The organism is bacterium, from assembly GCA_021372535.1.
In the GTDB taxonomy this organism is placed as follows: Bacteria; Latescibacterota; Latescibacteria; order Latescibacterales; family Latescibacteraceae; genus JAFGMP01.
Window position 1 is genome coordinate 1 of sequence record JAJFUH010000049.1, and the last position, 54,419, is coordinate 54,419.

A 54,419-nucleotide genomic window follows, 5' to 3' on the forward strand; every position below is an offset into this window, starting at 1 on the left:
CTCTCTTGAGGCAAGAGAGGGGATTGAGGGGTGAGTTCGGGTTGAGAAAAGGGGCAATAACCAAATCAAAAACAATACACATGCCGGTAAAAGCCCTATTTACAAGATTTTTCAAATATTTATAGCAATTTTAACCGGACATTACTGGTATGAACTATTAAAAATAGCTCAATACTGTATAAAAAAATGTTATATCTTTTTGTCCCTTTGTTCCTCTGTCCCTTTGTTACAGGAAGTCGATATCCATGCCCGACGAAATGAACCTGTTCGGTGAGAGCATTCCCGATCCGGGAAAGCCGATTAAAAGTCAGCCGCTTGCCGACCGTTTTCGACCTGTCAGCCTCGATGAATTTGTCGGGCAGGAACATCTTGTCGGCGAGGGAGGATACCTCCGGGAAGCCATCGCAAACGATCAGATATCGTCCATTATTTTCTGGGGGCCTCCGGGCTCTGGTAAAACAACGCTTGCGCGTATCATCAGCAACTCGACCGATGCCGAGTTCGTTTCGTTTTCCGCCGTGTCGAGCGGCGTCAAGGAAATCCGTGAGGTTGTCGCACAGGCACGGATGCGCCCGAACAAGACTATATTATTCATAGACGAGATTCACCGGTTCAACAAGGCACAACAGGACGCTTTTTTGCCCTTTGTCGAGGATGGAACGATCGTTCTCATAGGGGCAACGACCGAGAATCCTTCGTTCGAGGTGAACTCGCCGCTCCTTTCGCGGTCGCGGGTTCTTGTGCTCAATTCCCTTACGGACGACAATATCCGCACGATCGTCCGGCGGGTCATCGAAGACACAGGTCGCGGTCTTGGCGGGACTGTCGGCGATATCGAAGAGAAAGCGCTCGATGCCCTCGTATCGTTCAGCGGCGGAGACGCGCGCCGTGCGCTCAATGTGCTCGAGCTTGCTGCCGGAATGGTGAAAAAGGCCGGAAAAGGCGGCGCGGTAATAACCCTCGGGGATGTGGAAAAAGCCTCCCAGCGGAGGATGCTCCGCTATGATCGTGCTGGCGAGGAGCACTATAACATCATCTCCGCCATTCATAAGAGCATGCGTGGTTCCGATCCCGATGCCGCGCTCTACTGGTTCTGCCGTATGCTCGAGGGAGGCGAGGACCCGCTCTATATCGCGCGCCGTGTCGTCCGGTTCGCCACGGAGGATGTGGGAAACGCCGACCCGCAGGCGCTCCAGGTGGCAATCGCCGCCACCGAAACGTACCGCTTTCTCGGAACGCCGGAAGGAGAGCTGGCAATCGCCCAGGCTATCATATACTGCGCGACTGCGCCGAAATCCAACGCGATCTATACGGCGTATTCCGAAGCGCGGGGGGATGCCCGTAAATACGGGGAGCTGCCGGTTCCCATGCATATCAGGAACGCTCCGACCCGTCTTATGAAGAATCTCGGGTACGGCAAGGGATATGAGTACGATCATAACTCCGAGGACAGTTACTCAGGCCAGGATCACCTGCCGGATAAGCTCCTGGGAACACATTATTATATACCTTCGAAGTACGGCTTTGAAAAGGTTATCTCCGAACGCCTCAAGTGGTGGGAAGACCGTAAACGCGAAAGAAAGAACGAAACATGATAAATACAGGAACAGAAAAACCCGCCGGGCTTCTGGGAATCGATGTGGACGGTACCCTGATCACCGATGACGGACATATTACTGAAGCGGTTTACAAGGCGCTCGAAAAGGCTGTGTCTGCCCGCTGGGAATTTGTTATCGCGAGCGGCCGCACGTTTTATGCCGCCAAGACGGTGATCGACCGGCTGCCGTTTCTCCGCTATGCGGTGCTCAGCAACGGATCGTGTATAGTCGATGTCAGGACAGGTACGGTGCTGCATCTCGAAAAACTGCCTTCCGCCGTGGTAAGGGAGGTTGTGAGAATAACCCGTGAGCTCGGTGCGATACCAACCCTGTACAGCACCGACATTCATCACCAGACGGTCTATTACGATACGCTCGAGGGAGCCTGCGATTATTTCACCTGGTATGTTACCAACGATAAGCGGTGTACGATGATCGATGATGTCATGACCGTTACCGATGATGTCCTCCAGATCGGGATGATTGCCGCGCGGGAGATCATTTTTTCCATTCGCGATGCATTGAAAGAGGTTACGGCCAAGGTAATCGCTCTTCCGTTCGAGAGCGTGCATTTCGGCGGGAAAAGCGATGAATTCTGGTTTTTGCAGGTTGTGACGGAACAGGCGACAAAACACAATGCGCTCCGCCGTATCGCCGGCTGGCTCGATGTTCCTCCGGGGCGGCTTGTCACGGTCGGCGATAACTACAACGACGCCGATATGATAAGCCTTGCGGATGTGGGCGTGGCCATGGGAAACGCGCCAGATGAGATAAAAAAAATCGCCCGCGAGGTTGTCGGCTCGAATAACGGCTCCGGGCTCGCGGAGGTTGTCGACCGCATCATACTGAACGAAGATTATTTTCGCTGAACAATCAGGGTGCGTCCGGGGTAAGTGATGCCGAAAGGTGCGTTACTGACCGGCAGTGAGACGTTTCCTGATCCGTACGGCGATAAAAGCCGCAGGTATGGTGGTAATGAGGTCGCCGATGAGAGGGATAAACAGGCCGACCTTCAGGAGGGTATATACGGAAGCGGGGACATCGGCGATCCAGTGCATTGCAACAATGAGCCACAGGACTCCGGGAACGTAGATTCCGGCAAGACCGGCGATCATGATAAATAAGGCGAATATAACCGATCCCCGTCTGTTGAACCGGGCAAGGAATCCTGTCAATGAAGCGCATACGGTGAATCCGAGGATATATCCGAAGGTCGGGGAGAGAATGTAGGCCGGACCGCCTCCCGAGGCGAAAACGGGAAGACCTGCCAGCCCGACGATCATATAGAGTGTGCAGGCTGCAGCGCCCTGCACCGGCCCGAGACAGTAGCCTGTAATAAGAGCCGCGGAGGATTGCAGGGTCAGCGGAACGATCCCGGTGGGAATCCGTATGAACGCAGAGACCGCCATGAAGGCGGCAAACAGGGCTGTCCGTGTTATGGTTACTGTTTTCGTTGTCATAGCCGATCGTAAGATTTAATGGAACACGGATTTACGCGGATCGGACGGATTTACGCGGATTTTTATTAATAAGCATATATTTTAAGTGTTTACGGTAAGGATTCGCTAACAATAGCATAAACAATATATTATATCTTTAAACGACTTAAAACGATATTTTTATTAAACCAATCGGGAATTGTGAAACAAGTATACTGTCTGACCATATGATGTGCAAATACTTTCGGGTTGTCGCCGGAATCCGTGGTATTAAAAACAAGAGAACAAAAAATCGAAGCAGGATATTGATATGAAAGCAGGAATAACAGGACTTCCGTACAGCGGAAAAACAACGCTCTTCTGTGCGCTTACGGGGCAGAATTATGAGCACCTTGCCCATGACAGGGATATTCACATCGGTACGGTCAGGGTTCCGGATGCCCGTCTTGACGCCCTGTTCGAAATGTTCAAGCCGAAAAAGATAACGTACGCCGCCATGGAGTATTTCGATGTGGCAGGGCAGGCCGTGGCACAGGAAAAAGGGATGGAGCCGAAAGCGCTCCTGACACTCAAGAGCGCCGATTCGCTCATTGTCGTTCTCGATGCATTCGGCGTTAATGCCGATCCCGGCGCGGATTTTAAAACCCTTATGGATGATCTGGCTCTCAACGACCTGATCGTGGCGACCAACAGGCTCGAACGTCTCGGAAAGGAGTCGCGAAGCGGTAAAAGCGACGATCAGACTCATGAAAAAGCCCTGCTCGAACGGTGCCGTGATACGCTCGAAAGCGGGGACATGCTCCGCGACATGGAGCTATGTGAAGAGGAAGAAAAGGCTCTCCGCGGATTCCAGTTCCTGACCCGCAAACCGCTCCTCATAGTGATCAATATCCCGGAGGCGCTTCTTGCCGGGAACAATGCCCATGAGATGGAACAGCGCTTCAGCACCGTCAAAAACGCCCGGTGTGCGGCGATCTGCGCCCAGATCGAGATGGAAATTGCCGCGCTCGATGACCCCACGGAGCGCGTGGAATTCCTCAAATCCATGGGAATCGAGGAGCCTGCCCTCGGCCGTCTCATACGGATGAGTTATGAAAGTCTGGGGCTTATGTCGTTCTTTACCGCCGGCGGAACCGATGAGGTGCGGGCATGGACTGTCCGAAAGGATTCCCATGCCCCCGAGTGTGCGGGAGTGATCCATTCCGATCTGGAACGCGGCTTCATCAGGGCCGAAACCATTTCGTACGAGGATCTCATGAGCGCCGGTTCGCTGAAGGTTGCCCGCGAGAAAGGATTGCTGCGCATCGAGGGCAAGGATTATATCGTTCAGGACGGCGATATTCTGACCATCAGGTTCAGTGTGTAATACCAGGGCATATCACTTTTCGACGAATTGGAATCTATGAAGTATAATTAGGATTAATAATGACCTGTCAAGCTGAAAAATCGATCCCCGATCGATTCGGGGATTGAAATCGTATAGTGTAAATGCAGCTGGTTTTTGAATGCAATTTGATAAAGGAGTGTCTATATAATGATGATTTATAGTGTGGTGGTATGTATTTCAAGGCGTAAAAGATCGGGAGTTCATCAATGGACCATATAAACGTGACGAGGGAAGGTGAAAAAAAACTCCATGAAGAATTAAAATATCTCAAGGAGGTTCGAAGACCCCAGGTTATCAATGCTCTCAAGGAAGCCCGAAGAAAGGGCGATCTTTCTGAAAACGCCGAGTATGATGCCGCCCGCGAGGAACAGCGATTCCTTGAATCGCGTATCCATACTCTTGAGGTTATGGTCCGTAGCGTTCGGATCATCAATGAGTCAAGGATACCCGATGACAAGGTATATATCGGCGCCCGTGTCGGTCTCGAGGATATCGAATCCGGAGAGGAGCTTTTTTACATTCTGGTCAATGAAATCGAGGCGGATTTCAAAGCGCGGAAGATATCCACTACTTCTCCCATCGGCAAGAGTCTCCTCGGCAAAAGTGTCGGAGATGCCGTCGAGATAACTATTCCGAAAGGGACGCTGCGATACAGGATTACATCGATATCCAGATAAATTGGTATTGCCTGCCGGTATTTCCGGTATTTTAAGAGAGCTCGGTGAATTATACAGACGCATATATTCAGAAATGTATTGAATCAGTGTTACGGATGAGTTATATTAAAGCATGGAAACCTGCATTTTATATCGGTATATGAGGCACATTCCAAACATCCCGCCGTTTGTTCCGATTTTATGATGATACATATATGTTGTATAGAATCATAAAATACTTGTGTTTTTCCACAAAATATTGTATATATCAAATTACTGAATCATAACCGGGGGACAGGTATATCCGGTCACTACCGAAGAGTATTACCAAAATGTGTAAAAATAAGGAGCCGGCAGGCATGGATGAAATCGAAGAGCTTTTTAAAAAGTATACTGTTCTCCTCGATCTCTATGCCGAACTCGAATCAGTTTCGGAGAATATATGCCGTGCTCTGGAAACCGGGTCATCTCTTGCGGGTATTGCCGGGAATCTCCGTGAAAAAAAGGAGATAGTCGAACGGATCGGTCATGAATCGGAAACGATCGCGTGCCTTAAGAAAACCATAGCCGACCGCAAGCTCATATCCGATGCAGAACGTGTCATGGTCAGGAACGCCGAGGAAGACCTCACCGAGGCGGTCAGCCGTGTTGTCGACCAAGGGCAGAGAACCTGTGAACTCATGATGAAACAGGGTGTAAAAGTATCGAGGAGATGATACGGCGGGATTGATAAGTGCGACAGGCAACAGAAAAAAACACTGTAAGAAAACGATGACAAAAACCGGTAAAAATACTCCCGGGGGAAAGACGGCTGAAGGAGCTGTTCAGCATGTCCCGACGCCGGACATGAAAAGTGAATTGCCGTTAAACGGCGCTGTTCCGGGCGATGTGAAACCGGAAACCGTCGACTTCATGCGGGGGCTCATCGAGTCGTTCAATGCTTCCGCTGCGAAACTCAAGGAAGCGTATTCCGCGCTTCAGGAAAAGTTCGACAGGCTCAATCTCAGGCTCGAGGAAACGAACCGTGAGCTGACCATAAGCCTCGCGGAACAGGAACGTCTGTCAAACTACCTGACCAATATTCTCGAAAGCCTCTCTTCAGGTGTGCTGGTCATCGATACCGGCGGACGGATAACACTTTTCAACCGCGGAGCTGAAACCATAACGGGTATACAGACGTCTGATGCTCAAGGAAAACAATACAGCGAGGTAATGGGAGGGACAACCCCTGTCGAATTGACGCCGCTCCGGACGCTCTCGAACGGCGAACGCCGCTCAAACATGGAAAAACGGCTGACAGCCCGGAACGGGCAGCAGATTCCCGTGGGATTTTCCACATCTCCGCTTCTCAATAAAGCGGGAGAGATGATCGGCGCTGTGGAAATTTTCATGGACCTGAGCAGGATAAAGGCTCTCGAAGAAGAGATTTCCCGGATGGACAAGCTGGCGGCTCTCGGCCAGATGGCTGCGACCATGGCTCACAAGATACGGAATCCCCTCGGAGGAATTGCCGGTTTTACGGGCCTTCTCCAGCTCGAACTCGATGAAAATGACAACGGGAAGCGTCTTCTCGGAAAAATAACCGAGGGAGTTGACAAGCTTGACAGAATTATCACGAGCCTTCTCTCGTACACCGCGCGGCTCAGGCTCAATACCCGTCTGGTCGATCTCGGAGAACGCATGACCCGTGTGATCGAGGTGCTCAGGGATGAACGTCCCGGAGATACCGAAGGCGTTGAGTTCGGGCTCGATTTACCCGCGGGCCCCGTATCGGCGGAAGTGGACAGCGAGCATTTCACCGGAGCGATGCTCAATATTGTCCGTAACGCCGTTGAGGCCATCGATGGTGACGGGAAAATCACGGTGCGGATATGTCACGGCGGATTCGATATGAAACCCGCGTGCCCGCTTACCGTAAAGCTGCTCGGGAGGATACGGGAGTCGTCCGGACTTGCAAAGACCGGGCTTCCGGGCGCAATAATAACGGTGACCGATACCGGAGCCGGCATGGATGACGATGTTATCGATAAACTGTTCGTGCCGTTCTTCACAACGAAAGAAAACGGCATTGGATTGGGGCTTGCAGCCGCACGGAAGGTTATCGAGGCGCATCACGGGGAAATATGGATTGAAAGCGAATCCGGCGCAGGAACCGCGGTGGGGGTAGTACTGCCCGGAACGAATATGGCATGATAGGAATGAATCCCCGTACTGGTGAATCATTACAGGCGGGCGATGCATGGTACAGATGATTATGAAGACAGTGTACGGAACGGGGAATTCGATGAAAAACATGGTTGGCATCCTTGTTGTAATGGCATGTGTATCCGGTTTCGTTCCGGCAGCGGTCGCTGAAAACGCCCCCGTATGGAATCCCGCATGGAAATTCAGCATGGAGGTCATTGTTCAGGAAACCGCGGGGATCGACCGTATACAGGAGCCTGTCGAATGTGAAATCGCGCTGGTTCATCCGATGAAAAGCGGCGATGTTAAGACTGTTCCCGCCGATATACGCCGCGAGGTGAGGGTTGTCCGCTGCACCGCCGAAAAGCGTTTTATCGAGATTTCATCGCAGGTATATGATATCCGCGCGGGCGCGAAAAACGTGAAGAGCGATCCACCGACAGTCGCCGTGCGGGCTCGGGTTGTGTTCATGGCCGATGTCAAGGCTCTTTCATCCGAGCGGTATCTTGTCTGTTGCGGCAATCCCGAAGCGAAACCGCCGCAGTATGATACGCCGATGACCGTGACCGGGAAGGATGTATTTTATACGATCGACAACCCGATGTACCGGATCATCACCGAGGAAAAGAGCGGGCAGATCGACGAGATCGATCTCAAATTCGCCACGAAGCCCTCGCTGCGGTTCAAATACGGCACTCTCCACTGGAATCCCGACTTCATTGTTGTTCCCGGTGATTTCCCGATGACGGGGTATACGTGGTGGTATGCCCACCATTTCGACAAGCCGGAGTATGAGGTCGAATCCGGCCCCGTATTTTTTTCGATAAAGCGACGGCAGCTCATTCCCGGGCAGGACACCGCATATATGGAGGTGTATTACCGTTTTTATGCGGGGCTTCCGTACTTTATCAGCGAGACGCTCATCGAGGCAAAGAAGGATACGCGAACTTTCGCCATCAGGAACGACGAGCTTGCATTCGGGAGAAACGATTTCAACCTTGTCGGCTGGCGGAACAAGACCCCCGACATGTTCGAGAGTCACCTGGGAGAGATCGGCTCGACCGGCCTTTATTACGAGGGCTACCACAGCGGCCATGTCCTGGGAAGCGCGCTCCCGCCCAACATGGCATGGATCAGCATGTTTAACCGCAACAACGGCTACGGGGTCGGTAGCATTCGCCTCGAATGGGAGAATATAAACCGTCTGACCGGCGAACCCTCGCCGCTCTATAACTCGCACACCGTCATCAGCGAGCATGACGAGGGCCTGTACTGGTTCAGGAGCCTCATTTATTCGCCGAGAGCCATTGAAGGTGTCAGCACGGACGAGCTGGAGAAATACCTCGTCAGGGTTCCAAAAGGCTCGTCCTACCGTGAAAAGAACGCCTATGTCATGTATGCATCGGATAAGGACAATCCCTTCGGGCCTATAGACGATCTCTGGATGAAACTTCGGAAACCGTTGCAGGTGAAAGTAATACAGCCGAAATAGAATTAATGTGTAGAATATCGTAACTGCGCCGGATACACGCGATATCGTGGTTTTAATGACCGAAAGGAACTGACGATCGTGAGCAGAATACTCGTAGTCGATGACGAATCTCTCATGAGGGAATTTATTACCGAGTCGCTCATATCCCATGGCTATGAGGTCGATGACGCCGGGGACGGCTCGCGTGCCCTCGAGTTCATGGGAAACGAGACCTACGATATAATCCTGACCGACTTCAAGATGCCCAAGGTCACCGGTATGGATGTGCTCCGGCGCGCCCGTGAAAAAATGCCCGATGCCAAGGTGATAATCATGACCGCTTACGGCACGGTGGAGAATGCGGTGGAAGCAATGAAACTCGGCGCATTCGACTATATAACAAAGCCTTTCAGCGTCGATGAAATTCTCATTCTGGTCAAACGGGCGCTCGAATTCACCAGACTTCAGAAAGATAACGTCCGGCTCCAGGGCGAGCTCGAAGAAGTATACGGCTCACGGAATATTATCGGGAAATCGACCTCGATGAAAAAGATTTTCGAGGTTATCGATACGGTGAGCACATCACGCTCGACGGTGCTCATTACCGGTGAGTCGGGCACCGGCAAGGAGCTTGTGGCGAGGGCGGTTCACTATTCGAGTCCTCGGCAGAGAGGACCGTTCGTGAAACTGAACTGTGCGGCGCTCCCTTCGGAACTCATGGAAAGCGAGCTTTTCGGGCACGAGAAAGGCGCTTTTACCGGTGCGGTGAAAAAATATCACGGGCGGTTCGAACGTGCGAACGGTGGCACGCTCCTCCTCGATGAGATCAGCGAAATGAGCCCGCATCTTCAGGCAAAACTTCTGCGGGTGCTCCAGGAACGCGAGTTCGAGCCGGTCGGCTCCGCGGAAACCATAAAGGTCGATGTCCGAATCGTGGCCACAACAAACCGCAGCCTGTCCGAGCTGATCGATAAAGGTGAATTCCGTGAAGACCTCTTTTACCGGCTCAATGTCATCAATATTTCACTTCCCCCTCTCCGTGAGCGGCGCTCGGATATACCGATGCTCGCCGAACATTTTCTCAAGAAATACAACGCTGAAAACGGAAAGGCAATCGAGGGTATATCCGACGATGTACTCGATGTATGGCTCGAATATAACTGGCCCGGAAATGTCCGGGAGCTCGAGAATGCTGTCGAACGCGGGGTAGTTCTGTGCAAGGGGAAAATACTCGAGGTTGGCGATATACCGTCCGTAACGGCAGGAAACGGCAGATTGTCCGAGTCCTTTGACGCTCAGCCCGCGGGTGGTATTTCATCTTCGTTCGGGCCGGGAACGACCCTGTCGGATATGGAGCGCGAGCTTATCATGAAAACCCTCCAGTCACAGGGTGGCAACCGTACCAATACCGCCGATGTACTTGGTATCAGTGTGCGGACGCTTCGTAATAAACTCGCGCTGTACGGGGAGATGGATGCCTTTAAAAATTGAGTAAGGTATATAATTACACTGTTTATTCGGGAAATTCATCGCATAAATGATATGGAATATCATAATTGAGACCGTGAGTGGGCAAATATTTCCTGCCCGGTGATTTTTTTACATTACAGGGTGTTTTTTGAATTGTTTTACAGTCGATTCTGAAGGGATAACGAACAAGGATAAATCAGTATAAGTTGCTGTAAGTATAGAAGTAATTGTGTATTCGCTGTGCGCTGCGGATCCCTTTTGGCACATACTTTGCACCAATAAACCGGCGGATACCTGTATACAATGAGATTTACAGACACATACATGGTCAGCAGCACGGGAAGAGACAAATGATAAAAGAACTGCTTTTCAATCAGAAACCGGATATTCTCCTGACAAAGATGCTCGACAAGTCAGCCCTGAACCAGCGGGTGATAGCATCGAATGTGGCGAATATCGGTACACCGGGTTATGAACGGCTCGGAGTCAGTTTCGATGAGAAGCTTTCCCGGGCTATGAGGCTGAGCAAAAAAATAAAAATATCGGATCCCCGTCACATACCGTCGCCGGACTGGGTCAAGGAAATAAAACCCGAGGTTGTCAAGATTGAAGACGGATACTGGAACGGCATCAACAATGTCAATATAGACGAGGAAATGGTCGATTTGGCGAAAACACAGCTCGATTTCAACAGCGCCGCACGTCTCATGAACCTGCGGTTCACCCAGCTCAGAACAGCGATCAGGGGGAGGCGGTAATCCATGAAGATAATACCCCTCAAAGACCATATGTTCCGGGGTAACATCTACCGTTCAATCGATATAGCCGCTTCGGGAATGACGACCCAGCGGCAGCGGATGGACGCCATCGCCTCGAACATCGCTAACGCCCAGGTGACCAATGTGGACGGCAACGGCAGCCCCTATCTCAGGAAACATGTTGTCATGAGTAAAGTGCCCGATCGGACATTTGAAGCGACCCTCAGGGAATATATGATAAAGCCGCGAACGACCGAATCCGGTCATATTCCGGAAATGAGTGGCAGCAGCCGGGTCAAGGATGTGACTCCTCTGGTCGAGGGGAGTGAAATCGAGATACCCAACATGAGAAAGAATGTCGTCTATGATCCTTCGCATCCTGATGCGGATGCCGATGGTTTTGTTGTATACCCTGACATCAATGTCATCGAGGAGATGACCGATCTCATGGTTGCAAGCAGGGCATTCGATGCAAATGTGACCGTGGTGAATGCCGCGAAGCAGATGATCATGAGGTCGCTCGATATTTAATGAGTCGTTACATGATATACTGTCTGATGATTATTTTTGAGGGAATTTTATAGAGTGGAGTTTTCACGGTTTATGAATGACGAACAGGATTCCGGGACAGCTTGATTGGAGCCGGACATGCTTGATGTAGCGAAAGTTGCCGAATACGGTTCATATTCATACAAACGTGATACACGAACGGGTAAAGACAATCCGGGCGTGAATTTTAATGATATCATGACAGGTTCGGGCGCCATGCCCGATAAACCCGAAGCACCATTTGTCCGTATGGGAAAGGAAACGGAATTAGCCGCTGATTCTCCGGTGGAAGTTGAGATGTATAACCGGAGCGGTACGATTTTCAAGTATAGTTCATATGTCGGCGTAAACCTTGATTTAATCGCATAGTGAGGTAATTTTGGTACGGAAGATCAATCGCAGCACAGTGTACAAAATGCTTATTGCTTTCGGTAACATCTTATTTGTTTTAACAGGGCTCTATATAATAAACTATGATATGGCAACTCCAGTCAATGCCACGGAAGACCGTGAGATACCCCGTGAGGCGGTCATTCCGTTCAGGCAGCTGACGCGAGAGGAGAAGACGCGACAGTTTTTTGAGGATATGGATATCGATACATCGCGGCTGACATCGCATGATATTCATCAGAGTCTTGGGCCATGGGAATCATACATCAGGCAGTATTCCTCCCAGTATAACGTGGATCCCGATCTCGTGAGTGCGATTGTATATGCGGAGAGCAAGGGCGATCCGTTCCGTATTTCAAAAGATGGCGCGCTCGGGCTTATGCAGATTATGCCTGAAACCGCCGGTTTCCTTGGGTTTGACAATGTTCTCGACCCCGAGGAAAACATCCGTGCGGGTGTCATGTACATAGCATGGCTGCTGAGCCGTTACGGCGAGACGCATGCTTTATGGGCATGGAACGCAGGTCCCGCCCGGGTGGATATTAAAGTGATGCCGGGCGAGACACGTAAATTTATCGTCGAGGTCCTGACGGTCAAGAGATTCCTGAAAGAAGCCCATGCGCGGGACGGTTTAAGCTGATTGCTGTAAAAGGATTCCGGATGCCCGACAGCACCCGTGATTGTCCGGATAATCCACAACGGCAATAATAACGGTTTTTTATGCATATTATACTGTTTTTATAATTGTTCTGAATTTTAAAGAAAAATATATGTTTGCAGATGATTTAAGTTGACAAGTTGAATAATTTACCCTAATTTTATAAAGGATAATAAGAACCATTGAGGAGGAATGGGCAGTGAATACTCCTATTACCCGTGTCGGGGGACAGGGTATAGCGCCTCTCAAGCCGCTCGCTGATGGTAAAGTGAAAGACGGCGATGCCTCGTTTGCCGGAACTCTGGAGAAATTTGTCAACGATGTGAATTCTCTCCAGAACCGTGCGGATGAATCGATCGAAAAACTGGCGACCGGAGAAATATCCGATGTTCACCAGGTTATGATCGCGGTTGAGGAAGCGAATACCGCTATGGAGTTCATGCTCGAAATTCGGAACAAAATAATTGAAGCTTACCAGGAAGTCATGCGAATGCCTGTGTAGGTATTCATAAAATGCAGAACCGGTGACACTCTGAACTGTGACCGTTGGATGCTGGTTTAAAAGTGTACCGGATACAGTTCGTCGGATCGGTGGCATGTTCGAATTATTAGAGAGAGTTCTATCGAGATTCAAGGATGTCTGGGTGAAGATGACGCTCAACCAGCGGGTTATAAGCGGAGCGGTCATTGTAGCCATCATAGGAGTTGCCATTTTTTTAGTTTCTCTCTCCGGCAACATGATACAATATTCTCTTCTTTTTGCCGAGCTCAATCCCCAAAGCGCCTCTGAAATTGTATCAATTCTTGAACAGCAGAATGTTCCCTACAAATTGACCCGTAACGGGACAGCGATTGAAGTTCCCGCCGACAGGGTCGACCGTCTCAAGATAGACCTCGTAACCCAGGGACTTCCATCGGAAGGCATTGTTGGTTATGAGATTCTTGACACTACCAATTTTGGCATGTCCGATTTCCTCCAGAAAGTCAATTACCAGCGCGCTCTCATGGGTGAGCTCAGGAAAACCCTCAGAACGCTCGATGAAATCGAGGACGCCAATGTGCATCTCAATATACCCGAACCGACGCTTTTTACCGAAAATGTACAGAAACCGACCGCTTCGGTGACTCTCAAGCTGCGCCGTGGCCGCACCCTTGCACCGAGCACCGTACAGGCGCTCACGAACCTTGTCGGTTCAGCAACCGGTATCGCTCCGGGGGATGTAACGATCGTTGACACGAGAGGGACGCTTCTGACCAAGCCTTCCATGGATGAAATGGCTATGCTTTCCAGCACACAGATGGAAATGAAGGTCAAAGCCGATCAGTATCTTGCCGAAAAGGTCAAAACCATACTCGACGGTGCTTTTGGTGCAGGGATCGCTCTCGTAACCGTCAATTCCGAGCTCAATTTCGACCGTGTGGAGCGGACAACAACCACATACAGCCAGGATACGAGCGCCATTCTCAGCGAGGAACGCGAAGAGGAGACCAATCCCACAACCGAGGGCGGAGGTCGGGAACATACGGTAACGAATTACAATACGGGCAATACGGTGGAGAATTTTGTTGTCAGCCCCGGAAACATCAGCCGGCTCACCGTAAGTGTCATGATAGACGCGAAGGATTCCACATGGGTGGATGAGAACGGGGAACGCCAGGTTGCCAAGGTATCGTGGACCGATGCAGAGCGGTCGCAGATACGCACGATCTGTGAGAATGCGGTTGGGTATGACGCGGGACGCGGTGACCGTCTTGAGGTTGTTGCGCTTCCCTTCGGGACTCGTGAATACGAGGAAGCGGCCGGAGAGCGCCTGACATTTCGGGCCGCTATCATTGACAGCGTCCAGGCAATCGGAATGATTGTTGTCATCCTTGTGGGACTCCTTATATTCTACGTTTTGCTTCGTCAGATAGCCCGTTCCCTGGATCCTTCAAAAGTTTCTCTTCAGATCGATAAAATTCTCGAAAAAGAAAAGAAGGCTATTGTGGAAGAAGAGGAAGTCGAGGTCGAATCTGAAAAGGCCACGCTTATCCGGAAAATTATCTCGAAAGCGTCCATGGATCCGGAAATCACCGCAAAAACGATCAGAACCATTTACCGTGAGGGCAAGGAATAATCCGGGATTGGTTAATGGAGATTGGTTCATAGTTCATAGTTCCTGGTTTGTGGTTTATTGTTTTTGATTTATGGTAGTGAATTCGTATTTGTCTGTTGATATTGAATTAACCGGAAATCTGTTCCTGGTGAATATTGATTGAGAAACAGGGATAAAAAATGTTAGAGCCAACCAGAGCCGCTGCAAAAACTTTTGATGAGCTGACGTCCTATGAAAAAGCGGCTATTGTCCTTGTAGCACTTGGTAAGGACGTTTCCTCACAGGTTATGCGTAACATGCCTGACCGTGAGATAGAGCGTCTGACTGTTGAGATTGCCCGCCTGAAGCAGGTAGACCCGAAGACCGAAATGCAGATTCTGAAGGAGTATTTCTCCATGCTTCAGGCTTCGGAGTATATTTCCGAAGGCGGCATCGATTTTGCCAAGGAACTTCTCGAATCATCGCTCGGAAAAGCCCGGGCCGATGGCATACTCAAGAAGATATCCGAATCCCTGAATCCCGGCGGCTTCGAGCTTCTCAAGGATGTTGACCCTATTCATCTTCTCGAATTTATCAGGAACGAACACCCGCAGACAATCGCGCTCATTCTGTCCCAGCTCAATCCCGGCCAGGCCGCTCAGGTTCTCGGCCAGCTGCCCGAGGATATCCAGACCGATGTTTCCATGCGGATAGCGACAATGGAAAAAATCTCCCCGGAAGTTATCCGCGAGATAGAGAGCGTTCTCGATGTACACCTCAAGGAGGTTATTTCCGGTAACCTGTCGGCTTCGGGTGGTATCAAGGCTATTGCCTCCATTCTCAACCTCGTTGACCGTTCGACCGAGAAATCGATTCTCGGTAACCTCGAAATGGAAAATCCCGAGCTCACCGCAAACATCAAGAACCTCATGTTCGTTTTCGAGGACCTGCTGATTCTCGATGACCGCGGCATCCAGCTTATCCTCAAGGAAGTCGACACGAAAGAGCTCGCGATTGCGTTGAAGGCGGCTTCGGAAGAGCTCAAGAACAAGATTTTCAAGAATGTTTCCGAACGTGTGGTTACCATGATCCAGGAGGAAATGGATTATGCCGGCCCCATGCGTCTGAGCGTTGTCGAGGAAGCCCAGCAGCGAATCGTAGAAATTGTCCGTCGTCTCGAGGAAGAGCAGCAGATCGTTATTGTCCGCGGCGGCGAAGGCGGCGAGATTTTTGTCTGACAATTCCGGTGTCACTCGATATTTTTCGCGGGAGTGTCCTTTGTCGAATGTCATTAAAAATCCAAAGAATGCCAAAGACCCTTTCATTCTCGATTCTCCGACCGATTCTTCCGGCGCCCGTAAAAAAGTACGCAAACGGAATCCCGATTCTCTCGATTTTTTGAAGACCATATCCGACGAGATTGCCAGTCTCAACGAATCGTTTTCCCGGGCTGCAAGAAGGCAGTCGGATGACCGGAAAAAAGAGCTGGACAGGATATATAACGAAGCGAAAAGCAAGGGTTTTCAGAAGGGTTTTGACGAGGCCCTCGAAAAAGAGCGGTCTGAGAAGATGATCGCCGTAGACATGCTCCTCAAGGATGCTAAGAAAAAGAATAAAAATGCCATCCGCGGGCTCGAACTCAAGGTGATTGACCTTGCTGTCGCGCTCGCCGAGCAGATTACCCGCAAGACCATCGATACGTATCCTGAAATAGTCGAGGATATAATCGAGGAAACCATGGCGTATCTTATCGGGAATGAAACCCTCATGCTCAGGGTTTCCGAGCACGACTTCAAAATTATCAACAATAAATACGACAAGTGGCTTGATCTTGCGGGAAGCGCCAAGGAATTCCGTCTCGAAGTCGATCGCCGTCTCAAACCCGGCGACTGCATCATCGAGACCGAGGGCGGCATTATCGACGCTGTTGTTACGAACCGCCTTGAAACACTCGCCGAGGAACTTATCAAGGTTTCGTCGTGAGTTTGAAAGATTAATTCCACTTTATTTCATATTATTTAATCATCACCATCCGTCCGACCATGCTATAATTGCGCATTTTGAGGTGTGAAATATAAATGCCTGAAGATACAGGATTGCCGTCGTCATCATCCCCGTACCATACAACCGAATGAGTTCCTGGTGTTAATGTTTTTGTGATAAGTTCTTTAATTTTCTGGCCTTGTATGTTATAAACAGTGAGCGTGGTAAAACCAATATCCGAGAGTGAAAACATAATTGTTGTTGATATGTTGAACGGGTTGGGCGAATTTTGTAATGTTATTGGAAATACATGGTTGTGATGTTTGTCGACATCCGATATTGTATCCTCATGGATGCCGTCGTATGAAGCAAACCCTGAGTCGGTAACTATCCATTTCACATTGTTATGGTCAATAACGACACTTCTTTCCGCAGCATATAATAACCACGAGTCGTCACGGTGAAATTTCCATGTGGAACCATCAAAACTTGCCAATCCGGCCCCCGTTATACCTGAATTGTCATAAGCATTGTATATAAACCACAACACGCCATACCTATCAATAACCATTTTCCCCTTGAGATATATATCGGTCGGAGGTCTCATATAATTTTTCCATTGTGATCCATCAAAACTGAATACACCCGAATTATGGGTGTTGAACCACATGACAACATTATTATCAACTGCAATTTCTGTAATTTGGTCGTTTATTTTTAGGTCTGGTATAGGATAATACAACCAGCTTGTTCCGTTAAAACGTACAACGCCGTCTTTCGTGCCGAACCATTTGTTGTTTTTAAGATCGACTGATACAGGCTCATGAATTTGATGACCTGCACTATCATCTCTGTAATTTTTCCACGAGACACCATCATAGCTTGAAACAGCACCGCTCGCGAACCATTTTACATTTTCTTGATCCACTGACATTGACGATATAAAATTATCATGAATTCCGCAATTTTCCGTGGAATATGTTTTCCATGATATTCCATCAAAGCTTAATATTCCTTTTCCTGCTAAAGTAGAAAACCATTTGATATTATTATTGTCAACAACAACTCTATATATATTATTATCAACTAGTTCATTATCTTTTGTATAAGTTTTCCAGTTTGTGCCATCAAAACTTGACACTCCTTTTGTGGCTGTACAGAACCACATAACGTTATTTCTATCAACTGCAATATCATGTACCAAATAACTTTTCGGTCCATTAATAAACCATGTTTCCCACCCGGAGCCGTCAAATCTGCTCAAACCGTTACCCGTGCTTTGTTCCCGTGCAGTGGTTGCAAGCCATGCTACATTATCATCGTCGATAACGACAGTCTTTACCCATTCATCGGGAAGGCCACTATTTTCAGGTATATATTTACTCCATGATTTTCCGTTATTTACAAATAAGCCGGAACTTGTACAGCACCATACATTATTATTTCTATCGACTGCAAGTGAAGAGGCAGGAATTTCAAGACTTCCGTATTTTTTGAAGGCAATATCATCATACCGGTAGATACTTTTATCTGCCAGTGCGAACCATTTTATATTATCAGAACTCACGGCTATTGCATTGATTTGAACATTCGGTAGTCCGTCCTCCTCGGCATAGGCATTCCATGTTGTATCATTATAACTGGTAAGTCCTTTTGATGTTTTGAACCATTTAACATTGTTATTGTCAACCGCTAATAATCGTATGAGAGATGCTCCGGAACTATCCTTGAGATATGTTTTCCACGAAATACCATCAAAGGAAATAATGCCGGTCTGTGTAGACACCCAAAGAATATTGCTTTGGTCAACTTCAAGTGCTTCTATAGTCCCTTGAATGTGAGTAAGTTCCGGAGAATAAACGATCCATGAGCCATTACAGAATAAAACCAATTCACTGGAATTTCCAGTGGTATTACAGCACCAGACAAAATTGTTATTGCCCATGGCTATTTTAGTGAACCTGGAGCGCTGATACTGGCAACAACCTTTTTGTTCCCAAAAGAGTTTTTGTTCATATATGCCGTTGGAACGATTCCATATAATAAGCCCGCCAGTAGTTGCGCAATAAATAAAGTCTTCTTTGATGCATAAATCATTTATATCATTTCCATCAAAGTAATATGTCCATGTTCCTGCATTAATAGAATCTGTTTTGAAAAGTAGTATCAGAGCAATAATCAATAAAAGTATATGTGATTTCATGACAACCTCCTGATAGTTATATATATACGTACACATAATTATTTCAAAAAAAGTTCATCAGTAAAATTACATTTACATTGCTTGATATGGCAACAAAATTCTCTATTCTGATTAGTATAATATATATGCTATAAAATACAAGTAATATATTATGCAAATAATTATCATGTAATAGTTTAATATATTTAATAATATTAAATTATTTATAACATAAACAGAGATTACAATGTCATAAATTCTATAATAATAATTAATTATAATATAATAGTATATAATATAAAAATAATATCATAAATATGATATAAAAATGATAATAATATAACAATTATTAAATTATACGTGACAAAAAATCTATCATATATTATAATAATAACACCAGTGCTATTATAAATTACTTAAATTTTTAAAGGCTCATCCGAAAAATAAGTACCTTAAGGTATAAATATAAATAACAAATAGTTACACAGTTAATACCAGCAATATCCGAAAAAAATGTTTTCTCCCAGAAACCACTTGAAAAAGTCTGTCTGTAAAGGCTTCGCCGTTGGCGAACTTGTCTTGGCTTTGATAGCCACGGTTTAAATGGGGATTTAGAATCTTTACCTCTCAAACCCCAATATAAGGGCATTTAAAGCAATTCATTATTGGCAAGGTACGCATTAATCGGATGAACCATTTTTAAAAGGAGAAAACAATGAAAAAGTACATGCTCATGGTAAATATTTTTGTATATCTTTATATTTTTCTTAATTTTACTTTTTGTAATGCTGATACATTGATTCCAAATATTATCAATGGCAAAGTTAGTATTAACTCAGTTGAAATTATTTCATTAAGAGGTGAATGCTTAAAGATATTTGATAATAGAAATGGATATAGGTTTACTATAGAAAATACAACAAATTATATGAAACTAAATACTAATGAACTTGCCTTTACATATACTGCTGGTAGAAAAAAAGTCGTGGTATCGAAACAAGAACCTATTCACATTGATATCTCAGCATATCCAAACCCTTTTAATCCATTTACAACAATCAAATTTACTATTAACAATACTATTACTGCTCGTGTTACACTTGATGTATACGGACTCAATGGCCAAAAATAACAACTCTGGTGGATGATTTTTTGGGTTCTGGTACATATTACAGGCAGTTTGATGCATCAAATCTTGCTTCAGGGATATATTTTTACAATTTAAATTGTAAAGGTATAATTAAAACAGGTAAAATATATTTAATAAAATAAAAAAATATTTAACATTTTGTAACAATATGAAAAAGGCTTCTTATTTTTAGAGAAGCCTTTTTTACTTATTTTTGACAATTTGTTAAAATCCATTATATTATTACCATGTCACTGCCATTTGAAACATACATCGAGACCATCAGGAACATGCCGGGAATCAGACGGTGCGGTATAGTAACCGAGACACGGGGGCTTCTGATCGAGTCGCGGGGGCCGCAGGCGTCCCTCGGCGAGATATGCCGTATCGATTACGGCGACAGGAAGAAGGTTCTTGCCGAGGTTGTTGGATTCCGTGATAACCGTCTCCTCCTCATGCCCCTCGGAGACCTCGGGGGAATCGCGCCCGGAATGACCGTTTCGGCCACCGGCAAGCCCTACATGGTCGAGGTCGGGCACGAAATGCTCGGACGGGTGCTCGATGGATTCGGCAATCCTATCGACGGCAAGGGCCCGTTTGAGATAGAGGAGACACTCCCGCTCACCGGCGAAAAAATCAATCCTCTCCACCGGAGACGGATCACCGAGCCCCTCTGGACGCAGATCAGGGCTATAGACGGCATGGCAACCATCGGCAAAGGCCAGCGTATCGGAATATTTTCCGGCAGCGGAGTCGGGAAAAGCATTACCCTCGGCATGATAGCCCGCAAGGTCATCGCCGATGTCAATGTCATCGCGCTCATCGGAGAGCGCGGCCGCGAAGTCCGTGAGTTCATCGAAAACGATCTCGGCGAGGAAGGTCTCAAGCGCTCTGTCGTTGTGGTGGTGACTTCCGAGCTTCCCGCAATTTTGCGTATCCAGGGCGCTAAAGTCGCGGTTACCATCGCGGAGTACTTCAGAAATCATTCCATGGATGTCGTTTTCATGCTCGACTCCATCACCCGTCTGGCAATGGCTCAGCGCGAGGTGGGGCTTTCGGCGGGCGAACCCCCGACGACAAAGGGATATACACCGTCCGTATTCGCGCTCATGCCGGCCATTCTCGAACGGGCCGGTACGACGGATAAAGGTACGATTACCGGTATTTACACGGTTCTCGTTGAGGGTGACGATACCAACGAGCCGGTGAGCGATACAGTCCGTTCCATTCTGGACGGCCATGTCATCCTTACACGGAAACTCGCAAACCGGGGTCATTACCCTGCCATCGATGTTCTCCAGAGCCTGTCGAGGGTTCAGCGCGAGGTCGTTGACAAAAAACATCTCCGGATCATGAGGAAGCTGACCGAATTGTACGCGACATACACGGACGCCGAGGACCTTATCAACATAGGCGCTTATCCCGCAGGTTCGAGCAAACGGATCGATATGGCAATCGACAGGATCGATGACATCAACGCATTTCTCAGGCAGGATATCGACGAGGTTTCTTCTCCCGAAGAAATGCTCGGAATGTTTGAAAAAGCGGTCGGAGGGCTCACATGAACAGATTCAGGTTCAGGCTCGAAAACGTGCTTCGTCTTCGTACGGTCGAAGAGGAGAAAAAGAAACGCGAATTCGGTATTGCGCTGGGCAGGTTCAACCTCGAAGTGCTCGAACTCAACCGGATAAACGGCGAAATCGACAGCCATGAAAAAACGATGGAAGAACGCGGACAGGGAGCAGTTTCGGTGTCCGAGCTCCGGAGAAACTTCAATTATGCCCGGGCGCTGGATAATAAATCCTTAAAACAGAAAAAGAAGGTAAAGGAAAAAGAGAAATTCAAGGACAAAAAGCGGGATGAACTTGCCCGTTCGACCCAGCGTAAAAAAATCATCGAGCGCCTGAAAGACCGTGACCGTGAGGAGTATGACCGTGCGGTAATAAAGGAAGAACAGGCGTTTATCGACGAACTCACCACCGAGCGGTATCATAATCCTGATTCCTGAATCCTGCAATAAACACCGCAGTTTATTTTCCGCAGTACCATTCCCATATCACTTTATGTAAAACGGATAATGACCCCAATAAAAATGGTCTTTTTCGTTATTTCAATAGTTTCATACAATAGACCTGAGTCTGCGGCGATTTATTATGTTAAATCTATTGCAGTTTTTCCTGTCGAAAATCGCTCATGACGGAAAAAAATGCCCCATAAGGAATAATTTCTCTGAGTTTCATGGAGAGGCCCTTTAGTGCATAATCATGTATAACATTATGCGGTACAATATGATATGGATAAATATATTTGTTGGCATATTTGTTGCATAATTTTTTTCCCGGAAATATGTGTGCAAATCATGGAGGTATGTCCCGAATGAACAAGACAATGCAAGTTTTCACCTTTCTTCTGGCGGTTATCATGCTGCTTGCCGTAATCGGGATATGTTTCTATTACGGCGGTATTCGCAAGTATGGCACACCGGCAGAATTCAAACGAAAACAGCTCGAAATAGCCAAGGCTCACCTTGATTCGATCAAGGCTGTTGAGAGTTTGCGGCTTTTACCGGAAAATGTTGCCGACTCGACTTTGTTCGGTATTGGAAGGCATACCGAACTATTTGAGGATGTTTTAAAATCGGAAAACAGGCTCGAAATGATCCAGGCTCTTCTCGATTCGGTCGAAAAGGAAAAGCAAGTGCTTGCGGATAAAGAAAAAGCGATAGATTCAAAAATCAGTCTTTTAACAACAAGCAGCACAACTTCCCGTGAAGCCAATATCAGGAAACTTGCCCAGATTTACAATGCCATGAAACCGCCTGATGCCGTTCCGCTGATCAGCGCCATGAATGACACGACCGCTGTTTCGATCTTAACCCTGATGAGCGAGCGTAATGCTTCACGGGTTCTCGGGGCGCTTGCTGAAAAGGATATTGAAAAGGCTACCAAGATAAACAGGCTCCTTGCTGACCTTGAAAGCATAAAACAATAATGATTATACAACCACAAAGTGCCGGCTTTGAGAGTTTACTCAATCTTACTCCTGCCGCTAATGAAACGCCAGGATCATCGGGTGAGGCGGATTTTGCATCTCTGCTTTCTCAGATGATCGGGGGTACAGCCCCGCAGGTGACATTGAAGCAGCCGGTTACCGGGACACGATCCGGAAACTGCGCCGTTTCAGGCACTCCGGAACGTTTCCGGGCGAATCTCGTTGTTACATCGCAGGATGGTAAGGAAATGACCGTGCCTGTTATCATCACCGTAACCGAAAAAGGTGAGATTGTCATTACGCCGACAAACGAAGATATCCGGGTTGTTCCGGAATCATACCCCGGCGCAGTTGCTCAGGAGCAACCTGATGGGGAAAATGTTACCGGTCTCCCGGGATATCAGGAAATATCCGCATATTTCAGTGATTCTGCAGCTCTTGCAGAACTCGTAACCGACGATAACCGTATGGTATTGATGCTGTCCACTGATACCGGAATCCTACCCGGAACGGATGGCGGAACCAGTCTGATTACCGATACTGCCCTGGCCGATGCACAACCTGCAGGATTCGGTCTCATGTCATTCGGCGAAACAGCGTCCGAAAACAGCGATGCGACGGCAGTTACCGTCGATTCAACCGGTTCGGGTGAAAAAACCGGTTTTTCTGTTTTGAATATGGATACATTCAACGGCTCCATTCAGGAAAATAACGATATAATCGTTTCCGAAAACCAGGTGATCCCCGATACAGACAATACAGGCAAATCCGTAATGAATCAGTCAACGGAAACGGATCGTTCATTTACTACCTTCAATAATCCGGAGATACAGAACGCGACCATATTTACCGGGGACAGCGGCGATACCGGAATAATCACCCGTGATGGAATGTTTTTCGGGAACCAGGGTAGCGCGACCGGCGCTTCCGGTATTTCAACGGAAAAACCGACACCCGTACTTGTACTCCGCACAGGTTCGGGAGATATTCCCGTAATCCTCAACAACAACGGAGCTGCGGCATCCGATAATACTGCCGTTACAATGCTCGCCGACCTTATCGATTCGGGAGCTCTTGTTGAAATTATTCTTGGAAATAATAGACCGGACGACTCAGAAAACATGACCGTAATTGAAGAGCAGACGGGCGAAAAGAGTGTCGATCCCCTGATCTTCGCAAACCTTGCAGGCGATGAACGGGTGTCATTAACGGACACGAATTCTGAACCGGACAACACCGTTTTTGTTATGGGCGGACGTAATAAAAATATTCATCTGATGTCCGGAATATCGGGCAGCGATACCATCGCAGACATTACTGTGGAAGATGCTCCTGCGCAACCAGCGGAAAACACTCAGGCTGATGTTACCGCCGCCGCGCCGGATTTTTCAGGAAATATACAGTCAAACGCAAAAAGGCTGCCGGGGGGATTTGAGACGGTTTCAATCACAACCGACGCATACTACACCCCCTTAAACACTAGTACGAATCCCCCCGAAGCCGAAATAAATCTTTCCGGATCGTCAGTCATGACGTCTGTTGAAATCAACAATTCCCCTGAAAATGAAGAAACCGTTGCAGTCATGATCTCACGTGTCTCCGGAACGGATTCCGATACCGGGCAGCCGACCGAGCTTCAGGATGGCAAGTCCGGGTATGTTGTGAAGCCTCTTATAACCCTGAACGTGACTGATGCTTCCCCTGCGGATAACCGCATGAATCCTGTGACTGTAAATGCCGATAACCATAAAACCGGTATCGATGGTATCCGGCTGCGAGAGGCAGCTTCAGAAGGAATAACCACCGAAACCGGAACTGACGGAACCGTTGAGTCTGATACTGAAATACCTGTCCGGGAATCCACGGTTTCTGTTAATGATGGTGTGAGCAGCGCATCCGAACCGGAAGACACTTCAGTGAACAACCGGGTAAAAACCGTGGGAATCAGGATTACCAGGCCAGCCGGATCATCCCGTTTTCATGTCAGCGATAGTGAAAGCGATTTACAGGGGATGATGTCTTCCGATGAAGGAGCTTTCCCTGTATTGTCCGAAAACGGGAACGGAACATCATTACTCACACAGGTTGACTCCTCCCGGGCCGGGCGAATTATTGTTCGGGAAGGCACAGTAAGAACATCCGGCGAGCTTAATAATGTCATGTCCGCCGACGGTGAAAAAACAACTGTCAGGGAACCGGTGAAAACCGGCGGAAGTTTCGCGGCGGAATCCATTACGGCAGCACAGCAAAACGATACCGGAGCATCCGGTGTTATGACATCCGGGTCCGTTCAGGGTGATTCCGAATTCAATCAGATCGTATCTTCGCAAGGCACAGCGGGACTGTCAGTTCAAACCACCGATCAGGTCGATGAAAACAGTACACGGCGAGAGTCGATTACCACGCAGACGGGAGAGGGGACGTTTTCCGAAACATCCGGAGCAGGTATGGCAGCCGAAACGGGTGAATCTGTGGAAGGCGCAGCTCGTAAAGATATGAAAACCACGGCAACGATTACCGTAACACCCGTGAAACACGAGAGAATTCGTTCCGATGCCACCGAAGCAACTGACGTTTCCCCATCAAAACAGACCATGATGAATGGTAGTGAAATATCCGATCTGTCCGGTTCGGTGAGCGGAACTGAAAAGCCTGATGATCAGGGGAACAGTTCCTTATCGTTTCAGGGAATCGCGGTTGATCACAAAACCGGGCATTCAACGGGAAAATACCATACCGGCGCGCGCTTTGAAAATACGACCGAACAAGCAGGAGCAGTGAATGGAACCGGAGTCGAAGCCGATGGGGGTAGCCCGGGGAATACAAACGGCGGCCCGATGGGCGGACAGGCGAAAAGTACAGCCCAAACCACCGGAACAGAGGTGATATTTGATTTTTCTCAGGAAAATGTTTCTGTCAGCACAAACGATTCAGCCAACGGTGATGATACAGCATCGGGCGGAATTATCAGGAACGACATGCAGAGTGAGTTTGTTTCACTGTCGAAGCCGGGTTCTGCCCAGAGCGTCATGCCGCGATGGAATGCTTTTTCTCCCGAGACAGAATCAAAGATAATGAACACCGTGATACAGAATGCACGGTTCATGATCGCAAACGGGCATTCGAGCGCTGAAATAAGGCTCGAACCTCCGAATCTCGGGAAAATGAAACTCGATATCGTAACCGAAAACTCTAAAGTCACCGGTAAAATCACTGTCGAATCTCATGAAATAAAAGAAATTATTCAGAACAATCTGAGCGGTCTGAAAGATCAGCTCGCACAAAGCGGTTTGAAGGTCGAATCGTTTGATGTTCAGGTAGGGCATAACAGCGGCGCCGATGCGTGGGCCAATCGTCAGAATGCCGAAAATATGAACTTTAATCTGCGCCGTAATGCGAATACCTCCGTAACCGGAACTGCTGAGAAATACGATGTTACCGGAGGAGAAACGGTACTGCGCGGAAAATCTATGAATTCGGACTATCTTGATTTATGGATGTAAAGGAGGATTTCAGGTATGTCTTATATCGCAACGGATTATAAATCTAATTTATATACTCCCGAAACTTCTCAGAAATCGGGATCAATCTGGGGAACGACTGAAGAAACCACGGCAAGTTCCACCCTTAACACGGAAACCCTTGGGAAGGATGATTTTCTCAAGCTCCTTCTTGCACAAATGCAGAATCAAGACCCCCTCAATCCCGCCGACAACACTGAATTTGTAGCCCAGCTTGCCCAGTTCAGCACGCTCGAACAACTTACGACCATGAATTCTTCTCTCACCGAGATGATCGATTTGAACAGCTCGATTACCGGGTCGATCAATAATTCGATGATGGTTAATTTCATGGACAAGTACATTTCCGCCGAATCCGACGAATTTGCATATGACGGCAGCACTCCCGTCGATCTCAATTTCGATCTCGATGTGGACATCACGAACGGTAAGGTCGAGGTGCTTGACAGCAGCGACACGGTTATCCGTACCATAAACCTTGATGAAATGGATGACGGGCTGAATTCGGTGGAATGGGACGGGATGACAAACCGCGGACTTCCCGCCGCAGCGGGAACCTATTCATACAAGATAACAGCGTATGATACGGTAGGAAACGATGCGACAGCAACACCAGTATTCATCGGCATGGTTGAAGGAATATCATATAAGGAAGGTATGGCGTATCTTGAGGTGAACGGTATTCAGGTGCCGTTTGATAAGGTTAAAAGCATCGTAAATACTCAAGAATAACAAATAGTTGAGATATCGCCGGAAGGAGGTGAAACATGGTAGAGCGGCCGGACATAGCAGGATATGTGGGATCTCTGGGGACAGGCTCCGGTTTGACCAGGATCATACGCTCGGGCCGTGACCTGTCTTTTGTCGATGTACTCAAGGTACAGCTGGAACGCGAAACAGGAATAACTTTCAGCGCCCATGCGATGGAACGACTGAACGACCGCGGGATAACCTTTGGAAACAGTGAAATATCCAGGCTCTCCCAGGCTGTTGAAAAGGCTCAGGAAAAAGGAGCGGTTGATTCACTCATCCTTCTCAACGACACGGCTTTGATAGTCAGCATAAAAAACAAAACGGTTGTGACCGCTCTTTCGGGAGATTCGATAAAGGATAATGTATTTACGAATATTGATAGCGCAGTTATAGCTTAATAAAACAACGGGCCGGACCTCGCGAGAAGGAGGCCCTGCACCGCCGATTGACAGACGCGGTGTTCAGCAAGAAAAGGAGATGTGAACATGCCAGGGCAGACAATGTCTACTGCTGTGAGTGGAATACGAAACCAGCAGGTGTTTATGGATGTTATTGCGAATAACATCTCTAACTCCGGCACCATGGGATTTAAACGGGGCCGGATTACCTTCGAGGAATCATTTTATCAGCTTCTTCAGGGTGCATCGAGACCGCCCGGAGATCAGGGCGGTGTCAATCCGCTCCAGCTTGGAAATGGTACATCCATCGGCTCCATCGATACCATTCTCACCCAGGGACCGATACAGTCCACCGGCAACACGAGTGACCTTGCGATACGAGGCGACGGATTTTTTGTCGTTTCAGACGACCAGCGTTATTTCTATACCAGAGCGGGTTCATTCCAGTGGGATTCCAAGGGCCGTCTTGTTATACCGTTTAATGGTATGAAGGTTCAGGGGAGAATGGCCGATGAATCCGGAGTGGTCGATGACGGTTCCCCGATAGCGGATATCTCTGTTCCCTTTGGCACCGTCGATCCGGCAAAAACGACAACGAAAGTCAATTTTGTCGGTAATCTCGATGCTTCGGCTACACCGGTCGGGAATGTTATCAGAACAGGACGTCTCTATTCCCGTGAGATAGCAGGAAGTGCCACCGATGTGAACGGCTTATATGCCAGAGGGGATGCGAACCTTCAGATAAGTGGTATGTCTTCACTGTCGACAACCCTCACGGTTAATGTGAATGATGTCGCAACCGGTGAAACATCAAAGACTTATACCTATGTAAAGGAGGATACCGGGGCATCGAGTATGGATTTCCACACACTCGACGATCTGATTGCAGAAATCAATCATGATTTCGGGACTCTTGTTACCGCATCTTTAACAAGCGCGGGAGCCCTTCAGTTTGCCAATAAAGGGAATGCAGCAAATACAATCACTCTGTCGAGCGTGAATTCGGTTCTCAATAAGGCTATTGCGACTGCGAACGGTGTGGTTGGTGCAAAAACAACCGATGAGTTTTCACATGTGGCAATGGCCGATGATGCCCTGACGACCCTCCGTAACTCCTCGGGCGTCGATCTGGGACTCAAGCTTACCGATGCAATCACCGTTGATGGCCGTATTGGCGGAGATTCCATTACCACCGCCACAATTAATGTTGATGACGGTAAGGGAGCAAGCATCACGTACGATGATTACGTAAAAAGCCTCAAGAGCGCGTTTAATATCACCAATGTCAATCCTGTGGAAATTGATCCGGTGAATGGCGCGCTCATAATCAATGCCGATGGCGGCCTTGACTATGCAATTTCGGCAGTGAATATCAGCACCGGGGGGACGGCAACGGAATTTGACAATGTTTTCGACGCTACCGTCGGTAACTGGTCTGAAACCCGTGAAGCCTCGGATGTCACTCATTCCGCATCAGTCCGCGTGTTCGATTCACTCGGAAACGCTCATACGCTGACAGTTGAGTTCAAGAAGGATGTAACACTTCCCAACCGGTGGCAGTGGAACATATCCGTTCCTTCACCGGCAGAGCTGTCGGGAGGTTACACGGGATATGTGACGTTCGATAACAATGGCGTCATCGAATCGTTTTCCTATTCGCAGGGTGCGAGCTCGTTTACATTCGACCCCAAGAACGGAGCGGATGTCCCCGTTGATATCGTGCTCGATTTCGGTACACTCGGGTCGGCTGACGGCATCACCCAGTTTTCCAGCACCAACACGGTTATTGCCCGTGATCAGAACGGATATTCTGCCGGTGTGCTGGACAATGTTGTGATTGGTGATGACGGTTCGATCACCGGTCTTTTCACCAACGGCAACTCCCGTAAGATAGCACGACTCGTGCTTGCCACCTTCAATAATCCCGCCGGTCTTCAGCGGGTTGGCGATAACACCTATGATGTATCGAGCAACTCCGGTCTTGCCATTTACGGATTTGCGGGATCATCCATCACCGCTACCATAACTCCCGGCGCTGTTGAGATGTCCAATGTGGATATTGCCGAAGAATTTACCAACATGATCATGGCGCAGCGTATTTTCCAGGCGAATGCGCGGACTGTGGTGACAACCGATGAAATATTGCAGGAAACAGTCAATATGAAGCGGTAAATTCATATGGTAGTTTAAAATTTTGAATGTATTTTAGTATAAACGATTAATGGGAAGCCCCGCAGCGATTATGACCATGTCATAAGGGGCTTCCCGGATACGGAAGAGCTTTTTTATTACCGGGCAGCTTGCAAAAACATGAGAATTATGATATTTTACAGTATATGGCCATATTAATCAGTAAGGCGTGACGATGATAAAATTAACACGTTTCAATAATTCGGTGATTGTTGTAAATTCTGATCTTATTGAGTTTGTCGAGGAAACTCCCGATACTATTGTTACACTGACAACGGGACAGAAAATCATCATTAAGGAATCTGTCGATGAGGTAATCGACAAGGTTACGGCCTATAAGAGACGGATCGCCCATGGGCCTGTATCGGAATAACAAGGAGCGGGAATGGACCTTGCCACTGTTATAGGGTTTGTGTGCGGGATAGGATTTGTGCTGTATGGTATTTTAACTAGCGGAAGTCTTCTCCTGTACTGGAATATACCATCCGTATTAATTGTCGTTGGCGGAACCCTCGGTGCGACGTTTATAAACTACCCGCTCAAGGAGATTCTCGGTGTGCTTAAAGTCGTAAAGAATGCTTTTTTACATACTGAAAAATCCCCGAACGGTATTATTGAAGTACTGGTTGGTTTTGCTGAAACCGCCCGCCGTGAAGGAATTCTGTCTCTTGAACAGCAGGCGCAGAAGCTCGATGACGATTTTCTCAAAAGTGGTATTAATCTCGCAGTGGACGGCACCGAACCTGAATATATCAAAGAGATAATGACCACCGAACTTGATTATATTGCAGAACGTCACAAAACCGGAGCTGCAATTTTCGATGCAATGGCCATGTATGCCCCGGCGTTCGGAATGATCGGAACGCTTGTCGGTCTGATTGCCATGCTCGCGAAAATGGACGATCCTTCGACCATCGGTCCGAGTATGTCAGTGGCACTCATAACGACTCTCTACGGCGCCTTGATTGCGAATCTTATATGTACACCGATAGCGGGGAAACTTAAAAACCGGTCGGCAAATGAATTGCTGTTGAAACAGCTCAGTATTGAAGGAATCATGGCCATACAGTCGGGTGACAACCCGCGAATTGTCGAGGGGAAACTGAAAGCATTTCTCGCCCCTTCGCAGCGATCACAAATGGCAGCGAAAAAACAATAGGTTACGTATGCCGAGGAAAAAAAAAGAAGATACTCCCCCCGCAGGTTCACCTGCTTATATGACTACATATGGGGACCTGATGTCGTTGCTTTTATGTTTCTTTGTGCTTCTTGTATCATTTTCAACAATGGAGATCGAAAAGTTCAAAGCAGCGGCTGCATCACTCAAGGGAGCCCTCGGCGCATTGCCTTATCAGACGAAAGTTACGCCCAATCCAATACAGATGCAGCGGCAGACGAAAGCCGGTGAAGAGAAAAGTCGCTCCAGGAAACGTGAACGTGCGGTATTACAGCTCAGGAAAATCATTCGGGATCAGAATATGAGCAGTATCATCAAGGTCAGTGAAACTCAGGCGGGTGTACATGTCACTATCGGTGATCCAGCGCTGTTTGACACAGGCAAAACGGAAATCAAGCCTGGTATATTACCTGTTCTGAATAAAATCGTCGAAGTTGTCAGTTCCGGAGAGGAAGTCATCCGGGTAGAAGGTCATACGGATAACGTACCGATCAAAACATCCCAGTTCAGGAACAACTGGGAACTCTCAATAGGGCGTGCGTTATCGGTCATATCGTATATCCAGTCGCAACAGGAGAATCTGGACCCCTCGCGGCTTCGTCCCGTAGGATGCGGAGAGTTTCATCCCGTGGCCGCGAATGATACGCCTGAAGGTCGGGCATTGAACCGGAGAGTTGAAATTTTTATTGATTTTAATGAATAATTTCTGTCTATTACCGTAAGGGATAAACCGGTTTCCGGAGTATTATACAGGCTTGGAGGTATGTCCATGGCGGATCGAAATACGATTTTGAAATATATCGTGATAATTCTTGTTATTGTCCTGATTGATATTATTGCCGGTTTTTTCATAGGCAAGAAGATACTGAACTGGGCATATAAAAGCGAGAATGTGACCGATGTTGCCGGTTCGGAGGATCAGAAAGCGCAGGAGAGCAATGCTATTCAGGAGCCGCCTGGAACCATGATCCCGCTCGAAGCCATCAATCTGAATCCCGCGCAGTCAAGCGGAGAAATATTTTCGTGCGATATTGTACTCGAGGCGAAAGCGCCGGAAGTCATTGCAGACATTGGGGTCAGGAATGCCCAGATAATGGACAAAATTTCGAGTTATCTGTCGATGAAAACTGTTCAGGAACTCTCCGATGCCAAGCAGTGGGAACAGTATCGGAAAGAGATGACCGATCTTGTCAATTCGACACTGACAAGCGGCTCGATCACCAATTTATATATCAAACAGCGAATTATCCAGTTTCCATAAGAGGAGGTGATGTTCTGTGGCTGAGATTCTCTCCCAGGAAGAAATAGATGCGCTGCTTTCCGCAGTGTCATACGGGGAGGATGTTCAGGTCCAGGCTGAGCCGACCAAAGCGGAAAAATTCATAAATACCTATGACTTCCGTCATCCCGCGCGAGTCAGCAAGGATCAGCTGCGAACTCTCCAGAACCTGCATGATAATTTTGCACGGCTTCTGAGCGCGACCTTTTCGACACTCCAGCGTGCAGTTATCGAAATCAACCTGGTATCGGTCGATCAGATTACATACAGTGAATTCATCATGAGCCTTTCGTCGCCGAGCTGTACTTACACCTTCAGGATGGAACCGCTCGAAGGTGTCGCGATAATCGATTTCAGCCAGTCGGTGGTTTTCAGCTTTGTCGACAGGCTCTTTGGCGGCAGGGGCACCTCGATAGTCACGGAGCGTGAAATTACCTGGATTGAAAAAAGTGTCATGAATAATATCATCAACCGGACTCTTCGTGACCTCGAACGTACCTGGGAAAGAATAATTCCGCTCGAATGTAATGTGGAGATGCTGGAAACCAACCCTGAATTTGTTCAGGTCGTGCCTGCATCGGAGACTGTCGTGCTTATTTCGTTCGAGCTTAAAAGTGAAAATGTGAGCGGGCTTATCAACCTCTGCTATCCCTATATAACGATCGAGCCTATTGCGCTGCGTCTCGGCGGACAGAATCTTGTGAGCTCGGCGAAGGAAGTTCCGCGGGAGGAGCTGGAAAAAAACCGCAGAAGAATAAAAGTTTTCGATACCACGGTCAAGGCAATCCTCGGAGAGACAAAGCTCTCTCTCAATGAGCTGCTTGACCTCAAACTGGGTGATGTGGTGACACTCGGACGGCGGTTACATGAAGAAATCGATATTTATGTTGAAAATGAATTGAAATTTCAAGGTCGCGCGGGATTGGTCGGTAAATACAAGGGCATTGAGATTTTATCCCGTATTTATAACAGGAAAATAGATCTTTCGGTACCGGAGGACTGATAGTATGGTACCCGATGAAAATGAAGAGGCGTTGGGCTCCGAAATTGATGATGCTGCCGGCGCCGATGAAGCTCTCGAACAGGGAATTCAGGATGTCGATCTGGGCGAGGATGATCTCGAGTCTCAAATGGCTGCGGCAATAGCTGCCGAAGGCGATCAGGGATTGACCGATGATGATCTGGAAACACAGATGGCCGCGACGATGGCTCTCGAAGGGGAAGCCGATGCCGGAGAGCTCGACCTGGAACAGCAGATGGCAGCTGCGATGAGTGAGGAAGATTTGGGCAGTATCAGTGAAGGATTGGATTTTGGCGGAGAGGATGAGGAAGCCCAGATTCCTGTAAAACCGCTCTCTTTTCAGCAGCTTCGGCCATCGGATGAAAGAGCGGACAGGGACAGTATAGACAGGCTGCTCGATGTTTCTCTCAATATTTCGGTTGAACTTGGCCGCAAACAGATGCAGATTAAAGATATTCTCAGTCTCGGTCCGGGCAAGATCATCGAACTTGACAAGCTTGCGGGCGAACCGGTCGATCTTCTGGTGAACGGTAAGCTGCTCGCAAAAGGTGAAGTTGTTGTGGTGGATGAGAACTTCGGCGTCCGTATCACCGACCTGATCGACCCTAAAGACCGAATCAAGATGCTTTAATTAATTAGTGCGGTATGCAGGATATCGGGCACGTGCTTTCCTGTTTCCGCCCTAGCCCGCACAGACATGATGTGACCGGTCGCTGTTCTGATCGTTATTCGTGATTTCCGAGGAGCGTTCTGTAATGCCGCATATTTCCCTCAGGTGGATGATACAGTTACGGCGGCTTGCACATTGTTCTGCGCTTCGGGATATATATGTTTTATGCGGATGGGACAGTTTTTCCTTTCCATCCTTTCCTCGAAAGATTGTACTTCTCAGTTTTGTTTCCAGTGTGTATCTTATTTTATTCAGAATCGCAGAATGCTTTGCGGCTGTCGATCCCGACAGTACGATTGGTCTGTTGTCCGATTCGGCACGTACCGAAGTGAACCTTATCATGCAGACGATCAAAGTTCTTGTTGCGCTCGGGATTACGATTGTTCTGCTTGTTCTCGCCCTGTGGGTGCTTAAAAAAGTGATGAGGCTCAGGGGCAGTGGCGGAACTGATGGCAGAGTTGTACAGGTGCTTGAAATTCAGCATATCGATCCGAAAAAAACCATCGCGCTTGTCAGAATACTGGACAGGGTTTTTATTGTGGGCTGCACTGAGAATTCCATAACCGGACTCGGCGAGCTCACCGGCAGCGAGATGGAACGCCTGAATCTCAGGATGCCGGCCGAACAGGGTGTTTTCAAGAGTCTTTTCGACAGATTCACCGGAGAAGGCCGTACGCATGACGGGGATACAAGCTCGAAGAAAAGCCAATGATACATGCGGTGATGATTCCACGGGAAACAGGAGATTATGGAACGTAAACTCATGTGGGCGGGTATTGTTTTCCTTGCGGTGATCCTCGCCGCGGGGAGCGTATACGCCCAGAACCTCCCGGGTTTGAACATCCAGATCGGAAGAAGCGACTCGCCGGAGGATGTATCGGTCACAGTCCAGATCATTCTCCTTATCACACTTCTGAGTCTCGCTCCGGCTTTACTGGTTCTCCTCACGTCGTTCACGCGGATCATCATTGTCCTCTCCCTGCTCCGTCATGCACTGAGCACCCAGCAGATGCCGCCCAACCAGGTTCTCATAGGACTTTCCCTTTTTCTGACCTTTTTTATCATGTCGCCAGTGTTCAACGAGATAAACAGCCAGGCCATACAACCGTATATCAAAAAGGAGATTACCCAGCGGCAGGCGTTCGAACGTGCTATTGTCCCGCTCAGAGTGTTCATGTTCAAACAGACGAGGGAAAAGGATATTGCACTCTTTATACGAGCGGGTAATTACCCCCAGCCCGCGAACGAATCCGAAGTTCCGACAGTTGTTCTTATTCCCGCTTTTGTGATATCGGAATTGAAAACCTCTTTCCAGATGGGATTCATGCTCTTCATACCGTTTCTCATTATCGATATGGTCGTGGCGAGCGTGCTCATGAGCATGGGAATGCTCATGCTTCCGCCCATCATGGTTTCGCTTCCGTTCAAGATTCTCCTTTTTGTGCTGGTTGACGGCTGGTATCTGCTTGTCCAGTCGCTTATAACAAGTTTTCGATAGCGGAGGATTTCGAAGTGACACCCGATCAGGCTATACAGATTGCACGCGAAGCGATGATCATTACGCTGCTCCTTGCCGCACCCATGCTCGGCTTCGGGCTTGTTGTGGGTCTTCTGGTGAGCATTCTCCAGGCGGTTACCCAGATAAACGAAATGACGCTTACCTTTATTCCGAAAATCATTGCAGTCGCACTCGCACTCGCGATTTTCATGCCGTGGCTTATACGGACGCTCGTCGATTTTACCATCCGTCTCCTGACCAGGCTCCCGAATTTTGCCATGTAGGTGTTTCCGGCATTCACGAGCCGACCAATGGCGGGATAATCCGCGGATCACCCAATGGATGTTCCGCGGGTACATCGAAGAGAATACCGAATGAATCTGTACACCATTTCGCTCACGGATATCTATCATTTCCTGCTTGTTGCGTTCAGAACAGGCGCCCTCTTCATGACCGTGCCCGTATTCGGTCATATGTCGATTCCCAGAGTGCTCCGTATCTGGCTGGTTCTGCTCTTTGCCTTTGTAATTATTCCGTGGATAACAACCCCCGTAATCGCGCCCCCGGCGACACTCGTTCAATTTGTCCTCGTGATTCTGAACGAAATTGCAATCGGTCTTCTGATGGGATTCGGAGTCATCATCTTCTTCTCAGCCGTGCAGTTTGCAGGACACCTCATCGGTCTCCAGATGGGACTCGCCGTTGCTAATGTCGTTGACCCCATGGGAGCGGGAGAAATTGCCGTTATCGGTGAATTCTATTATTTCTTCAGCCTTATCATATTCGTCCTTATCGACGGACATTATATCATCATCAATGCACTCATCAGGAGTTTCGAGCTTCTTCCCCCCGGCGGGGCCGTGATGAATCCGTCCATCGGAAATTATCTTATCACCCTGTCCGGCATGGTTTTCGTTGTCGCTGTAAAGCTCGCTGCCCCTGTTATCATTACCCTGTTCATCCTGAATGCGATACTCGGAATCATCGCCCGGACAGTACCCCAGATGAACGTCTTTATCGTCGGATTTCCCCTCGCGATCGGGGTAGGACTGGCCCTTATCGCCTTTACGCTTCCCGTATTCGCTCTTATCATCGAGCGTGTGTTCGGCGGTCTCCAGACGCATTTCTTCACGATCATTCGTATGCTTCAAGGTTGAAATATTGCAGTAAGCCGATGTTTCCGGGCGGATTTTGGTTGAAAAATTTTCATACCCTGTATATATTTATCGCTGTATATAGTGTTTGGTCATACACTTCGACACCCGGAACGCGCCCGGAATTTTTCCGCGCTACGGGGAGGTGAGACAGTTTGCCCGAGGATACCGGTCAGGAAAGAACCGAACAGGCGACTCAAAAACGCCGTGAAGAAACGCGTAAAAGAGGGCAGGTAGCCCGTTCCACCGAGGTAAGTTCGGCCATCATGCTTCTCGCTGGTTTCAGCGTTCTCATGCTGTTCCGCCGCCACATACTCCAGGGACTGGAACGCTATGTAACGGGAGTGTTTACCCAGAGTTACACGTACGATCTCGGCCTATCCAACATCCGTGGTCTTCTCATGAATGCGATTATCACATTTTTTACCATTCTCCTGCCGGTATTTGTGGTCATGGCTATTGCGGGAATTGCGGTGAACGTTCTTCAGGTGGGATTTCTGTTTACCGGTGAGCCGCTCATGCCGAAAGCCGAGAAAATCAATCCGTTCGAAGGTGCGAAACGTATTTTGTCGAGAAGATCGTTCGAGACGCTCGTACGAGATGTCATAAAAATTATTGTCGTGGCATGGATCGGTTACCGGGCGCTCAGGGGATTCATGAACGATATCATGATTGTTTCGGATTCGACGGTCGGGAATATTTTTGCATTTACCGGATATACCGTGTTTTCCATTGCACTCAAGATACTTATCGGATATGCGGTGATTGCTATACTCGATTACGGTTTCCAGCGCTGGGATTACGAACGGTCGATGATGATGACCCGTCAGGAGCTGAAGGAGGAGATGAAACAGGCCGAGGGCGATCCTCTCCTGAGAGCGCGGATACGGTCTGTTCAGCGTGAGCTCTCACGGCGCCGTATGATGGAAGAGGTCCCGAAAGCCGAGGTGGTGGTTACCAACCCGACGCGGCTTGCGGTTGCGCTTTCCTATCAGCCCGGCATGACTGCTCCTGTCGTGGTGGCGAAGGGCAAGAACCTCATTGCGGAAAAAATCCGCACAATAGCCATAGAATCGGGTGTGCCCATCATCGAAAACGTTCTTCTTGCACAGGCGCTCTTCAAGGCCGTGGAAATAGGCAATCCTATTCCTCCCGATCTCTATACCGCAGTGGCCGAGGTTCTTGCATACGTATACCGTCTCAAAGGGAAAAAAGTGGTATAAATCGAAATATGATACTATATTGCATGAAAGAAACGTGCAGCACCTGATGGAATGATCTCCTGGGCTGCATGGATATGGTTTTCTTGAGATTATCCGGAGAAACCGATTTGGCGGCGCCAATCCCGACGACGAGAAGATTTTCCTTTATATCCGATGCTATCCTCGCGATACTGGTGATTGCGATCATCGGTGTGATGATCGTTCCCATTCCGACCGGATTGCTGGATATTCTGCTGAGTTTCAATATCGTTTTCTCCATTGTTATCCTCCTCGTCACCATGTACGTTACCCGTCCCCTCGAACTATCGATTTTCCCCGGACTGCTCCTCATGACCACTGTATTCCGGCTTGCCCTCAATGTTGCAAGCACACGTCTGATTCTCGGCAGCGGGAATGCGGGTAATGTCATACGGTCGTTCGGGACATTTGTCGTTCAGGGGAACTATGTGGTGGGATTTATAATATTCGGCATCATCGTTGTTATCCAGTTTGTGGTTATAACACGGGGAGCGAGCCGTATTGCTGAGGTTTCGGCCCGTTTTACCCTCGATGCGATGCCGGGCAAACAGATGGCTATAGACGCCGACCTGAACGCCGGACTTGTCGATGAGGACGAAGCCCGCCGCAGAAGGACAGAAATCAGCCGTGAGGCGGATTTCTACGGAGCGATGGACGGTGCTTCGAAATTTGTCCGCGGCGATGTCATTGCCGGTTTGATCATAACGATTATCAACATTATTGGGGGTTTCATCATCGGGGTTGCGCAGCGCGGTCTGCCCTGGATGGAGTCGATACAGGTCTATACCATGCTCACCGTAGGAGATGGCCTTGTAACACAGATACCGGCGCTGCTCATGTCCACGGGAGCAGGTATGATCGTGACGAGGGCGACCTCGGAATCGAATCTCGGGCAGGATATCCGTGATCAGATATCCAAGAGGCCCATCGCGATCGTCATGTCAGCCATTATGATCGCGGTGTTCGGAATCATTCCGGGTCTGCCCACAAAACCGTTTTTCATACTGGCAATCGCCACGGGTATGTATGCGGCGATTCTTCTCAGGCAGAGTACCCTTGCCGAGCGAAAGCGTGTTGCCGAGGAGAAAAAACCTTCCGAGCTCCCGCAGGAACGTATCGAGGATTACCTCCAGGTGGATATTCTCGGCGTGGAAATCGGGTATGGCATAATACCGATAGTCGATGAAAGCCAGGGGGGGGATTTTCTCGACCGGGTAACCACGTTACGGCGGCAGATTGCCCAGGACATGGGGATTATCGTTCCGCCTGTCAGGATTCGCGACAACATAAAGCTCAATGCCAACGATTACACGATCATGATACGGGGGAATGTCGTGGGGAGGGGACAGATAGAACCCGATATGTTTCTCGCCATGAATCCGGGTTTTGCGGAGGAGGAGATAGAGGGTAAGGATACCATCGAGCCTGCGTTCGGGCTCAGGGCGAAATGGATAACCGCACAGAGCCGTGAAAAGGCCGAATTAAGCGGATATACCGTCGTCGAACCATCGAGCGTGCTCGCAACGCATCTGTCGGAAACCATCAAGCGGCATGCCCACGAAATCATCTCGCGCCAGGACATACAGGCGCTTGTGGATAATATCAAGCGCGATTATCCGGTGCTGGTGAATGAGCTGATTCCGCAGAGCCTGAGCCTCGGTACGCTCCAGAAGATTCTCCAGCATCTTCTGAAAGAACGTATACCGGTTCGTGATCTCGTGACCATACTCGAGGCGGTCGGTGATTATGCCGCGACAACGAAAGACCCTAATACGCTCGGTGAATTTGCGCGAGCGGCACTTTACAGATCGATTACAAAAATGTATATTGATGAAGATGGCAGGCTGACCGTATTCACCCTGTCGCCGAAAGTCGAACGTATGATTCTGGAAAATACGAAATCCTCTCCGCATGGACTGATGATCAACCTCAGCCCGGAGATGAATGAGGAATTGCTGAGTCGGGTTGGCACGCTGGTGGAACAGATGATTACCAACGACCAGCAGCCGGTGGCGCTGACATCTTCGAGCATCAGGCTGGGATTCAGGACGATGACAGAAATCAGTTTCCCCAATTTAGGGGTTGTGTCATATAATGAGGTTGCACCGGAAGTTGAAATTTTTTCAGTGGGTATGGTGAAGGCTGAATCATGATTATCAAGAAATTCACAGCCCCGACAATGACCGAGGCGCTTTCGAAAGTACGCGAAGAGCTGGGCACCGATGCGATCATACTGAGCACCCGGAGCGAGAAAAAGGGCGGGATGCTCGATTTGATCGGCCGCTCGTCGGTCGAGGTTACCGCCGCCATCGACGATAATCCGACGAACGGTGCGAGCTCTGCTGGGCGACCGTCAGGCGGTGATTCGCGTTCACGTCCGATAGGACCCGGTGAAGCGCGGCTGTATCCTCCCGACCATTCGGGTGTATATAATAAACCCTCTTCGGGAGCAGCGATACCTTCAAGGACGGCCGAAGTCACAGTCAAGGAGCTCGACGACCATGTCCATGTTGACCGGATCGTAGAGGATATCAAGGAGCTGAAACGCTCGATCAGGGAGCTTGCAGATTCCGCCCTGACTGGTGAGATGGACGGCCTTCCCGCGCAGCTTGCGGGTCTTCTCAAACGCATGCGCGATTCAGGAGTGGATGAAAAAATAGCGAAACGTCTTACACGGCAGCTTCTCCATGATCTGAACGGCGGCGAGCTCGTGAACGGAAAAGTGATTATCGAGCGGGCAAAGGACATCCTTTTAAGCGGCCTGGGGCAGCCAAGTCCGATTCTGCTTGCTGGCGCGAAACCGCGGGTCATTGCTTTTATCGGACCCACCGGTTCGGGAAAAACGACGACAATCGCGAAACTGGCCGCCGATTTTTCACTCAACCAGGAGAAAAGGGTGGCGGTGTTGACCATCGACACAAAACGAGTCGATGCCGTCGGGCAGTTGAAAGCATACTGCAGGATTATAAATATTCCCCTATATATCGCCTACAGTCCGGACGAGATTCCGGGTATCATGCCCGGCCTTATGGACAGCGACATTACTCTCGTGGATACACCGGGCTCGGGTCCCATGGATAAAGCGCAGATGCTCGAAATGGTGGAGTTCCTGCAGAAACTCATACCCCAGGAAGTGCATCTCGCCATGAGCATCACCACATCGTTTTCCGAGATGAAACGTGTATTCGACAATTTCGGGATTCTGAAGCCGAACCGTATTCTTTTCACCAAGCTCGATGAGAGCGACCAGTACGGATCTATGGTTTCGTTTGCGCTGATTTCGAAAAAAACGCTCTCCTATGTCACATTCGGACAAAATGTTCCGGGGGATTTTTCCATAGCCGATCCCGGGAACCTCATAACAAGTATCCTCGAGGGAAAGGGAGCGGCGCGGTGAAGATAATATGCAGGGAAAATAACCGTTTGGGAATACACGATGCAGCGAGATAAGGAACTTCATCTCAAGTCTAACCGGGCCAGGGTGTTCGCCATTACGAGCGGGAAAGGTGGTGTGGGAAAAACATCCATTGCGGTAAATCTCTCGATTTCGCTCTCGAAAGCCGGAGCCCGCGTGCTGTTGATCGATGCCGACATGGGTCTGGCAAATGTTGACCTGATGACCGGTATTTCCGCCACCCGTACGATCGAGCAGGTTTTGAACGGCCAGGCAAGTATCTTCGATGCTCTTACCGAAGGGCCTGAAGGATTGACCATACTGCCGGCAGGCTCGGGGATGGGGCATATTCAGGAAATGGGACCGGATGGGAAAATCCAGTTCAAGAAGGAACTTCTCAAGCTCGAAAACGCGTTTGAGCTTATATTTATAGATACCGGCGCGGGGATATCGGCCAATGTGGTCGATTTTGTTTTCATGGCTGACGAGGTGATTGTGGTTATGACACCCGAGCCGACGGCGTTTGCGGATGCGTATGCGATGGTGAAGCTCGTAACTGTGCAGAAGCCCGACATGAAGATCGGGGTCATTGTCAACATGGTCAAGAATGATGAGGAAGCCGAGCGTATTTATACAAAATTCAACGAGATCACCCGGCGTTTTCTCGAACGGGCGACACAGAACCGTGGCTCGATAGTTCGTGACAATGCGGTCGGACAGGCGGTGTTACGCCAGATTCCCCTTGCATTATCCGCGCAATCGTCGCCGTCGATGAAGTCGATTCGGAAAATTGCTAAAAATATCGTCGGAATAAATTCAACTAATAAAGGACGTCTTTTCAACCGATAAAATAAAGTAGGGCGGCATGAATGATAAAAGAAATCAGGTCGACAGAAGACTCCTGAGTGAACGAAGAGCTCAGGAGGAGCGGAGAGAACGTCCCGAAAGAAGGATCACCAACGACCGCAGGATTCAGGGTGATCGGAGAAAACAGTGCATCGGCGGTCAAAGCGGACGGAAAGGCCTCGATACTTATAAGAAGTTTTCCCAGAACCAGAAACGTGACGAGCTGATAAAGAAACATCTCAAACTGGTCAATTTTATCGTGGCCCGGCTGTCGATCGGATTACCGAACTGGATTGACAAACGTGATTTGATAAATACGGGAGTGATAGGTCTCATCGATGCGGTCAATAACTTCGATCCCACCAAAGGAGTCAAATTCGAGACTTATGCCTCTACCCGTGTCAGGGGAGCGATAATAGACGAACTCCGGGCTCTCGACTGGATACCACGGTCGACACGCGCCAAATCGAAAGAGATCGAGGGCGCTATCTCCACTCTTGTCAACAAGCTCGGACGTCTTCCTACCGATGAGGAGATAGCGGTAGAGCTCGACTGGGACATGGACAAGTATTACAAGGCGCTTGACCAGGTCTCCGGGACGACGCTCCTGTCGCTCGATGAACAGGTGGAGTTGACAGGCGGCGGTGAGCCGGTAAAGAGAATCGATACCCTGGTGAGCGGTAATGAAAGCGCGCTCCAGTCCATAGAACGTAAGGAACTCATCAGCAATGTTGCCAGAATTCTGGGCACACTGCCCGAGCAGGAGCGGCTTGCGATAGCGTTGTACTATTATGAAGAATTGACCCTGAAGGAAATAGGTATGGTCATGAATGTCTCGGAATCGCGCGTTTCACAGATTCATACATCAGCCATACTCAAATTGAGAGTCAAACTGCGTACCCAGTATTACGGTGCGTAAAACGAGAGCTGCGTCATGGTACGACCGATTGAAATAACCGATTCACTGTCGAAAGTTCAAGCCGTCGAACGAATGCAGCAGGACGCGAAATTGCAGCCTGAGGTTCTTCAGCAGTTTCAGAAGACCCTGGCGGGAAAACAGACGGAGAAAAGGATTACATCACCGAATCCCGTTCCTCAGGGCGATCTGGTCGTTCTTCATACCGACCAGCAGGAAAAAGAAAAACGAAAAACCGCAGAAGACGAACAGCCTGAACATGAAAACCGTGAGAACACCGGGGAAAGCCCGGAAGAATCCGACCACAAAGATGGGAAAAGCGGCGACGAACACATCCCGCCGGCTCATATCGACATAAAAGTGTAGTCTCGCTGTTTTTCCTCGTATTGAATCACGTACCCATACTATGAATCAGCCTGATTTCCCGTTTTTTCACTTCCGGGGGTGTTTATTGTGAGGATAACCGGTACGGGCGCGCCCAATGTCAACCGGCCGGAGCATGCCTCACGTTTCCCGGCTTCATCACAGGTTACCGTACCCGTACAGACACCGCATACACCTGAAGAAACGTCAGTTTCCGGTCTCACATCGATTTTTTCCCGGAAACATGTCACAGTTTCACCGACCGAAGTTCAGGCTCTCGTAACAGAGCTCCTTTCTCTCGGCATCAACCCCTCTGACATGGATGCAGAGAGCTCCCTGCGCGCCCTTGTTCTCCGACGTAACAGTATACCACTGACCGCAGAACTGGTGAAAAACGCTACCGATGATGAGAGTATGGTTTTTACCCGACTCGGTTCTCTGGGCGACAGCGTTCGTTCGATTCTTTCCGGAAAACGGCTGCCGGGTGAAATACGCGCTACACTTGAACGTTTTATCGCCGATCTTGACTCACTGTTCACAACCGAAGCCATGAAAGGATCGCCGGGCAGTATGATCGAGGACAGCATTACCGCATGGACCCGGAACATCGAGCTACGGCTTGTGCATGCGCTGGCGGGTGAACGCGACGGTATGCCGGGATTTTTTACCGGCGCTGCGGGTGTAAGTCCTTCAGCTGCAAATGACTTCGGAACGTTATTCGAGGTGTTGAACAACAATCCGAAACTGGCCGGCATGTTTGAAAAAATCGAAACAGCGGCGGGAGAAGTCATATCATGGATTCAGGGTATCGAATCCGGTCAGGGCAGTACCACCGGAATAATCGATGAAGCCGTCGCTCTGATGGGGCAGCGTTTGAACACGCTTGCGGCGGAACTGAATGTATATCTGACAGAAGCGGGAGTGAAGGGTCTGACTGACGGAATGGTTGCGGAATTTATGCGCGGACAGGTGCAAACGCTTGAAAACATCCTCCTTGACAATTTTGCCACTCCGGTTGCTGCAAACGGCAAAACGGGTGTATTCTGGGAAGCCGGAGAAGAAGCGCTCTCCGTTCAAAACATACTTAAAAACAGCGGTATCGCTTTTGAATGGCGCCTTCTGGCATGGTACCGCTCCGGCAGGGATCCATCCCGTCTTCAGGAGCTCATTCGCAGTGATGTCAAGGGCATCCTGACATCATTACTGACACGCCTGAAACACCATGAAGGGGAAAGCCGCAGCTCCGGTATGCTACGAACCCTCAATCAGGAAACCAGATCGCTTCTGGACAGCATCTCCCGGCGCCAGATTTCTTCCATTCTCCAGAGCCAAGAGAACATCCATGGGATGTATTTCGATCTGCCCTTCGGTGATGTCCGTAATAAACTGAATGCCCGGATATGGGTCAACGGCAGGAATAAGCCCGGCGGGAATACTATCGATTCAAGGAATTTCACGTTTTCATTCGATGCCGAAACCGTCAATCTCGGTCGGGTGAAAGTATTTATGAATGTGCTTAACGGCGTGATGTCGCTCCGGTTCTCAATGAGCGACGAGGATCAGACCGATCTGGTCCGCGAGATGCAGCATGAGCTTGTCGATTCGCTGAGTGCCCGCGGATTCATTATCGGCTCGGTCAGTGCCGGCGTCCGCAAAGAAGGTGAGGGAGACGGCGGTTCCGCGCCCGGAGGCAGTCTGGATATCGTGAGATGAAAAAACTACGTAAACGCGTCCTGACCGACCGTAAAACCGCAGCTGCACTCAGATACCGTCAGCATGAGGATCGCGCTCCGAAGCTCGTAGCGAAAGGCGCAGGAGTAATAGCCGAAAAGATAATCGCGGCGGCCCGCGAAGCAGGAGTGCCGATCTATGAGGACCCCGATCTTCTCGCCCTCCTCATGACCCTCAACATTGGTGAGGTTATTCCGCCCGAACTGTATACAGCCGTTGCGGAAGTCCTCGTGTTCATCTACCGGATGAATAAAAAAGCTGTCGGGTTCCCCTGAGTGACTATGCATTCATGTAAAGAATATAGTTGACCTGTATTGGTTTTTGCTCAATATTATCACAAGCCGACATGGTTTCTGTAAGACCACATTGAGATCATTGGTATAAGATACAGACGTTTATTTTTGTTGTTGTATAGACCCTGAAACGAGTTCAGGGTGACATTACAAAATCAAGTTGTCATGCTGAAATAGTTTCAGCATCTGTCATCAGTTATCCATAATTTTTACTTGTATAACTGCGACTTGTTGTAAAACAGTGTATCAAAAATTACTATTTAAGGCGGGAACAAGAAAAAAACATGAAAAAAACATCCACGGTCATAGAGAGCATTCGGATGCTGTACGAGATCAGTACGCTCATACGGTCCGATTCGAAACTCGAGGAGAAATTTCACCTGGCGATTGAAAAGGTCAGAGAGGCTGTCGGCTGCCATTCCGTAAGCCTTTTTATCGCCGGTAAAAAGGACGGCAAGCTGGAAGAGGCTGCAACAGTCGGTACGCGTGTCGACCTTATAGAATCCATAGACTTTGATATGGGAAGCGGCTTCAGCGCATGGGTGGCAAAACACCGGCGGGCAGTGCTCATCCCCAATCTCAGGCAGAGTCATCACAAGCATTTCAGATCGTTTGTCTCCACTCCGCTCATATCGGGGGATACTCTTATCGGCGTTATGAATCTCGGACATAAGCAGCCGGATGCGTTTACCGAGGAGAACCTCCAGTTCCTCGAAATTATCGCAGAACAGCTTGCCCTTCTGATCGAGCGGACTCATTACGAAAAGGAGCTCATAAGTAAAAACAGGGCGCTCGTCAAGGCACAGGGCGAAATAAAAAAGCAGCACATACAGATCGTTGAGATGGAAAAATATCAGGTGCTTGCGCAGATGGCCGCATCCATCAACCATGAAATCAACAATCCCCTCACCACCATCATCGGAAATATCGAATTGCTGCTCATGATCAGGACCGATCTTGACGAGACTGTCAGAAAAAAACTCACAACAGTGCTTTCGGAAGCCAAGCGTATTGCCGAGATAACCCAGAAGCTCCGAAACATGAAAAGGGTTGTTGTCGAAAACTACCTGGAAAGAACCCAGGAGAAAATGATAGATATCGACTCTTCGAGTCAATCGGAATAGCCGGAAAATCTTTCCCGGAACGGGAAGAATCTTCTCGTATATTGTGTTTCGCCCGGATTTACCGTTGCATTCATGTCAGGGCTGTTATCGTTAACATATTGTATAATAATGTATTATAAAGGTCGGCATTTTTCTGTGCCGCCTTTTTTTTATGGCATGAGTGTTGCAGTTATCAAATGACGAAGTTAACCGTACAACGATCAACGGAGAACGGCTTCATGGTTAAAGGACTTTATCTATCGGCATACGGCATGATCCCGCGGATCATTCAGCAGGACGGCATAGCTAATAATCTGGCGAACACTTCAACGCACGGTTATAAGAAGGGCGATATCTTTCTCCGTCAGCTTATCACAGCCGACAATGCCCTCAATCATGCGCGCGGAACTGACCGCTCCCAGATATCCGAGGACAGGCGAATCGATTTTACTCAGGGTACCCTCGACAGAACGGATAATGATCTTGACCTTGCATTGAACGGGCCGGGTTTTTTCAGGGTGCAGGATGCGAGCGGGAATATATCCTATACCCGTAACGGGAGATTCTACCTTGACAACAACGGTTATCTCATCACAAAAGAAGGAATGTATCTCATCAACGACCGTAACAACCGAATCATCATTCAGGGCGGCGATGTAGCGATTCAGGGTAACGGTGATATCGTGGTGGACGGGATACTGGCGAATACCATCGGACTGGCGGATTTTGCCCCGACCGATTATCCCGCACTCGAGCCGGTCGGCAAGGAGCTTTTTCGTAAACCCGATACGATTAATGAGATAAAGCCAAGCGACGATACGGTTTTCCTCCAGGGTTATCTCGAATCATCGAATGTCGATCCGATCAGGTCCATGGTCGATATGATAGAAGTCTACCGGATGTTCGAACTGGGACAGAAATCGATACAGATACAGGATCAGACTTTACAGAGAGTTGTGACTGAAATCGGAACTATACGATAACTACATAAGGAGCTATCCATGGTACGGGCAATGAGAACTGCGGCGAGCGGCATGACTGCTCAGAAACTGAATGTCGATACCATATCGAACAATCTTGCAAACGTCAACACCACGGGCTATAAGAAATCCAAGCTCGAATTCCAGGATCTTCTGTACCAGACCTATCGTATGGCCGGCGCCACCTCGCAGGTCGGCTCGGAAGTGCCGGTCGAGCTTCAGATCGGATACGGCACCCGCGCTGTCGCCTCACAGCGTATTTTCAGTCAGGGAAACCTGAGCCAGACATACAACGCGCTCGATGTCGCTATCGACGGGAACGGATTCATTCCGATAGAATTACCGGACGGCACCGAAGCATACACCCGTGACGGCGCGCTCAAGCTCTCCCGTGAGGGAGAGATAGTGACTTCGGACGGTTACCGTCTTACCGCGGCAATCACCATACCGGCAGAGGCCGAGGAAATTTCTGTCGGCGTGGACGGCACAGTGACGGTTCGTAACGCCGGTGAGACCGAGGTGACGGATATAGGCCAGATTACCCTGGTCAAATTTCTCAACCCGGCAGGTCTATCGGCAATCGGGCGGAACATGTTCGTCCAGACGACCGCTTCGGGTGATCCCATTGAAGGTATTCCTGGTGAGAACGGCCTCGGACAGATCAGGCAGGGATTCCTCGAACTGTCGAATGTCGAGACGGTTGAGGAGATGGTTAACCTCATTATTGCCCAGCGCGCGTATGAGATCAATTCAAAAGCGATTCAGACCGCCGAAGACATGACCCAGATAGCCAACAACCTGAAGCGATAAGAATGAATGGCCATGAGAACGAAGGATAATAACATTTTGATGATGCTGGCTTGCATCATGGTTTTCTCTCTTGCTGTCGGCACAGTACATGCGACGGTGATTCCCGCTGAAAAAGTCAGAGTTGCCGTAATCGAGCAGGTAGAGAAACTTGCCGTGGAGTCGGGCCTCGAAATTCTGGCCACTGTACCCCAGATGGGCGATATCGATGTCAGGGATGTCGAGAATCCCGTCATGACCGTAAGCGTACCGGGGGGCCGTAAAATCGATGCTCGTGTTCCTGTCCGTGTGGAATTCTCCGATGACAGAGGGCATGTGGTAAAACGTGTCCAGCTTACGGCAAAGGTGCAGATTTTCAAGATGGTCGCCGTCGTTCGTTCCGATATGAGCCGAGGTCAGCAGATAGCTCCCGGTGATATGGAGCTTGCCAGAGTCGATGTGGCAGGACTCGATGGGTATTTCGAGGATACCGCTCCGCTCGAGGGTATGCTGACAAACCGTATCCTCCGTGCCGGATCGGTACTGACGAAACAGCAAGTCAGAGAGGTCCCCGTAATCCTCAGGGGCGACAAGGTGGTTATTAAAGCCGTTGCAGGGAATGTCATTGCGTACAGTGAAGGTGTTGCCCGTCAGGACGGCGGAATCGGTGAAAAGATCAGGGTATATCACGAAATGACCAAAGCGCAGCTCGATTGTGTCGTTTTGGACAATAAAACGGTGCAGGCCGGTAAGTAAGGAGGATATTCGTGAAAACAGGATATATATTTCGGAGTCTATGGTTCGTTTTTCTCGTTCTCTGTCCGGTTTTCTGCGGGTTTGTATCGGCTGAAGAATCTCTTTCTTCGGGATGGTCGGGTTCGCTGTACAGCGATGTCAAGGCGTACAAAGTGGGAGATGTGATTTCGGTAATAATTTCGGAATCCAATTCTGCCACAAAGAACACGAAAACAGACACCAAGAAGCAAAACAAATCGGATGCCAAAGGTGAAGCGTCTGGAGGTGCACTGCGTGGTCTTTTCCCCGGGGTGAGCGGTTCCCTGGACGTATCCAACCAGTACGGCGGTCAGGGATCGACTGTCCGGAACGGTTCGCTGTCGAGCCGGATCACCGTCAAGGTTATTGATGTTCTGCCTGACAATAATCTGGTCATAGAGGGTTCAAAAACGCTCGAACTCAACGAAGACATAGAAGTGATCAATATTTCCGGGCTCGTCCGTCCCCAGGACATAAGCTCGCAGAACACGGTTTATTCATATCAGGTTGCCAACGCGAAGATAACGTATAAAGGAAAAGGCAGCGTATCCGATGCGCAGCGCCCCGGTTTACTCATGAGAATAATCAACTGGATTCTATAACGAGGTATTCAATGAAAAGAGCGCTTGTATACTGTACAATACTCTGTGTCTGTCTGGCTCATGTTCCCTGCACGCCGGCACAGGTCAGGCTGAAAGATGTGGCGATAATCAAAGATCAGCGCGAGATTCAGCTTCTTGGTTATGGACTCGTGGTCGGGCTTGACGGGACCGGGGACGGGAAAAACACCCAGTTCACCATCAGGACAATCGGAAACATGCTGAAGCGCATGGGTATCGAAGTTTCCGCCGCCAACATCAAGGTGAAGAATGTCGCAGCGGTCATTGTTACTGCGACAGTGTCACCCTATGTTAAAACCGGAGGAACATTTGATGTAACTGTCTCTTCCATGGGCGATGCGTCGAGTCTCGAGGGGGGAACGCTTCTTCTGACGCCGATGTGCGCCACGGGGGAGATGCAGTATGCCACGGCGCAGGGGCCGCTCAGTGTGGGCGGTTCAAACAGGAATTTCGGCGGGCAGACAGGGATTGTGCAGAATAAACAGCTTGTCGGTATGGTGCCGAAGGGAGGAATACTGGAACGCGATCTTCCTACCCTCGGCGTCGAGGAGCGAAGCCTCATGGTAACGCTCCGAAATCCCGATTATACAACCGCTTATCGCCTTGCTACCTCAGTAAACAGTACTTTTCAGAATACCCTTGCATCCGCCCGTGATGCGGGCAGTATCGTGGTAAAGATACCTCCGGAGTATGCGGATAGCGGTGATATCGTCAGGTTTATCTCCGAAATGGAACTGGTCACTTTTATCCCTGACGAAAAAGCGAAGGTAATCATCAACGAGCGCACCGGTACGATCATTGCAGGCGGGAATGTCAGCCTGAGCCCTGTCGCAATCATGCACGGCACGCTCTCGGTGGTAATCAGCGAGCCGCAGGCAGCCGGCGCTCAGCAGCCGCCCGGTCAGGCTGCACAACCGGGCCAGGTATCGACTACCGAACGAATGGTGGCTTTCAATGAGACGGCGAATGTGGCGGAAGTGGCAAAGGCACTCAATGTGCTCGGAGCAACACCCCGTGATCTTATTGCGATATTCCAGGCACTCAAGACAGCCGGATCACTGAGAGCAGAGCTGATTGTAATTTAAGAGGGCAGTGAAAAGAACTTTTTCACGCGCCCGATAATGAAACGTATTGTTTCGTTGTTGTCAAGGGCATGAAAACATGTTCCCGAATCATTAATCGGGGATCGGCACTCCGTGCAGACCCTTGACAGATTGTATTACCGAAAACTGTGTTTTATACCACGCTTTTTAAGGAATTTTATGGATCCGGTATCGAATATGACCGCTGTTTCCCATGAAGGGATTCAGCTGCAAAAACAAGGACAGGCGTTTATTTCTCTCGAACGTGAACAGGGTATGTATTCCCTTAAAAAAACCACGACCGATGATGACACCGTCAGAAAAAAAGCCCGTCTTCGTGAGGCTGCAGAGGGATTCGAGGGGATATTCATCCGGAAGCTGCTGAGCACCATGCGCTCGACAATGTCCGAGAACAGCATGTTCGGGACCGGACCCGAAGGAGACATTTACGGCGACATCATTGATAATGCTCTTGCGGATGTTATGGCGAAACGCGGTATACTCGGTCTCGGAGATAAGCTTTACGACTCGATGGCGGCACGGCTGGAGAAAAAACCGGAGACCGAAACAAATCATATTCCAAAAGCGGAATTCCTCAAGATTAGACGATGAGATGACGATATATAAGAAAGGGAAAAACATATGGAATTGAATGCATGCATAGAAGAGCTGCTGGATATTCTGAAGAGAGAAATCCAGTCATTTAATACGGTGAGCGAATTATTGATTCTTGAAGAGAAAAGCCTCATCGAGTTTAATACGGCAACGCTTGCTGAAAATCTCGAACATCAGGAAGATGTGTTTTCCAGCATCGCCTGTCTGGAAAAAAGCAGGATAAATGTTCTGAACAGAATCAGCAGCATACTGGGCGAAGAAACGGATTTATCGACTCTCGAAACACTTTTCCCTCTGGTGGATGCCACATACAGAAAAAAGCTCCAGGAAACGGGGCATGTGCTCAATACCATCTATGAGAATATCAAAAAGAAAAAGATCGCCAATTCGATACTGATTAAACAGGGAATTATTCTTGTGGAAAGCGATATACGGGTAATGCTGAATGTCCTCGGGAAAACCGCGCAGAAGAAGCATGGATATTCTTCAAAAGCCGAGCTCCAGCATAATTCGGGCGGCGTTTGTATAGACGGAACAATGTGAGAAGGTGAAATGAGTACTTTATTTTTTGGATTGAATGTCGGTAAAAATGCACTTGCCGCTCAAACGTACGTTCTTAACACCATTTCCCATAATGTGGCAAATGCCAATACACCCGGGTATTCACGCCAGGAAGTACAGCTTGTGTCGGCTGAAAGTGACTTGTCGAGCAGCAGGTTTGGCGGTGGCATCAAGCTTGGAGCCGGCGTCGATGCAACGACGGTCACACGGTCACGGTTCGCCCTGTATGATGAAATATATCGCTATGAAAATCAGGATTTCAATGCGTTCAGTAAAACTGAAGACCTTGCCCATCAGGTTGAACTCCTCTTCGATGAGCCTTCGGATCGCGGATTTGGTGAGATAATCAACGAATTTTTTAATGCATGGCAGGACCTGGCCAATTCACCACTTAATATGGCGGCGCGCCAGAGTCTCAAATCCATCGGAGATGAGCTCACAAGCCGTATGCAGCGTATTAACAACCAGCTCATCATCATGCAGCAGGATATCGATACCGAGATTACCACTATTCCAAAGCAAATCAATGAAATTGCCAGCGAAGTCGCCAAGCTGAACGCCTCTATCCGTATCGCGGGGGCACAAGGTGGCGAGGCAAACGATCTTCGCGACAAACGTGATACCCTCATAGATGAGCTTTCCAACCTGGTCGAAGTAAGGACTGTGGAGCAGCAGGACGGCACCATGACGGTCCTTGTCGGTTCCAATGTCATGGTCGAACGTGATTCATCTACTGAGCTCACTCCAGTTTCACAGTCGGGGGGTGACCGTAATATCAAAAAGACAGGGATTATTTCAACCGAGGGAGATGAATTTATACCAGAGAGAGGCAAGCTTGGCGCTCTTATGAATTTTCGGGATGAAGTAATTCCGGGTATTATTACACGGCTTGACAAACTGGCGGAATCCTTAGTGACACGGCTTAATTTCGAACACCGTAACGGATATGGTCTCGATGGTGAAACGAACAGGGACTTTTTCGATCCTCTTAAAACCCAGGCTTTCAATATTTCGCTTTCGGCGGATATTGATGATGTAGGTCATATCGCGGTCTCCGGGGACGGTACAAAAGGTGATAATTCGAATGCCCGGAATATCGACATCATGAAAAATACCAAAATAGTCGATCAGACTTTCACTCTTTCCGAATACTACAATTCCCTTATTGCAGATATCGGTATCATCGGGCAGGAATCATATAACGGTCGTGTTAATCAGGAATTGCTCGTCAACCAGATTGACAGCGCCCGTGAACGGGTCAAAGGTGTAAGTATTGACGAGGAACTCATCAAGATGATTCAGACACAGCATATATACCAGGGTGCTTCACGGTTAATTACAACGATGGATGAACTGCTCGATACCGTAGTGAATATGAAACGATGAGTCTCCCGGTAATAAAGTGAAACGGAGTTTCATGACATGAGAATTACCGATAAAATACTCCATAACAACTTTATCTATAATCTTGCTTATGCTTCCGAGCGGTTATATGAGTCTGAAACGAAGGTCCTGACCAATAAAAGGCTGAATAAACCATCGGACAGTCCTGTTGATGTGATGACCGATCTTGCCATCCGGACAAAACTTGATGAGATAACCCAATTTCAGAGAAACATCTCGCGGTCTCAGACGCTCCTTCAGAACACAGAATCGATTACTTCCCAGATGCAGGAGATATTTCAGAGGGTGAACACGCTGACTATCCAGGGAGCTTCGGATTCTTATGGCCCGACCGATAAACTTTCCATATCGTACGAAGTCAATCAGCTTCTCGAACAGGTTTACAGTTACGCCAACAACAGGTCCGAGTCAATCTATACATTCAGCGGAACTTACAGCGATACTGCACCGTACATTGCAATCCGTAATTCCGATGGCGAGATTGAATCAGTCAAAAGCGCGGGTTCTTCGGGAGATATTATTACTACTATCGGTGAAAACATCAACATGAAAGTAAATATTAATGGTGAAGACCTGTTTGAATCCGGAGAAAATCTTTTCAATGTCCTCATCGATATCAGAGACAGCCTCAGGGCGAACGATTCCGATTCCTTGAGAAATGACATCGGAAAACTTGAAACGGCAAGTGAAAAAATCATTAATATTCAAGCAGTTATAGGTTCACGTCTCAACCGGATAACCGCTGCTGACTCACGGGCAGAAAACGATACCATCAGTTTTACCGAGTTTCTTTCGAATACCGAGGATATCGATGCTTCTGAAGCAATCATGGATTATCAGTTGCAGCTCCTCACGCTTCAATCCTCGCTTCAGGCGGGATCACGGTTGATACAACCGAAACTATCGGATTTTCTGTCATAATAAGGCCATGAGTGGCTGAGGGAGAAGATATTCATGGCAACAAACCTATAATAAACCGGAAGATTGAGCTGATATTCGAGTTTTTTATTCTTGTAATTTCCGGATTCACCATGTATACTAACAAAGTGATAACGTTACCGAGGAGATAGTGTTATGACGAACAACTCAAAGAGCAAATCAGTGACCTTCAAAACATCGCGGGGGCTCA

General features: G+C 48.7%; 53 protein-coding genes and 1 pseudogene. 52 read left to right on the top strand and 2 right to left on the bottom strand.

Annotated elements, in window-relative coordinates; genetic code table 11:
• The first annotated feature begins 257 nt into the window (after window positions 1-257).
• Window positions 258-1,595, top strand: a complete 1,338-nt coding sequence (locus LLG96_05105) for a replication-associated recombination protein A (GenBank protein ID MCE5249581.1) — start codon at window positions 258-260, stop codon at window positions 1,593-1,595.
• Window positions 1,592-2,467, top strand: a complete 876-nt coding sequence (locus LLG96_05110) for an HAD-IIB family hydrolase (protein ID MCE5249582.1) — start codon at window positions 1,592-1,594, stop codon at window positions 2,465-2,467. The genes LLG96_05105 and LLG96_05110 overlap by 4 nt, the downstream gene beginning before the upstream one ends.
• Window positions 2,468-2,509: 42 nt before the next feature.
• Here the strand turns inward: LLG96_05110 and LLG96_05115 are convergent, their stop codons facing one another.
• Window positions 2,510-3,058, bottom strand: coding sequence for a biotin transporter BioY (locus tag LLG96_05115; protein ID MCE5249583.1), 549 nt, complete (start codon window positions 3,056-3,058; stop codon window positions 2,510-2,512).
• A 289-nt stretch (window positions 3,059-3,347) separates the two neighbouring features.
• On the opposite strand from LLG96_05115, the gene LLG96_05120 reads away from it, so the two are divergent.
• From LLG96_05120 to LLG96_05185, 14 genes are all read left to right on the top strand, one after another.
• A complete protein-coding gene (locus LLG96_05120) occupies window positions 3,348-4,403 on the top strand; it encodes a YchF family ATPase (GenBank protein ID MCE5249584.1) in 1,056 nt (351 codons plus the stop codon).
• A 227-nt stretch (window positions 4,404-4,630) separates the two neighbouring features.
• Window positions 4,631-5,101: a transcription elongation factor GreA gene (greA, locus tag LLG96_05125; GenBank protein MCE5249585.1), complete on the top strand. Its 471-nt coding sequence runs from the start codon at window positions 4,631-4,633 to the stop codon at window positions 5,099-5,101.
• A 338-nt stretch (window positions 5,102-5,439) separates the two neighbouring features.
• Window positions 5,440-5,796 (top strand): hypothetical protein, encoded by a 357-nt coding sequence (locus tag LLG96_05130; protein MCE5249586.1) that lies wholly within the window; start codon window positions 5,440-5,442, stop codon window positions 5,794-5,796.
• 55 nt (window positions 5,797-5,851) lie between these two features.
• Window positions 5,852-7,273, top strand: coding sequence for a PAS domain-containing protein (locus tag LLG96_05135; GenBank protein MCE5249587.1), 1,422 nt, complete (start codon window positions 5,852-5,854; stop codon window positions 7,271-7,273).
• Between the two features lie 46 nt (window positions 7,274-7,319).
• Window positions 7,320-8,756, top strand: coding sequence for a hypothetical protein (locus LLG96_05140; protein MCE5249588.1), 1,437 nt, complete (start codon window positions 7,320-7,322; stop codon window positions 8,754-8,756).
• 78 nt (window positions 8,757-8,834) lie between these two features.
• Window positions 8,835-10,226 carry a sigma-54 dependent transcriptional regulator gene (locus tag LLG96_05145; GenBank protein ID MCE5249589.1) on the top strand — a complete coding sequence of 464 codons (1,392 nt, stop codon included), beginning with the start codon at window positions 8,835-8,837 and terminating at the stop codon, window positions 10,224-10,226.
• A gap of 329 nt (window positions 10,227-10,555) precedes the next feature.
• Window positions 10,556-10,963, top strand: coding sequence for a flagellar basal body rod protein FlgB (gene flgB, locus LLG96_05150; GenBank protein ID MCE5249590.1), 408 nt, complete (start codon window positions 10,556-10,558; stop codon window positions 10,961-10,963).
• A 3-nt stretch (window positions 10,964-10,966) separates the two neighbouring features.
• Window positions 10,967-11,494 (top strand): flagellar basal body rod protein FlgC, encoded by a 528-nt coding sequence (gene flgC / locus LLG96_05155; protein ID MCE5249591.1) that lies wholly within the window; start codon window positions 10,967-10,969, stop codon window positions 11,492-11,494.
• 117 nt (window positions 11,495-11,611) lie between these two features.
• The gene (locus LLG96_05160) at window positions 11,612-11,881 is read left to right on the top strand and encodes a hypothetical protein (GenBank protein ID MCE5249592.1); all 270 of its coding nucleotides are present in this window, start codon (window positions 11,612-11,614) and stop codon (window positions 11,879-11,881) included.
• A gap of 109 nt (window positions 11,882-11,990) precedes the next feature.
• On the top strand, window positions 11,991-12,542 hold the full coding sequence (locus LLG96_05165) for a lytic transglycosylase domain-containing protein (protein MCE5249593.1): 552 nt from the start codon (window positions 11,991-11,993) through the stop codon (window positions 12,540-12,542).
• A gap of 217 nt (window positions 12,543-12,759) precedes the next feature.
• Window positions 12,760-13,062: a flagellar hook-basal body complex protein FliE gene (gene fliE / locus LLG96_05170; GenBank protein ID MCE5249594.1), complete on the top strand. Its 303-nt coding sequence runs from the start codon at window positions 12,760-12,762 to the stop codon at window positions 13,060-13,062.
• A gap of 94 nt (window positions 13,063-13,156) precedes the next feature.
• Complete coding sequence (gene fliF / locus LLG96_05175) at window positions 13,157-14,677, top strand: flagellar M-ring protein FliF (protein MCE5249595.1); 1,521 nt, start codon at window positions 13,157-13,159, stop codon at window positions 14,675-14,677.
• 158 nt (window positions 14,678-14,835) lie between these two features.
• Window positions 14,836-15,873: a flagellar motor switch protein FliG gene (gene fliG / locus LLG96_05180; GenBank protein ID MCE5249596.1), complete on the top strand. Its 1,038-nt coding sequence runs from the start codon at window positions 14,836-14,838 to the stop codon at window positions 15,871-15,873.
• Between the two features lie 40 nt (window positions 15,874-15,913).
• On the top strand, window positions 15,914-16,618 hold the full coding sequence (locus LLG96_05185) for a hypothetical protein (protein ID MCE5249597.1): 705 nt from the start codon (window positions 15,914-15,916) through the stop codon (window positions 16,616-16,618).
• A 31-nt stretch (window positions 16,619-16,649) separates the two neighbouring features.
• Here LLG96_05185 and LLG96_05190 read toward each other — a convergent pair whose 3' ends face one another.
• Entirely contained in the window at window positions 16,650-18,821 is a 2,172-nt protein-coding gene (locus tag LLG96_05190) for a hypothetical protein (protein ID MCE5249598.1), read from the bottom strand.
• Window positions 18,822-19,515: 694 nt separating this feature from the next.
• Here LLG96_05190 and LLG96_05195 point away from each other — a divergent pair.
• The 36 genes and pseudogenes from LLG96_05195 (at window position 19,516) to flgL (ending at window position 54,211) form a co-directional block, all read left to right on the top strand.
• Entirely contained in the window at window positions 19,516-19,932 is a 417-nt protein-coding gene (locus LLG96_05195; GenBank protein ID MCE5249599.1) for a hypothetical protein, read from the top strand.
• Between the two features lie 245 nt (window positions 19,933-20,177).
• On the top strand, window positions 20,178-21,494 hold the full coding sequence (locus LLG96_05200; protein ID MCE5249600.1) for a FliI/YscN family ATPase: 1,317 nt from the start codon (window positions 20,178-20,180) through the stop codon (window positions 21,492-21,494).
• Complete coding sequence (gene fliJ, locus LLG96_05205) at window positions 21,491-21,937, top strand: flagellar export protein FliJ (protein ID MCE5249601.1); 447 nt, start codon at window positions 21,491-21,493, stop codon at window positions 21,935-21,937. The genes LLG96_05200 and fliJ overlap by 4 nt, the downstream gene beginning before the upstream one ends.
• A 368-nt stretch (window positions 21,938-22,305) precedes the next feature.
• The gene (locus LLG96_05210) at window positions 22,306-22,920 is read left to right on the top strand and encodes a hypothetical protein (protein MCE5249602.1); all 615 of its coding nucleotides are present in this window, start codon (window positions 22,306-22,308) and stop codon (window positions 22,918-22,920) included.
• A 137-nt stretch (window positions 22,921-23,057) separates the two neighbouring features.
• Window positions 23,058-26,423: a flagellar hook-length control protein FliK gene (locus LLG96_05215; protein ID MCE5249603.1), complete on the top strand. Its 3,366-nt coding sequence runs from the start codon at window positions 23,058-23,060 to the stop codon at window positions 26,421-26,423.
• A 15-nt stretch (window positions 26,424-26,438) separates the two neighbouring features.
• Window positions 26,439-27,173 (top strand): hypothetical protein, encoded by a 735-nt coding sequence (locus LLG96_05220; protein ID MCE5249604.1) that lies wholly within the window; start codon window positions 26,439-26,441, stop codon window positions 27,171-27,173.
• Window positions 27,174-27,208: 35 nt separating this feature from the next.
• Window positions 27,209-27,592: a flagellar biosynthesis protein gene (locus LLG96_05225; protein MCE5249605.1), complete on the top strand. Its 384-nt coding sequence runs from the start codon at window positions 27,209-27,211 to the stop codon at window positions 27,590-27,592.
• Window positions 27,593-27,679: 87 nt separating this feature from the next.
• A complete protein-coding gene (locus tag LLG96_05230) occupies window positions 27,680-29,764 on the top strand; it encodes a flagellar hook-basal body complex protein (GenBank protein MCE5249606.1) in 2,085 nt (694 codons plus the stop codon).
• A 193-nt stretch (window positions 29,765-29,957) separates the two neighbouring features.
• Window positions 29,958-30,155 (top strand): flagellar FlbD family protein, encoded by a 198-nt coding sequence (locus tag LLG96_05235; GenBank protein MCE5249607.1) that lies wholly within the window; start codon window positions 29,958-29,960, stop codon window positions 30,153-30,155.
• 12 nt (window positions 30,156-30,167) lie between these two features.
• On the top strand, window positions 30,168-30,941 hold the full coding sequence (locus tag LLG96_05240) for a MotA/TolQ/ExbB proton channel family protein (protein MCE5249608.1): 774 nt from the start codon (window positions 30,168-30,170) through the stop codon (window positions 30,939-30,941).
• 7 nt (window positions 30,942-30,948) lie between these two features.
• Complete coding sequence (locus LLG96_05245) at window positions 30,949-31,662, top strand: flagellar motor protein MotB (protein ID MCE5249609.1); 714 nt, start codon at window positions 30,949-30,951, stop codon at window positions 31,660-31,662.
• Between the two features lie 66 nt (window positions 31,663-31,728).
• The gene (locus LLG96_05250) at window positions 31,729-32,220 is read left to right on the top strand and encodes a flagellar basal body-associated FliL family protein (protein MCE5249610.1); all 492 of its coding nucleotides are present in this window, start codon (window positions 31,729-31,731) and stop codon (window positions 32,218-32,220) included.
• A gap of 16 nt (window positions 32,221-32,236) precedes the next feature.
• Complete coding sequence (gene fliM / locus LLG96_05255; protein ID MCE5249611.1) at window positions 32,237-33,241, top strand: flagellar motor switch protein FliM; 1,005 nt, start codon at window positions 32,237-32,239, stop codon at window positions 33,239-33,241.
• Between the two features lie 397 nt (window positions 33,242-33,638).
• Window positions 33,639-33,890 (top strand): annotated as a pseudogene (fliN, locus tag LLG96_05260) (flagellar motor switch protein FliN).
• 124 nt (window positions 33,891-34,014) lie between these two features.
• The gene (locus LLG96_05265) at window positions 34,015-34,641 is read left to right on the top strand and encodes a flagellar biosynthetic protein FliO (protein ID MCE5249612.1); all 627 of its coding nucleotides are present in this window, start codon (window positions 34,015-34,017) and stop codon (window positions 34,639-34,641) included.
• Between the two features lie 36 nt (window positions 34,642-34,677).
• A complete protein-coding gene (gene fliP, locus LLG96_05270; protein MCE5249613.1) occupies window positions 34,678-35,427 on the top strand; it encodes a flagellar type III secretion system pore protein FliP in 750 nt (249 codons plus the stop codon).
• Between the two features lie 14 nt (window positions 35,428-35,441).
• A complete protein-coding gene (gene fliQ / locus LLG96_05275; GenBank protein MCE5249614.1) occupies window positions 35,442-35,711 on the top strand; it encodes a flagellar biosynthesis protein FliQ in 270 nt (89 codons plus the stop codon).
• Between the two features lie 90 nt (window positions 35,712-35,801).
• Window positions 35,802-36,584, top strand: a complete 783-nt coding sequence (gene fliR, locus LLG96_05280) for a flagellar biosynthetic protein FliR (protein MCE5249615.1) — start codon at window positions 35,802-35,804, stop codon at window positions 36,582-36,584.
• A 152-nt stretch (window positions 36,585-36,736) separates the two neighbouring features.
• Window positions 36,737-37,804: a flagellar biosynthesis protein FlhB gene (flhB, locus tag LLG96_05285; protein ID MCE5249616.1), complete on the top strand. Its 1,068-nt coding sequence runs from the start codon at window positions 36,737-36,739 to the stop codon at window positions 37,802-37,804.
• A 107-nt stretch (window positions 37,805-37,911) separates the two neighbouring features.
• Complete coding sequence (gene flhA, locus LLG96_05290; protein ID MCE5249617.1) at window positions 37,912-39,975, top strand: flagellar biosynthesis protein FlhA; 2,064 nt, start codon at window positions 37,912-37,914, stop codon at window positions 39,973-39,975.
• Entirely contained in the window at window positions 39,972-41,219 is a 1,248-nt protein-coding gene (gene flhF, locus LLG96_05295; GenBank protein ID MCE5249618.1) for a flagellar biosynthesis protein FlhF, read from the top strand. Before flhA ends, flhF begins: the two co-directional genes overlap by 4 nt.
• A 39-nt stretch (window positions 41,220-41,258) precedes the next feature.
• Window positions 41,259-42,065 carry a MinD/ParA family protein gene (locus LLG96_05300; protein MCE5249619.1) on the top strand — a complete coding sequence of 269 codons (807 nt, stop codon included), beginning with the start codon at window positions 41,259-41,261 and terminating at the stop codon, window positions 42,063-42,065.
• 16 nt (window positions 42,066-42,081) lie between these two features.
• The gene (locus tag LLG96_05305) at window positions 42,082-42,981 is read left to right on the top strand and encodes a FliA/WhiG family RNA polymerase sigma factor (GenBank protein ID MCE5249620.1); all 900 of its coding nucleotides are present in this window, start codon (window positions 42,082-42,084) and stop codon (window positions 42,979-42,981) included.
• Between the two features lie 15 nt (window positions 42,982-42,996).
• A complete protein-coding gene (locus LLG96_05310) occupies window positions 42,997-43,344 on the top strand; it encodes a hypothetical protein (protein MCE5249621.1) in 348 nt (115 codons plus the stop codon).
• A gap of 87 nt (window positions 43,345-43,431) precedes the next feature.
• On the top strand, window positions 43,432-45,054 hold the full coding sequence (locus tag LLG96_05315) for a flagellar hook-length control protein FliK (GenBank protein ID MCE5249622.1): 1,623 nt from the start codon (window positions 43,432-43,434) through the stop codon (window positions 45,052-45,054).
• Window positions 45,051-45,347 carry an EscU/YscU/HrcU family type III secretion system export apparatus switch protein gene (locus LLG96_05320; protein ID MCE5249623.1) on the top strand — a complete coding sequence of 99 codons (297 nt, stop codon included), beginning with the start codon at window positions 45,051-45,053 and terminating at the stop codon, window positions 45,345-45,347. The genes LLG96_05315 and LLG96_05320 overlap by 4 nt, the downstream gene beginning before the upstream one ends.
• Before the next feature lie 302 nt (window positions 45,348-45,649).
• Window positions 45,650-46,489: a GAF domain-containing protein gene (locus tag LLG96_05325; protein MCE5249624.1), complete on the top strand. Its 840-nt coding sequence runs from the start codon at window positions 45,650-45,652 to the stop codon at window positions 46,487-46,489.
• Between the two features lie 218 nt (window positions 46,490-46,707).
• Window positions 46,708-47,451, top strand: a complete 744-nt coding sequence (locus LLG96_05330; protein ID MCE5249625.1) for a flagellar hook-basal body protein — start codon at window positions 46,708-46,710, stop codon at window positions 47,449-47,451.
• Between the two features lie 18 nt (window positions 47,452-47,469).
• Window positions 47,470-48,258 carry a flagellar basal-body rod protein FlgG gene (flgG, locus tag LLG96_05335; GenBank protein ID MCE5249626.1) on the top strand — a complete coding sequence of 263 codons (789 nt, stop codon included), beginning with the start codon at window positions 47,470-47,472 and terminating at the stop codon, window positions 48,256-48,258.
• Window positions 48,259-48,270: 12 nt separating this feature from the next.
• Window positions 48,271-48,990 carry a flagellar basal body P-ring formation chaperone FlgA gene (gene flgA / locus LLG96_05340; protein ID MCE5249627.1) on the top strand — a complete coding sequence of 240 codons (720 nt, stop codon included), beginning with the start codon at window positions 48,271-48,273 and terminating at the stop codon, window positions 48,988-48,990.
• An 11-nt stretch (window positions 48,991-49,001) separates the two neighbouring features.
• A complete protein-coding gene (locus tag LLG96_05345) occupies window positions 49,002-49,610 on the top strand; it encodes a flagellar basal body L-ring protein FlgH (GenBank protein ID MCE5249628.1) in 609 nt (202 codons plus the stop codon).
• An 11-nt stretch (window positions 49,611-49,621) separates the two neighbouring features.
• Window positions 49,622-50,713, top strand: coding sequence for a flagellar basal body P-ring protein FlgI (locus LLG96_05350; GenBank protein ID MCE5249629.1), 1,092 nt, complete (start codon window positions 49,622-49,624; stop codon window positions 50,711-50,713).
• 177 nt (window positions 50,714-50,890) lie between these two features.
• A complete protein-coding gene (locus LLG96_05355; protein ID MCE5249630.1) occupies window positions 50,891-51,322 on the top strand; it encodes a rod-binding protein in 432 nt (143 codons plus the stop codon).
• Window positions 51,323-51,352: 30 nt separating this feature from the next.
• Window positions 51,353-51,868 (top strand): flagellar protein FlgN, encoded by a 516-nt coding sequence (locus LLG96_05360; GenBank protein MCE5249631.1) that lies wholly within the window; start codon window positions 51,353-51,355, stop codon window positions 51,866-51,868.
• A gap of 9 nt (window positions 51,869-51,877) precedes the next feature.
• Window positions 51,878-53,272, top strand: a complete 1,395-nt coding sequence (gene flgK, locus LLG96_05365; protein ID MCE5249632.1) for a flagellar hook-associated protein FlgK — start codon at window positions 51,878-51,880, stop codon at window positions 53,270-53,272.
• A gap of 36 nt (window positions 53,273-53,308) precedes the next feature.
• On the top strand, window positions 53,309-54,211 hold the full coding sequence (gene flgL, locus LLG96_05370) for a flagellar hook-associated protein FlgL (protein ID MCE5249633.1): 903 nt from the start codon (window positions 53,309-53,311) through the stop codon (window positions 54,209-54,211).
• Window positions 54,212-54,419 lie beyond the last annotated feature (208 nt).

What these genes read in the sequence shown, in the direction of transcription:
- LLG96_05240 (MCE5249608.1), top strand. Translation starts at nt 30,168, where the DNA reads ATGGACCTTGCCACTGTTATAGGGTTTGTGTGCGGGATAGGATTTGTG.
- fliF (MCE5249595.1), top strand. Translation starts at nt 13,157, where the DNA reads ATGTTCGAATTATTAGAGAGAGTTCTATCGAGATTCAAGGATGTCTGG.
- LLG96_05210 (MCE5249602.1), top strand. Translation starts at nt 22,306, where the DNA reads ATGAACAAGACAATGCAAGTTTTCACCTTTCTTCTGGCGGTTATCATG.
- fliJ (MCE5249601.1), top strand. Translation starts at nt 21,491, where the DNA reads ATGAACAGATTCAGGTTCAGGCTCGAAAACGTGCTTCGTCTTCGTACG.
- LLG96_05115 (MCE5249583.1), bottom strand. Translation starts at nt 3,058, where the DNA reads ATGACAACGAAAACAGTAACCATAACACGGACAGCCCTGTTTGCCGCC.
- flgA (MCE5249627.1), top strand. Translation starts at nt 48,271, where the DNA reads ATGAGAACGAAGGATAATAACATTTTGATGATGCTGGCTTGCATCATG.
- LLG96_05265 (MCE5249612.1), top strand. Translation starts at nt 34,015, where the DNA reads ATGCCGCATATTTCCCTCAGGTGGATGATACAGTTACGGCGGCTTGCA.
- flhF (MCE5249618.1), top strand. Translation starts at nt 39,972, where the DNA reads ATGATTATCAAGAAATTCACAGCCCCGACAATGACCGAGGCGCTTTCG.
- LLG96_05330 (MCE5249625.1), top strand. Translation starts at nt 46,708, where the DNA reads ATGGTTAAAGGACTTTATCTATCGGCATACGGCATGATCCCGCGGATC.
- LLG96_05355 (MCE5249630.1), top strand. Translation starts at nt 50,891, where the DNA reads ATGGATCCGGTATCGAATATGACCGCTGTTTCCCATGAAGGGATTCAG.
- LLG96_05325 (MCE5249624.1), top strand. Translation starts at nt 45,650, where the DNA reads ATGAAAAAAACATCCACGGTCATAGAGAGCATTCGGATGCTGTACGAG.
- LLG96_05230 (MCE5249606.1), top strand. Translation starts at nt 27,680, where the DNA reads ATGCCAGGGCAGACAATGTCTACTGCTGTGAGTGGAATACGAAACCAG.
- flgL (MCE5249633.1), top strand. Translation starts at nt 53,309, where the DNA reads ATGAGAATTACCGATAAAATACTCCATAACAACTTTATCTATAATCTT.
- LLG96_05220 (MCE5249604.1), top strand. Translation starts at nt 26,439, where the DNA reads ATGTCTTATATCGCAACGGATTATAAATCTAATTTATATACTCCCGAA.
- LLG96_05245 (MCE5249609.1), top strand. Translation starts at nt 30,949, where the DNA reads ATGCCGAGGAAAAAAAAAGAAGATACTCCCCCCGCAGGTTCACCTGCT.
- LLG96_05235 (MCE5249607.1), top strand. Translation starts at nt 29,958, where the DNA reads ATGATAAAATTAACACGTTTCAATAATTCGGTGATTGTTGTAAATTCT.
- LLG96_05350 (MCE5249629.1), top strand. Translation starts at nt 49,622, where the DNA reads ATGAAAAGAGCGCTTGTATACTGTACAATACTCTGTGTCTGTCTGGCT.
- LLG96_05320 (MCE5249623.1), top strand. Translation starts at nt 45,051, where the DNA reads ATGAAAAAACTACGTAAACGCGTCCTGACCGACCGTAAAACCGCAGCT.
- LLG96_05360 (MCE5249631.1), top strand. Translation starts at nt 51,353, where the DNA reads ATGGAATTGAATGCATGCATAGAAGAGCTGCTGGATATTCTGAAGAGA.
- LLG96_05135 (MCE5249587.1), top strand. Translation starts at nt 5,852, where the DNA reads ATGACAAAAACCGGTAAAAATACTCCCGGGGGAAAGACGGCTGAAGGA.
- fliR (MCE5249615.1), top strand. Translation starts at nt 35,802, where the DNA reads ATGAATCTGTACACCATTTCGCTCACGGATATCTATCATTTCCTGCTT.
- LLG96_05310 (MCE5249621.1), top strand. Translation starts at nt 42,997, where the DNA reads ATGGTACGACCGATTGAAATAACCGATTCACTGTCGAAAGTTCAAGCC.
- LLG96_05160 (MCE5249592.1), top strand. Translation starts at nt 11,612, where the DNA reads ATGCTTGATGTAGCGAAAGTTGCCGAATACGGTTCATATTCATACAAA.
- LLG96_05300 (MCE5249619.1), top strand. Translation starts at nt 41,259, where the DNA reads ATGCAGCGAGATAAGGAACTTCATCTCAAGTCTAACCGGGCCAGGGTG.
- LLG96_05140 (MCE5249588.1), top strand. Translation starts at nt 7,320, where the DNA reads ATGGTACAGATGATTATGAAGACAGTGTACGGAACGGGGAATTCGATG.
- LLG96_05120 (MCE5249584.1), top strand. Translation starts at nt 3,348, where the DNA reads ATGAAAGCAGGAATAACAGGACTTCCGTACAGCGGAAAAACAACGCTC.
- LLG96_05130 (MCE5249586.1), top strand. Translation starts at nt 5,440, where the DNA reads ATGGATGAAATCGAAGAGCTTTTTAAAAAGTATACTGTTCTCCTCGAT.
- LLG96_05110 (MCE5249582.1), top strand. Translation starts at nt 1,592, where the DNA reads ATGATAAATACAGGAACAGAAAAACCCGCCGGGCTTCTGGGAATCGAT.
- LLG96_05250 (MCE5249610.1), top strand. Translation starts at nt 31,729, where the DNA reads ATGGCGGATCGAAATACGATTTTGAAATATATCGTGATAATTCTTGTT.
- flgC (MCE5249591.1), top strand. Translation starts at nt 10,967, where the DNA reads ATGAAGATAATACCCCTCAAAGACCATATGTTCCGGGGTAACATCTAC.
- fliG (MCE5249596.1), top strand. Translation starts at nt 14,836, where the DNA reads ATGTTAGAGCCAACCAGAGCCGCTGCAAAAACTTTTGATGAGCTGACG.
- fliP (MCE5249613.1), top strand. Translation starts at nt 34,678, where the DNA reads ATGGAACGTAAACTCATGTGGGCGGGTATTGTTTTCCTTGCGGTGATC.
- LLG96_05195 (MCE5249599.1), top strand. Translation starts at nt 19,516, where the DNA reads ATGAAAAAGTACATGCTCATGGTAAATATTTTTGTATATCTTTATATT.
- LLG96_05105 (MCE5249581.1), top strand. Translation starts at nt 258, where the DNA reads ATGAACCTGTTCGGTGAGAGCATTCCCGATCCGGGAAAGCCGATTAAA.
- LLG96_05200 (MCE5249600.1), top strand. Translation starts at nt 20,178, where the DNA reads ATGTCACTGCCATTTGAAACATACATCGAGACCATCAGGAACATGCCG.
- LLG96_05190 (MCE5249598.1), bottom strand. Translation starts at nt 18,821, where the DNA reads ATGAAATCACATATACTTTTATTGATTATTGCTCTGATACTACTTTTC.
- flgK (MCE5249632.1), top strand. Translation starts at nt 51,878, where the DNA reads ATGAGTACTTTATTTTTTGGATTGAATGTCGGTAAAAATGCACTTGCC.
- LLG96_05305 (MCE5249620.1), top strand. Translation starts at nt 42,082, where the DNA reads ATGAATGATAAAAGAAATCAGGTCGACAGAAGACTCCTGAGTGAACGA.
- LLG96_05225 (MCE5249605.1), top strand. Translation starts at nt 27,209, where the DNA reads ATGGTAGAGCGGCCGGACATAGCAGGATATGTGGGATCTCTGGGGACA.
- LLG96_05165 (MCE5249593.1), top strand. Translation starts at nt 11,991, where the DNA reads ATGGCAACTCCAGTCAATGCCACGGAAGACCGTGAGATACCCCGTGAG.
- flgG (MCE5249626.1), top strand. Translation starts at nt 47,470, where the DNA reads ATGGTACGGGCAATGAGAACTGCGGCGAGCGGCATGACTGCTCAGAAA.
- greA (MCE5249585.1), top strand. Translation starts at nt 4,631, where the DNA reads ATGGACCATATAAACGTGACGAGGGAAGGTGAAAAAAAACTCCATGAA.
- flgB (MCE5249590.1), top strand. Translation starts at nt 10,556, where the DNA reads ATGATAAAAGAACTGCTTTTCAATCAGAAACCGGATATTCTCCTGACA.